The organism is Streptomyces sp. Alt3, from assembly GCF_030719215.1.
Lineage (GTDB): Bacteria > Actinomycetota > Actinomycetes > Streptomycetales > Streptomycetaceae > Streptomyces > Streptomyces glycanivorans.
The window spans coordinates 5,775,001-5,832,671 of sequence record NZ_CP120983.1 but is presented as its reverse complement, the minus strand read 5'-3'; the positions used below and the strand labels follow the sequence as shown (position 1 = coordinate 5,832,671).

41 protein-coding genes (1 of these 41 running past the window's edge) are annotated in these 57,671 nt (G+C 70.8%); 18 read left to right on the top strand and 23 right to left on the bottom strand.

Features of this window, described 5'->3' with window-relative positions; translation table 11 throughout:
• The 3 genes in view from mmsA to P8A20_RS25610 are tightly spaced (at most 28 nt apart) and all read left to right on the top strand, a layout consistent with a single transcriptional unit that may run on beyond the window.
• Nucleotides 1–1,263, top strand: partial view of a multiple monosaccharide ABC transporter ATP-binding protein gene (gene mmsA / locus P8A20_RS25620; protein ID WP_147963279.1) — the 3' portion only. The gene continues 288 nt to the left of window position 1, outside the view; the window shows 1,263 of its 1,551 coding nt (coding positions 289–1,551); the start codon falls outside the window, past its left edge; it ends in the stop codon at nt 1,261–1,263.
• Entirely contained in the window at nt 1,260–2,504 is a 1,245-nt protein-coding gene (gene mmsB, locus P8A20_RS25615) for a multiple monosaccharide ABC transporter permease (protein WP_306104315.1), read from the top strand. Before mmsA ends, mmsB begins: the two co-directional genes overlap by 4 nt.
• 28 nt (nt 2,505–2,532) lie before the next feature.
• Nucleotides 2,533–3,699, top strand: a complete 1,167-nt coding sequence (locus P8A20_RS25610; protein ID WP_306104314.1) for an aldose epimerase family protein — start codon at nt 2,533–2,535, stop codon at nt 3,697–3,699.
• Nucleotides 3,700–3,763: 64 nt separating this feature from the next.
• Here the strand turns inward: P8A20_RS25610 and arfA are convergent, their stop codons facing one another.
• Nucleotides 3,764–5,281, bottom strand: a complete 1,518-nt coding sequence (gene arfA, locus P8A20_RS25605; RefSeq protein ID WP_147963282.1) for an arabinosylfuranosidase ArfA — start codon at nt 5,279–5,281, stop codon at nt 3,764–3,766.
• A gap of 183 nt (nt 5,282–5,464) precedes the next feature.
• The gene (locus tag P8A20_RS25600) at nt 5,465–5,893 is read right to left on the bottom strand and encodes an organic hydroperoxide resistance protein (protein ID WP_306104313.1); all 429 of its coding nucleotides are present in this window, start codon (nt 5,891–5,893) and stop codon (nt 5,465–5,467) included.
• A gap of 125 nt (nt 5,894–6,018) precedes the next feature.
• On the opposite strand from P8A20_RS25600, the gene P8A20_RS25595 reads away from it, so the two are divergent.
• Nucleotides 6,019–6,489, top strand: a complete 471-nt coding sequence (locus P8A20_RS25595; RefSeq protein WP_147964095.1) for an MSMEG_6728 family protein — start codon at nt 6,019–6,021, stop codon at nt 6,487–6,489.
• Nucleotides 6,490–6,570: 81 nt separating this feature from the next.
• On the opposite strand, the gene P8A20_RS25590 is transcribed toward P8A20_RS25595, so the two are convergent.
• Nucleotides 6,571–7,590: an NADP-dependent oxidoreductase gene (locus tag P8A20_RS25590; protein ID WP_306104312.1), complete on the bottom strand. Its 1,020-nt coding sequence runs from the start codon at nt 7,588–7,590 to the stop codon at nt 6,571–6,573.
• A 113-nt stretch (nt 7,591–7,703) separates the two neighbouring features.
• Between P8A20_RS25590 and P8A20_RS25585 the strand changes: the two genes are divergently transcribed.
• A complete protein-coding gene (locus P8A20_RS25585; RefSeq protein ID WP_147963285.1) occupies nt 7,704–8,138 on the top strand; it encodes a MarR family winged helix-turn-helix transcriptional regulator in 435 nt (144 codons plus the stop codon).
• 62 nt (nt 8,139–8,200) lie between these two features.
• Here the strand turns inward: P8A20_RS25585 and P8A20_RS25580 are convergent, their stop codons facing one another.
• The gene (locus P8A20_RS25580; RefSeq protein ID WP_306104311.1) at nt 8,201–8,902 is read right to left on the bottom strand and encodes an SCO2400 family protein; all 702 of its coding nucleotides are present in this window, start codon (nt 8,900–8,902) and stop codon (nt 8,201–8,203) included.
• Between the two features lie 123 nt (nt 8,903–9,025).
• Here P8A20_RS25580 and P8A20_RS25575 point away from each other — a divergent pair, with 123 nt between their 5' ends.
• From P8A20_RS25575 to P8A20_RS25565, 3 genes are all read left to right on the top strand, one after another.
• Nucleotides 9,026–9,598: a hypothetical protein gene (locus P8A20_RS25575; protein WP_147963286.1), complete on the top strand. Its 573-nt coding sequence runs from the start codon at nt 9,026–9,028 to the stop codon at nt 9,596–9,598.
• A gap of 133 nt (nt 9,599–9,731) precedes the next feature.
• On the top strand, nt 9,732–10,769 hold the full coding sequence (locus tag P8A20_RS25570) for a rod shape-determining protein (protein WP_147963287.1): 1,038 nt from the start codon (nt 9,732–9,734) through the stop codon (nt 10,767–10,769).
• 18 nt (nt 10,770–10,787) lie between these two features.
• Nucleotides 10,788–12,290, top strand: coding sequence for a sensor histidine kinase (locus tag P8A20_RS25565; protein ID WP_147963288.1), 1,503 nt, complete (start codon nt 10,788–10,790; stop codon nt 12,288–12,290).
• Here P8A20_RS25565 and P8A20_RS25560 read toward each other — a convergent pair.
• Complete coding sequence (locus P8A20_RS25560; RefSeq protein ID WP_014156425.1) at nt 12,268–12,699, bottom strand: Lrp/AsnC family transcriptional regulator; 432 nt, start codon at nt 12,697–12,699, stop codon at nt 12,268–12,270. The two genes, P8A20_RS25565 and P8A20_RS25560, sit on opposite strands and share 23 nt — an antisense overlap.
• 231 nt (nt 12,700–12,930) lie before the next feature.
• On the opposite strand from P8A20_RS25560, the gene P8A20_RS25555 reads away from it, so the two are divergent.
• The 4 genes from P8A20_RS25555 (at nt 12,931) to P8A20_RS25540 (ending at nt 17,884) form a co-directional block, all read left to right on the top strand.
• The gene (locus P8A20_RS25555; protein WP_147961367.1) at nt 12,931–14,070 is read left to right on the top strand and encodes an MFS transporter; all 1,140 of its coding nucleotides are present in this window, start codon (nt 12,931–12,933) and stop codon (nt 14,068–14,070) included.
• Nucleotides 14,071–14,189: 119 nt separating this feature from the next.
• Nucleotides 14,190–15,653: an acyl-CoA synthetase gene (locus P8A20_RS25550; RefSeq protein ID WP_306104310.1), complete on the top strand. Its 1,464-nt coding sequence runs from the start codon at nt 14,190–14,192 to the stop codon at nt 15,651–15,653.
• A gap of 16 nt (nt 15,654–15,669) precedes the next feature.
• Nucleotides 15,670–17,004 carry a carboxyl transferase domain-containing protein gene (locus P8A20_RS25545; RefSeq protein WP_306105200.1) on the top strand — a complete coding sequence of 445 codons (1,335 nt, stop codon included), beginning with the start codon at nt 15,670–15,672 and terminating at the stop codon, nt 17,002–17,004.
• Between the two features lie 82 nt (nt 17,005–17,086).
• Complete coding sequence (locus P8A20_RS25540) at nt 17,087–17,884, top strand: VOC family protein (protein WP_306104309.1); 798 nt, start codon at nt 17,087–17,089, stop codon at nt 17,882–17,884.
• 22 nt (nt 17,885–17,906) lie between these two features.
• On the opposite strand, the gene P8A20_RS25535 is transcribed toward P8A20_RS25540, so the two are convergent.
• The 7 genes from P8A20_RS25535 to P8A20_RS25505 all read right to left on the bottom strand — a co-directional run bounded on the left by P8A20_RS25535 (nt 17,907) and on the right by P8A20_RS25505 (nt 23,376).
• Nucleotides 17,907–19,010 (bottom strand): LLM class flavin-dependent oxidoreductase, encoded by a 1,104-nt coding sequence (locus tag P8A20_RS25535; RefSeq protein WP_147961370.1) that lies wholly within the window; start codon nt 19,008–19,010, stop codon nt 17,907–17,909.
• Nucleotides 19,011–19,410: 400 nt separating this feature from the next.
• Entirely contained in the window at nt 19,411–20,142 is a 732-nt protein-coding gene (locus tag P8A20_RS25530; RefSeq protein WP_306104308.1) for an alpha/beta fold hydrolase, read from the bottom strand.
• Between the two features lie 75 nt (nt 20,143–20,217).
• The gene (locus P8A20_RS25525; protein WP_147961372.1) at nt 20,218–21,486 is read right to left on the bottom strand and encodes an MFS transporter; all 1,269 of its coding nucleotides are present in this window, start codon (nt 21,484–21,486) and stop codon (nt 20,218–20,220) included.
• Between the two features lie 43 nt (nt 21,487–21,529).
• On the bottom strand, nt 21,530–21,850 hold the full coding sequence (locus tag P8A20_RS25520) for a DUF3817 domain-containing protein (RefSeq protein WP_306104307.1): 321 nt from the start codon (nt 21,848–21,850) through the stop codon (nt 21,530–21,532).
• Nucleotides 21,847–22,314, bottom strand: a complete 468-nt coding sequence (locus tag P8A20_RS25515; protein ID WP_147961374.1) for a hypothetical protein — start codon at nt 22,312–22,314, stop codon at nt 21,847–21,849. The genes P8A20_RS25520 and P8A20_RS25515 overlap by 4 nt, the downstream gene beginning before the upstream one ends.
• Nucleotides 22,311–22,637 (bottom strand): hypothetical protein, encoded by a 327-nt coding sequence (locus P8A20_RS25510; protein WP_147961375.1) that lies wholly within the window; start codon nt 22,635–22,637, stop codon nt 22,311–22,313. The genes P8A20_RS25515 and P8A20_RS25510 overlap by 4 nt, the downstream gene beginning before the upstream one ends.
• A gap of 49 nt (nt 22,638–22,686) precedes the next feature.
• Nucleotides 22,687–23,376: a DJ-1/PfpI family protein gene (locus P8A20_RS25505; protein ID WP_306104306.1), complete on the bottom strand. Its 690-nt coding sequence runs from the start codon at nt 23,374–23,376 to the stop codon at nt 22,687–22,689.
• A 208-nt stretch (nt 23,377–23,584) separates the two neighbouring features.
• Between P8A20_RS25505 and P8A20_RS25500 the strand changes: the two genes are divergently transcribed.
• The 4 genes from P8A20_RS25500 to P8A20_RS25485 all read left to right on the top strand — a co-directional run bounded on the left by P8A20_RS25500 (nt 23,585) and on the right by P8A20_RS25485 (nt 27,989).
• Entirely contained in the window at nt 23,585–24,523 is a 939-nt protein-coding gene (locus P8A20_RS25500; RefSeq protein ID WP_306104305.1) for a GlxA family transcriptional regulator, read from the top strand.
• Nucleotides 24,524–24,675: 152 nt separating this feature from the next.
• A complete protein-coding gene (locus P8A20_RS25495; protein WP_147961377.1) occupies nt 24,676–25,137 on the top strand; it encodes a hypothetical protein in 462 nt (153 codons plus the stop codon).
• Nucleotides 25,138–25,149: 12 nt separating this feature from the next.
• Nucleotides 25,150–27,393 (top strand): DUF6571 family protein, encoded by a 2,244-nt coding sequence (locus P8A20_RS25490; RefSeq protein WP_147961378.1) that lies wholly within the window; start codon nt 25,150–25,152, stop codon nt 27,391–27,393.
• Between the two features lie 2 nt (nt 27,394–27,395).
• Entirely contained in the window at nt 27,396–27,989 is a 594-nt protein-coding gene (locus tag P8A20_RS25485; RefSeq protein ID WP_306104304.1) for a hypothetical protein, read from the top strand.
• A gap of 309 nt (nt 27,990–28,298) precedes the next feature.
• Here the strand turns inward: P8A20_RS25485 and P8A20_RS38760 are convergent, their stop codons facing one another.
• The 3 genes from P8A20_RS38760 to P8A20_RS25475 form a co-directional block, all read right to left on the bottom strand.
• The gene (locus P8A20_RS38760) at nt 28,299–28,490 is read right to left on the bottom strand and encodes a hypothetical protein (RefSeq protein ID WP_327380122.1); all 192 of its coding nucleotides are present in this window, start codon (nt 28,488–28,490) and stop codon (nt 28,299–28,301) included.
• Between the two features lie 74 nt (nt 28,491–28,564).
• Nucleotides 28,565–29,185 carry an LLM class F420-dependent oxidoreductase gene (locus P8A20_RS25480; protein ID WP_327436106.1) on the bottom strand — a complete coding sequence of 207 codons (621 nt, stop codon included), beginning with the start codon at nt 29,183–29,185 and terminating at the stop codon, nt 28,565–28,567.
• Between the two features lie 285 nt (nt 29,186–29,470).
• Nucleotides 29,471–30,244, bottom strand: coding sequence for an SDR family oxidoreductase (locus P8A20_RS25475; RefSeq protein WP_306104303.1), 774 nt, complete (start codon nt 30,242–30,244; stop codon nt 29,471–29,473).
• A gap of 229 nt (nt 30,245–30,473) precedes the next feature.
• Between P8A20_RS25475 and P8A20_RS25470 the strand changes: the two genes are divergently transcribed.
• Both P8A20_RS25470 and P8A20_RS25465 read left to right on the top strand, forming a co-directional pair.
• Nucleotides 30,474–31,280, top strand: a complete 807-nt coding sequence (locus P8A20_RS25470) for a MerR family transcriptional regulator (protein WP_306104302.1) — start codon at nt 30,474–30,476, stop codon at nt 31,278–31,280.
• A gap of 586 nt (nt 31,281–31,866) precedes the next feature.
• Entirely contained in the window at nt 31,867–33,447 is a 1,581-nt protein-coding gene (locus tag P8A20_RS25465; RefSeq protein WP_306104301.1) for a glycosyltransferase family 39 protein, read from the top strand.
• 65 nt (nt 33,448–33,512) lie between these two features.
• Here P8A20_RS25465 and P8A20_RS25460 read toward each other — a convergent pair whose 3' ends face one another.
• From P8A20_RS25460 to P8A20_RS25425, 8 genes are all read right to left on the bottom strand, one after another.
• A complete protein-coding gene (locus P8A20_RS25460; RefSeq protein WP_306104300.1) occupies nt 33,513–34,748 on the bottom strand; it encodes an MFS transporter in 1,236 nt (411 codons plus the stop codon).
• The gene (locus tag P8A20_RS25455) at nt 34,745–44,026 is read right to left on the bottom strand and encodes a non-ribosomal peptide synthetase (RefSeq protein WP_306104299.1); all 9,282 of its coding nucleotides are present in this window, start codon (nt 44,024–44,026) and stop codon (nt 34,745–34,747) included. The genes P8A20_RS25460 and P8A20_RS25455 overlap by 4 nt, the downstream gene beginning before the upstream one ends.
• 38 nt (nt 44,027–44,064) lie before the next feature.
• Entirely contained in the window at nt 44,065–49,674 is a 5,610-nt protein-coding gene (locus P8A20_RS25450; protein ID WP_306104298.1) for a non-ribosomal peptide synthetase, read from the bottom strand.
• Nucleotides 49,675–49,957: 283 nt separating this feature from the next.
• Nucleotides 49,958–52,564 carry an ABC transporter permease gene (locus P8A20_RS25445; RefSeq protein WP_222723408.1) on the bottom strand — a complete coding sequence of 869 codons (2,607 nt, stop codon included), beginning with the start codon at nt 52,562–52,564 and terminating at the stop codon, nt 49,958–49,960.
• A complete protein-coding gene (locus tag P8A20_RS25440) occupies nt 52,561–53,319 on the bottom strand; it encodes an ABC transporter ATP-binding protein (protein ID WP_222723407.1) in 759 nt (252 codons plus the stop codon). Before P8A20_RS25440 ends, P8A20_RS25445 begins: the two co-directional genes overlap by 4 nt.
• Nucleotides 53,320–53,590: 271 nt before the next feature.
• Nucleotides 53,591–54,571 (bottom strand): hypothetical protein, encoded by a 981-nt coding sequence (locus tag P8A20_RS25435; protein ID WP_147964352.1) that lies wholly within the window; start codon nt 54,569–54,571, stop codon nt 53,591–53,593.
• 150 nt (nt 54,572–54,721) lie between these two features.
• A complete protein-coding gene (locus P8A20_RS25430; protein ID WP_306104297.1) occupies nt 54,722–55,876 on the bottom strand; it encodes a tryptophan 2,3-dioxygenase in 1,155 nt (384 codons plus the stop codon).
• Between the two features lie 58 nt (nt 55,877–55,934).
• Nucleotides 55,935–56,846, bottom strand: coding sequence for a methyltransferase (locus P8A20_RS25425; RefSeq protein WP_306104296.1), 912 nt, complete (start codon nt 56,844–56,846; stop codon nt 55,935–55,937).
• Between the last annotated feature and the right edge of the window lie 825 nt (nt 56,847–57,671).

Genomic DNA, 57,671 nt, shown 5'->3' with positions numbered 1-57,671 from the left:
CTCTCCATCGCGGAGAACATCTTCCTCGGCAACGAGCACGCGAAGCGCGGGCTCATCAACTGGAACGACACCCTCAGGCACGCCGGTGAACTGCTGCGCCGGGTAGGCCTCGACGAGCACCCGGAGACCCGCGTCGCCGACATCGGCGTGGGCAAGCAGCAGCTGGTGGAGATCGCCAAGGCCCTGTCGAAGAAGGTGAAGCTGCTCATCCTCGACGAGCCGACGGCGGCGCTCAACGACGAGGACAGCGGCAAACTCCTCGACCTGATCCTCTCGTTGAAGGAACAGGGCATCACCTCGATCATCATCTCCCACAAGCTGAACGAGATCCGCCGGGTCGCCGACTCGGTCACGATCATCCGCGACGGGCGCTCCATCGAGACGCTCGACGTGAAGGCCGAGGGGACGACCGAGGACCGGATCATCAGCGGAATGGTCGGCCGGGACCTGGAGAACCGCTTCCCGGACCGGACCCCGCACCATCCGGAGGAGGGCTCCGCGCCTGCTCTGGAGATCCGCAACTGGACCGTGCACCACCCCATCGACCAGCAGCGCAAGGTCGTCGACGACGTCTCGATCGAGGTGCGGCGCGGCGAGATCGTCGGTCTCGCCGGGCTCATGGGCGCCGGCCGCACCGAGCTGGCGATGAGCGTCTTCGGCCGCTCCTACGGCCGGTACGCGAGCGGCACCGTCCTGAAGGACGGCGCCGAGATCCGTACGAAGTCCGTCCCCGAGGCGGTCTCGCACGGTATCGCGTACGCCACCGAGGACCGCAAGCACTACGGCCTCAACCTCATCGACACCATCAACCGGAACATCTCGCTGACCGCCCTGGGCAAGGTCGCCAAGCGAGGTGTGGTCGACGAGCACGGGGAGCGGCAGGTCGCCGAGGGCTTCCGGAAGTCCATGAACATCAAGGCGCCGACCGTCTTCGAGCCGGTGGGCAAGCTGTCCGGCGGCAACCAGCAGAAGGTCGTCCTCAGCAAGTGGATCTTCGCCGGTCCCGAGGTGCTGATCCTGGACGAGCCCACGCGCGGTATCGACGTGGGCGCCAAGTACGAGATCTACACGGTCATCGACCAGCTGGCCGCCCAGGGCAAGGCGGTCGTCTTCATATCCTCCGAACTGCCGGAGCTGCTCGGCATGTGCGACCGCATCTACACGATGGCCGCAGGACGGCTCACGGGTGAGTTCTCGCGGGCCGAGGCATCGCAGGAAGCGCTGATGCGTCAGATGACGAAGGACAAAGAGGTAACCCGATGAGCACGGACGTGACCGACAGGACCCCGGCCCCCGCGCCGCCCGGCAAGAGCGGACCGGCCGCCGGCGGCGGGCTGTTGCAGCTGGTGCTGGACGGCATGCGCCGCAACATGCGCCAGTACGGCATGCTGATGGCCCTCGGCCTGATCGTGGTGCTGTTCGCGGTGTGGTCGGACGGCGATCTGCTGCTGCCGCGCAACGTCTCCAACCTGGTGCTGCAGAACAGCTACATCCTGATCCTCGCGATCGGCATGATGCTCGTCATCATCGCGGGCCACATCGACCTCTCGGTCGGCTCGCTGACGGCGTTCATCGGCGCCATGGCCGCCGTACTGATGGTCGAGCACGACATGCCCTGGCCGCTCGCGGTGGTGCTGTGCCTGGCCATCGGCGCCGTGGCGGGCTCGGTGCAGGGCTTCTTCATCGCCTACCTCGGCATACCGTCGTTCATCGTGACCCTCGCGGGCATGCTGCTCTTCCGCGGTCTGACGGAGATCTTCCTGAAGGGCCAGACCCTCGGCCCCTTCCCGCAGGACCTCCAGGAGATAGCCAACGGCTTCCTGCCCGAGGTCGGGCCGAACACCAACTACCACAACCTCACGCTGCTGCTGGGCTTCGCCCTGATCGCCTTCGTGGTGATCCAGGAGGTCCGTGACCGCAAGCGCCAGCAGGAGTTCGCCCTGGAGGTGCCGCCGTTCAAGCTCTTCCTGCTGAAGCTGGTCGCCCTGGTCTCGGCCGTCCTCGTCGTCACCCTGCTGCTCGCCAGCTACAAGGGCGCCCCGGTCGTACTGCTCATCCTCGGCGTGCTGGTCGTCGGCTTCGGCTACCTGATGCGCAACGCGATCATCGGCCGCCACATCTACGCCATCGGCGGCAACCTGCCCGCGGCCAAGCTGTCGGGTGTGAAGGACAAGAAGGTCACCTTCCTGGTCTTCCTGAACATGGGCATGCTCGCGGCCCTGGCGGGTCTGGTCTTCGCCGCCCGCTTCAACGCGGCCTCGCCCAAGGCGGGCCTCAACTTCGAGCTGGAGGCCATCGCCGCCTCGTTCATCGGCGGCGCGTCGATGAGCGGCGGCGTGGGCACGGTCCTCGGCGCGATCATCGGTGGTCTGGTCCTGGGCGTGCTGAACAACGGTATGAACCTCGTGGGCATCGGAACCGACTACCAGCAGGTCATCAAGGGCTTCGTCCTGCTGGCCGCGGTCGGGTTCGACGTATGGAACAAGCGCAAGGTCGGCTCGTAACGCCCCTTCATCCGACAGGAGTTGTTTCATGACCTTCACCACCGGAACCAGCAGACGCACCGTCCTGGCGGCCACGGCCGCCGCCGGGCTGGCCGTGGCGGCGGGCGCCCCCGCCGCGCACGCCTCGGCCTCCGGACGCGCCCCGTCCGAGGAGCTCTTCGGCACCCTCGCCGACGGGACGAAGGTGCACCGCTGGACCCTCGCCAACGGCGGGACCCGGCTGAAGGTCCTCTCCTGGGGCGGTGTCGTCCAGTCCCTCGAGATCCCCGACCGCCGGGGCCGGACGGCGAACGTGTCGCTCGGCTTCGGCGGCCTGCCGGACTACGTGGCGAAGTCCCCGTACTTCGGCGGGCTGATCGGGCGGTACGGCAACCGGATCGCCGGGGGCCGTTTCACCCTCGACGGTGTCACGCACCAACTGCCCCTGAACGACGGCCCCAACAGCCTGCACGGTGGCGACCGGGGCTTCGACAAGCGGGTCTGGGACGTGAAGCCGTTCACCGCACGTGGTGACGTCGGGCTGGTCCTGACCAGGACCAGCCCGGACGGTGAGGCCGGCTATCCGGGCGCGCTCGCCGTCCGTGTCGTCTACACCCTCACCTCCCGGGGTGAGTGGCGCATCGACTACACGGCGACCACGGACCGCGCCACCGTCCTCAACCTGACCAGCCACACCTATTTCAACCTGGCGGGCGAGGGCAGCGGCAGCGTCGACGGGCACCTGCTGGAGCTTTCGGCGGCGCGCTACACACCGGTCGGCGCGACGCTGATCCCGACGGGAGAGCTCGCCCCGGTGGCGCGTACGCCGTTCGACTTCAGGCGGCCCCGGGCCGTCGGGGAGGCCGTCCGTACCCCGCACGAGCAGGTCGGGTACGGGCAGGGGATCGATCACAACTACGTGCTGGACAAGGGGATCACGACCCGCCCCGAGTACGCGCTCACCGTCACGGACCCCGGCTCGGGCCGGGTGATGAAGATGTACACGACGGAACCCGGCATGCAGGTCTACACGGGGAACTTCCTCGACAGCACCCTGGCCGGCACCTCGGGGCGGGTGTACCGCCAGGGCGACGCGTTCTGCCTGGAGTCGCAGCACTTCCCCGACTCCCCCAACCAGCCGTCGTTCCCGTCGACGGTGCTCCGGCCCGGCGACACCTACCGCTCGACGACGGTGCACGCCTTCTCGGCGCGCTGAGCGGCCCCTCCCGGCACACGTACGGCGCCCTCCCCCGGCCGGGGGAGGGCGCCGTACGCCGTCGTCAGGCCAGCCGGATCATGTTCCAGGACAGGGGCTCCAGGACGGCCTTCAGGGTGCCGTCGGCCAGCTCCGTGCCCTCGGCGGCATGCGGGAGCACGCGCTCGGGCTCGGCGAGGGTGTTGCGGGCCTCGGGGTCGGCGTCCGCGACGACCTGGTGCTCGACGACCCGGCCCAGGTCCAGCCCCGTCAGGGCGACTTCGAGCGGCAGCGCGGAGTCCTGGCTCCGGTTGACGGCGAAGACGGTGACGGCGCCCGTCTCCGGGTCGCGTACGGCGGTGGCGTGCAGCAGGTCCGTCTCGCCGTACTTCGCCGTCCCGTACGTCGGCGAGTCCACCCTCACGTCCAGGACCTGGCCCCGGCCGTACCGGGCGGCCTGGGCGAAGGGGAAGAAGGTGGTCTGCCGCCAGGCGGGCCCGCCGGGCTCGGTCATGATCGGCGCGATCACGTTGACCAGCTGGGCGAGGCAGGCGACGGTCACCCGGTCCGCGTGGCGCAGCAGCGCGACGATCAGGCTGCCGAAGACGACGGCGTCGGTGACGCTGTAGTTGTCCTCCAGCAGCCGGGGCGCCTCGGGCCAGTCGAGCGGGTTCTCCTCCGCGTCCTTCTGGAAGCGGCTCATGTACCAGACGTTCCACTCGTCGAAGGAGAGGTTGATCTTCTTCGGCGACTTGAGGCGTGCCCCCACGTGGTCGCAGGTCGCGACGACGCTCTCGATGAAGGACTCCATGTCGACGGCCGAGGCGAGGAAGGAGTCACGGTCGCCGTCGGTCTCCTCGTAGTAGGCGTGCAGCGAGACGTAGTCGACGAGGTCGTAGGTCTCGGCGAGGACCGTCGCCTCCCATGCCGCGAACGTCGGCATGGCGCGGCTGGAGGACCCGCAGGCGACGAGCTGGACGGACGGGTCGATCTGCCGCATCGCGCGGGCCGTCTCGGCCGCGAGCCGCCCGTACTCCTCGGCGGTCTTGTGCCCGGTCTGCCACGGGCCGTCCATCTCGTTGCCCAGACACCACAGCTTGATGCCGAAGGGGTCCTTGTCGCCGTGGCCGACGCGGCGGTCGGAGAGCTCGGTGCCGGACGGGTGGTTGGCGTACTCCTGGAGCTGGATGGCCTCCTGGACGCCGCGGGTGCCGAGGTTGACCGCGAGCATCGGTTCGGCCTGCGGGCCGACCTTCCGGAGGAAGTCGATGTACTCGGAGAGGCCGAAACGATTCGTCTCGGTTGAGCGCCAGGCGAGGTCGAGGCGGCGGGGGCGCTCGTCGGCGGGGCCGACGCTGTCCTCCCAGCGGTAGCCGGAGACGAAGTTGCCGCCGGGGTAGCGGATGGCGGTGACGCCGAGTTCGCGGACGAGCTCCAGGACGTCGGTGCGCAGGCCGGCCTCGTCCGCCGACGGATGGCCGGGTTCGAAGATGCCGTCGTAGACGCAGCGGCCGAGGTGCTCGACGAAGGAGCCGAAGAGCCGGGGGTCGACATCGCCGACGGTGAAGGCCGGGTCGAGGGTGAAGCGCGCGGTGCGAGTCATGGCTTCCTTACTCGTTCGATATTTCGGATGCTGATCGTGAACTCGAACGGACCGTAAAGTTCAACCTCCGTGGCAGTCAATGCCCTTGCGCGCGCTCCTACGGATGCGGGACCGCCGCACACGACCGAGGGCCGCATCCCCGTGAAGGAATGCGGCCCTCGGACGTACGCGTGCAGCCGGGACTCAGCCGGCCGACAGCTCGACCTTGACGTTGCCCCGGGTGGCGTTCGAGTACGGGCACACCTGGTGCGCCTTCTCGACGAGCGCCTGGGCGGTGGCCGTGTCGACGTTCGGGATGGAGGCGCTGATCGCGACCTCCAGGCCGAAGCCACCCGCCTCGGTCCTGCCGATGGAGACCGACGCTGTCACCGTCGAACCGGTGATGTCGGCCTTCTCCTGGCGGGCGACCACGCCGAGCGCGCCCTGGAAGCAGGCGCTGTAGCCGGCCGCGAAGAGCTGCTCGGGGTTGGTCCCCGCGCCGCTGCCACCCATCTCCTTCGGCGGGTTGACGACGACGTCGAGCTTGCCGTCGTCGGTGGAGACCCGGCCGTCACGGCCGTTCTCCGCGGTGGCGACGGCGGTGTAGGCCACGTCTATGTGTTGGATGGTCATACCGGTGATTCCTCCTGCTGATGCGCCGCGGCTCGCGCCCACGACCGCGACGGCCTGGGCCGAGCCTAACGGGTGACGGCGCGCGGGCGGGACCGTCGCGGGCGCACATGGGATAGGGATGGATGATGCAGACATTCCTGCCGTACGCCGATTTCAGCGGGAGCGCCGCCGCGCTGGACCCGCGCAGACTGGGCAAGCAGCGGGTGGAGGCGATCCAGGTGCTGCGCGGGCTCACGGTCCCCGGTTACGGCTGGCGCCACCACCCCGCGGTCCGGATGTGGGCCGGGTACGAGGAGGCGCTCGTGCGGTACGGCCTGGACGTGTGCGCCGTGTGGACCGCCGGGGGCAGGGCGGACACCTGCGCGACGACCCTGCGCGCGGACCTCGCCGGGTCGCTCGGGCGCACCACCGTCCGCACGGCCGCGGAACTCGCACAGGCGCGGGAGCTGCCCCCGTGGGTGGGTGACGAGGGGCTGCACCTGAGTCACCGTTCCGCGCTCGTGCGCAAGGACCCGGCGTACTACCGCCCGCTGTTCCCGGACGTGCCGCCCGACCTGCCGTACGTGTGGCCGCCGTCGGACCGCCCGGCACGGTGACGGGCGACCGAGACCGACGACGGCCCGGCCCGTGAGCGTCGCGGGGGTCGCGCGACGGTCACGGGCCGGGCCGGGGGCGTGTCAGGCGTCCAGCGAGACGATCATCTTGCCGGTGTTCTCGCCGCGCAGCAGGCCGACGAACGCGTCGTAGGCCTTCTCGATGCCCTGGACCTTCGTCTCGTTGTACTTCAGCTCGCCGGAGGCCAGCCAGCCGGCGACCTCCTGGACGAACTGGGGCTGGAGATCGGCGTGGTCGCCGACGAGCATGCCCTGCAGCCGCAGCCGCTTGCCGATGACGAGCGCCAGGTTGCGCGGGCCCGGAGTGGGCTCCGTGGCGTTGTACTGGGCGATCATCCCGCAGATGGTGGCCCGGCCGTGGACGTTCATCGAGGAGATCGCGGCTTCCAGGTGCTCGCCGCCGACGTTGTCGAAGTACACGTCGATGCCGTCGGGAGCGGCCTCGGCGAGCTGCTCGCGGACGGGGCCGTTCTTGTAGTTGAAGGCCGCGTCGAAGCCGTACTCCTCGGTGAGGAGCTTGACCTTCTCGTCGGACCCGGCCGAGCCGATGACCCGGGAGGCGCCCTTGAGCTTGGCCATCTGGCCGACCTGGCTGCCGACCGCGCCGGCCGCGCCGGAGACGAAGACCGCGTCGCCCTCCTTGAAGGAGGCGACGTCGAACAGGCCGGCGTAGGCGGTGAGCCCGGTCATGCCGAGCACGCCGAGGTAGGCGGACAGCGGGGCCAGCGAGGCGTCGACCTTGACCGCGTGCTTGGCCGGGACGTCGGCGTACTCACGCCAGCCGAGACCGTGCAGGACGTGGTCGCCCACGGCGAAGCCCTCGGCGTTCGACGCGATGATCTCGCCGACCGCGCCGCCCTCCATGGGGTGGTCGAGCTTGAAGGGCGGGGTGTACGACTTCACGTCGTTCATCCGGCCGCGCATGTAGGGGTCGACCGAGAAGTGGAGGTTGCGGACGAGGACGCGGCCCTCACCGGGGGCGGTCACCGGCGCCTCGCGCAGCGCGAAATCCGTGGGCTCGGGCCAGCCGTGCGGACGGGCGACGAGGTGCCATTCGCGGCTGGACGTGGGAAGTGCAGACATGGGCTCGGGTTCTCCTCGACGTCGTACGGGGGGAAGCGAAAAAGCTTCAGGACGTGAAACAACCATGCGTCCAGATATTTCACCTTGTCAAGTAATTGGGTACCCTGGGTGTCATGGCCTCCTCGCACACCGACCCCCTCACCCTCGACGTCATCCAGCTCATCGGCGGAGTCGTGGCGCGCTACCACGAGGAGTACGACCGGGCGGCGGCCACGCACGCGCTGACCGGCGCACAGGCCAGGGTGCTCGGGCTGCTCTCGCTGCAGCCGATGCCCATGCGCAAGGTCGCCCGGAAGCTGAAGTGCGAACCGTCCAACATCACTGGCATAGTCGACCGGCTGGAGCTCCGCGGCCTGGTCGAACGCCGCCCGGACCCGGCCGACCGGCGGGTGAAGCTCGCCGCCCCGACGGAGGAGGGCATCCGGACCGCCGAGCAGCTCCGGGACGCGCTGGACTTCGCGCGGGAGCCGCTCGCCGAGCTGTCGGAGGCGGAGCGCACGGTGCTGCGCGACCTGCTGCGCCGGATGCTCGGCGAGGACGCCGCCTAGCCGGGGCGCCGGCCCGGGTCAGCCCCGCGTCGGCCCTGGGCCGGCTCCGGGTCGGCCCAGGGTCAGCAGAAGATCCACCATCGGCAGGTCTCGGTGGGCGACGGCGTGGGCGTGGGTTCGTCGGAGGGCTCCGGCTGCGTGGGGTCCGCCGACGGCGTGTCCGGGTCCGTCGGCTCGGCCGGCGCTCCGGTCACGTCCGGATCCGGCGTCGCGGCCGCCGACGTGGGGGCCGAGGTCTCCGGGGGCGCGGGAGTCCCAGGTGTGGCCCCGGTCGTCGTCCCGTCACCGGCGGCACCGTCCGCGGCCGTCGCGGAGTGGGAATCGGTGACCGGAACCACGGTGGGTGCGTCCACCGGACCGGGCCCGTCGGGCTCCGTGCTCGACGAGGCCGAAGGAACGGGCTCCGTGGCCGCGGACGTCGCCTCGCTCACGTACTCCGAGGCGCCGCTGTCACCCCCGGGCTCCATGGCCAGCTCGGCCAGGCTCAGCGCGCCCAGCGCGAGCACCACGCCCACCGCCGTCAGGAGCAGAGCGCGGCCACGCCGGCGGTGCGCACGGCGGCCGCGCCGCCGGGTGTCGTCCCGGGCACGGCGCCGGCGACCGGTGACCTCGGGGACTTCCGTGGTCTCTCCGGCGGGCTCCGCGTCACGGCCGGGGCGGTCGGCGACGACGGCATAGGGGGCCAGTGCGTCGGCGGGGGTCCCGCAACCGGCGCAGGCGAGCGCCCCGTTGAGGTGCCGTTGGCAGGGGTGGCAGTAATCCATCGCGCCCGCAGACTAGACGGGCGAGGAACGCCGCAGGAAGGCACACAGGTGAGGATCCTGTGTGGAATCCGGGACTCCGGTGCGCGCCCTACCTCGCGCGTGGCAGGCGGCAGGATGGGTCCCATGACCGCTCCCGCCCCGTTCGGGCCTCTCCAGTTCCAGCTCGTCCTGCTGCGCCGGATGGCCGACCACCAGCCGGACCTGGTGGAGGAAGCCCGTCATGAACTGAGTGCGTCGCTCGCCGAGATGCGGGAGGCGAACCGCCGCTGGCAGGCGATGCTGCGCGCCCCGCGCGGCCGGGGGGCGCTGCGCCGCTACCGCTCGGTGCTGGGCGAGCCCGAGTCGTCCGTACGCCGGAAGGTCGGCGACCTGGAGTGCGACGCGCTGCTGTGGCCGCTGCCGCTCTGGCCGGACCTGCGCTTCGAGGTGATGACGGGCCCCGGTGGAGCCGTGTGGAACGAATGGCTGGTCCGCGCCCCTGGTTCGGCGGGTCCCGAGCCGCGCACCGCCGCCGACCTGCGCCCGTGGTCCTGCACCGTGGACGAGGTGGCCAGGGCCTTCGCCCCGGTGCGCCCCATGGAGGGCAGCGCACCGACCCGCTGGGCGCTGGCGTTCACCGACCCGGCCGGCGGGAGGCCCTGCGTCGCGGAGTTCACCTGGGGGCTGTTCCAGCGACTGCTGCCGGGCTCCGCCTGACATCTGTCGCGCCGTCAGCTCGGGGTCCCTCCTACGGCCCACTCAGCGCGCGTCTCCCCCGCCACGGCCTGACGATGCAAGGAGGACCGGCTGCCGCCGGTGCCCGCCGCCAGCGCTCTCGGGAGACCTTGCCGTGACCGTCAGTCTCGAACAGTTGCGCCGTTGCCACATCGCCGTCGACCTCGGGGCCGCGAGGACCCGCGTGTACGTCAAGGGAGTGGGTCTCGTCGTCGACGAGCCCAGTGTCGCCGCCGTGAACACGCGTACCGGCTCGCTCATCGCGGTCGGCGCGCTCGCCGAACAGATGACGGGCCGTACGCCCGCCTACATCCGGGTGGCCCGCCCGGTCTCCGGCGGGACCGTCGTCGACATCGACATGGCGCAGCGCATGCTGCGCCACCTGCTCGGTGAGAAGCTCCGCCGCCAGCTGCGCCGCAAGCCCCGGCTGCGGGCCGCCGCCTGCACCCCGCACGACGCCGATCCGCTGGCCCAGCGGGCGACCGTGGAGACCCTCGTGGGGCTCGGGGCCCGGCGGGTGGAACTGGTGGACACCCTGATCGCGGCGGCCCTCGGCTGCGGGCTTCCGGTCGAGCAGCCGACCGCCACCATGATCATGGTGTGCGGGGCTGCGACCACTCAGATCGCCGTGCTCTCGCTCGGCTCGATCGTGACCGCCGTACGCGTCCCGGTCGGCGGCGAGGCCATCGACAACGCGGTCATCCAGCACCTGCGCCAGCACCACCAGCTGATGCTGCCCAGCCAGTCGGTGCGCCCCCTGCAACTGGCGCTCCGGGGCAACGGCCTCACGCTCAACGGTCCCGCGGTGACGGAGATCCACGGGCGGGACGTGGCCACCGGCCTGGCCCGTTCGGTGCAGGTCGACACCGCCGCCGTGCGCCAGGCGATCCACGCCCCGCTCACCGCCGTGCTCGACGGGCTGGGCAAGGTGCTGCGCGACTGCCCGCCCGACCTGGTGGCCGACATCGCGGAGTCCGGGATCATGATGGTCGGCGGGAGCGCCCTGCTGCCGGGGTTCGACCAGATGCTGCGCGAGGCGACGGGCGTGCCGGTGAACATCGCCGAACGGCCGGACGTCTGCTCCGTACTGGGGCTGGGCGCGATGCTGGACGGCACGGTCCAGCCTCTGTCCCTCGCCCCGGTCGCGGGCTGAGAGCCGGAGCGCTCACCGGTGGCCGGGACGGGCCTCGACCTGCGGACCACCCTCCAGCGCATCGTGGACACCGCCACGGCGCTGGCCGGTGCGCGCCACGGCGCCCTGGCCCTCTTCCACGAGGGGGACCGCCGGGTCACGGACCTCTTCACCGCCGGGATGTCCGACGACGAACGACGCGCCGCCGGCCCACTCCTGGACGGGCGCACCGGGGTTCTCGGGGCGCTCGTGGGCGATGCGCGGGCCGTCCGCGTCGACGATCTGACGGCGGGGCCGCGGCCCCGGGAGGTGCCGGCTCCCCTCCTTGCGCGTTCCTTCCTGGGCGCGCCGGTCCGGGTCCACACCGAGGTGCTCGGCAGTCTCTGTCTCACCGCGGAGGAACCGGGCAGATTCACCGACACCGAACTGGCGCTGCTGCGGCTGCTGGCCTCCCAGGCGGCCGCGGCGATCGGCGGCGCCCACCTGTACGAGGCGGCGAGGCGGCGGGAGCACTGGATCGAGGGAGCGTCCGCGGTCACCCGGGCGCTGCTGACCGGGGCGGGTACGACGGACGCCCTGACGACGGTCGCCGAGCGGGCCAGGGTGCTGGCCGGGGCGGCGGCCGGGGTGATCCTCCTGCCGACCCCGGAAGGCGGGATGGAGATCGTCGCCGCCTCCACCCTCGACGATCCGGCGGGCATCGTGGGCACGGCCATCGAGCCGGGCTCCCCCGTCCTCGTCCAGCTGCTGGGCGGTGAGGAGGTCTTCATCGAGGACTCGGCGACGGACGAACGGATGACGACCGCGGTACGGTCCCGGTACGGCCCCAGCATGATGCTGCCGCTGCAGAGCGGAGGCCGGCTCATCGGCACGCTCGCCCTCCCCCGGAGACGCGGTGGCGCTCCGTACACCGCGATGGACCGGCTGCTCGCCTCCCAGTTCGCCTCCCAGGCCGCGCTCGCCCTGGTGATGGCGGACGCCCAGCACTACAGGGAGCAGCTGGCGGTCTACGAGGACCGTGACCGCATCGCCCGTGACCTGCACGATCTCGTCGTACAGCGGCTGTTCGCGACGGAGATGATGCTGGAGTCGACGCGTCGTGGGGATCTGGCCGGGGACACGGAGACCGCCGAGCTGCTCGGGCACGCGGTCGACGAGCTGGACTCCACCATCCAGGAGGTCAGGACCGCGATCTTCGCGCTCCAGCAACCGCCGGCGGAGGCGCCCACGACCTTCCGAGGCCGGGTCCTGAGGGAGACGGGCGGCGCGGCGGCGGTACTCGGATTCCAGCCGTCGGTGCAGTTCACCGGGGCGGTGGACGCCCTGGTGACGGAGCCGGTGGACGGCGAACTGCTCGACGTGCTGCGCGGGGCCCTGGCCGGCGCGCACCGGCGGGAGGGGGTGTCGGCCGTCGAGGTGGAGGTGGACGCGACGGCGCGGCTGCCCGACGGGCGTGCGGCGGTGAGGCTCGTGGTCGCCGACGACGGGCGCGCCGAGGACGGCGACCGGTCGTCGACCGTCATCTGGCAGGCGCCGCTCTGAGTGCGATCCGGGTGTTGGAGTGGGCCACGCCCGCGTCCTTCTTCAGCCGCCGCAGCAGTGTGTCCAGGGAGCCGGGGTCGGCCGCCGTGGCGCGTACGAGGTAGTCGTGGCCGCCCGTCACGTGCACCACCTCGGTGATGCCGGGCAGGGTCAGCACCGAGCGCTCGAACTCCTCGTTCGTCGTGTCGAGGCGCAACGAGACGTCGATGAAGACGACGAGGCCCGAACGGGTGTCGGCGGCGGGGTCGACGATGACCGTGAAGCCGCGGATCACCCCGTCGCGGCGCATACGGCGCACGCGGTCGCCCGCCGCGTTGGCGCTGAGCCCGACGCGTACGCCCAGATCGCGGTACGAGATCCGGGCGTCCTCCTGGAGAATGCCGAGGATCTCTCTGTCCAACCGGTCCATACCCGTGATTCTCCCAGCCGGGGACCCGAAACGGCCTCCGGACGGGCTCCGGGGGGCCGCCCGGAGTGCGTCTTCCCTAGGGAGAACTGCCGTGTGCCGTCCACCCGGATGGCTCAACCCGCCGTGCCCCGCCCTCCCCCTCCGCCCTTGACTTGCGGTGTGGAAACAACCGCCGCGCAGCCCCCCGCCCCGGACCGGAAGCAATCCGCCGCCGCCTACCGGAACCTGATCATGGCCACGATCGGTTTCACGCTGACCTTCTGGGCGTGGAACCTGATCTCGCCGCTGTCGGGGGACTTCAAGGACCGGCTGGGTCTGAGCTCGTTCCAGCAGTCGCTGCTGGTGGCGGTGCCCGTGCTGGTCGGCTCGCTCGGCCGCATCCCGGCGGGCGCGCTGACCGACAGGTTCGGCGCCAGGCTGATGTTCCCCGCCGTCTCGGCCCTGACGATCGTCCCGGTGCTGCTGCTCATCCCGGCGAAGGACAACTACGGGGCCATGCTGGCCGTCGGCTTCCTGCTCGGCCTCGGCGGAACGACGTTCGCGATCGGTATCCCCCTGGTCAACTCCTGGTTCCCGCCCGCGAAACGAGGGCTGGCGCTGGGGGTTTTCGGCATGGGGATGGGCGGCGTCGCGCTGTCCGGCTACTTCACGCCGCGGATCGCCAGGCACGACGTGAACCTGCCGTTCTGGATCGTCGCCGGCGCGCTCCTCGTGTACTCGCTCCTCGCCGCGGTCCTCATCACCGACCACCCGGGCCGCAAGGTGCCCACGGACTCGCTGGGCCACCGGCTGGGAGAGGCGGGCCGGCTGCGGGTGACCTGGGAGCTGTCCGCGCTGTACGCGATCGGCTTCGGCGGCATCGTCGCCTTCGGCGTGTACCTGCCGACGTATCTGAAGACCTGGTACGAGATGTCCCCGACCGAGGCGGGCACAAAGGCGGCGGGATTCGCGCTGGTCACCGTCGTCTTCCGGCCGATCGGGGGCTGGCTGTCGGACCGGGTCCACCCCGCCCTCGTCACGGCCGCGGCTCTGCTGCTGGCGGCGCTGATGGCCATCGTCCAGGCCTTCGACCCGCCGCTTAACCCGCTCGGCACGATCGCGCTGCTCGCCATGGCGGCGGGGCTCGGCACCGCGAGCGGAAGCGTCTTCGCCCTGGTGTCGCAGGTGACGCCACAGGCCAAGGTGGGCAGCGTCACCGGCATCGTCGGCGCGATGGGCGGGCTCGGCGGATTCGTCCCCCCGCTGGTCATGGGCGCGATCTACAGCGCGAAGAGCTCGTACTCGATCGGTTTCATGCTGCTCTCCGACCTGGCGCTGGCGGGCGCCGTCTACGCCTACGGCCGGATGCGCACCATCCGGCGCGACGGCTGACCGCGGCTCCGGGCGGGAGGGCACAGGGAATGCCGGGGTGTCCGGGATGCCGGTGTGCCGGGATGCCCGGGGTGTCGCATACCGGGTGCGGGCTTGCGGGCACCCCATAGGCTCGGCGGGTGACCTCTCTTCTGCCCGCGCTGCGCGGAGCGTCCGGCCGGACCGACTCCCCCGAGGCCGTCCGGTTCGGCGAACACGTCCTGACCTACGCACAGTTGGACGAGGCGTCCGCCTCCCTCGCCGCCCGGATCGCGGGGGCGGGCCGCGTCGCCGTCTGGGCCACGTCCACCCCGGAGACCGTCGTCGCCGTCGTGGCGGCACTCCGGGCGGGGGTGCCCGCCGTGCCGCTCAACCCGAGGACCGGTGAGCGGGAACTCGCGCACATCGTCGCGGACAGCGCGCCGTCCATGGTGCTGGCCGGGGCGGCCGACGTACTGCCGCCCGCGCTGGGCGGACTGCAACGCCTGGACGTCGGCACGCTCGCGTCCGATCGTCCTGCCGGGGCCGCCCTGCCCGAGCCCTCCGAGGAGTCCCCCGCCCTGGTCGTCTACACCTCCGGCACGACGGGCCCGCCCAAGGGGGCCGTCCTGCCCCGCCGGGCGATCGCAGCGTCGCTGGACGCGCTGGAGGACGCCTGGTCCTGGACCGGTGAGGACGTCCTCGTCCACGCCCTTCCGCTGTTCCACGTGCACGGGCTGATCCTGGGCGTCCTCGGCCCGCTGCGCAGGGGCGGCTCCGTGCGTCACCTCGGCAGGTTCTCCGTCGAGGGGGTGGCCCGGGAGCTGCTCTCCGGGGGCACGATGCTGTTCGGCGTGCCGACGATGTACCACCGGCTCGCGGGAGCGCTGACCGGTCCGGACGGTCCCGGGGACCTCGCGAAGGCCCTCTCGGGCGCCCGGCTGCTGGTCTCCGGCTCGGCGGCGCTCCCGGTCCACGACCACGAACGGATCGCCACGGCCACCGGGCGCGCGGTCGTCGAGCGGTACGGGATGACGGAGACCCTCATGAACACGGGCGTACGGGCCGACGGCGAGCCCCGCGCCGGGACGGTCGGACCGCCGCTGTCCGGCGTCGAGCTCAGGCTCGTCGAGGAGGACGGCACCGTGCTCGGGGACACCACGTCCATCGGCGAGATCCAGGTGCGCGGGCCCAACCTCTTCACCGGGTACCTGAACCGCCCGGACGCCACGGCGGCAGCCTTCACCGAGGACGGCTTCTTCCGCACGGGCGACATGGCCACGATCGACCCCGACGGCTACGTCCGGATCGTCGGCCGCAAGGCCACCGACCTGATCAAGAGCGGCGGCTACAAGATCGGCGCGGGCGAGATCGAGAACGCCCTCCTGGAGCACCCCGGCGTGCGTGAGGCGGCCGTCACCGGCGAGCCGGACGCGGACCTCGGCGAGCGGATCGTCGCCTGGGTGGTGCCGGAGGACCCGGCGGCGCCCCCCGGTGAGCGGGAGCTCGCCGAGCATGTGGCGGACCTGCTGGCGCCGCACAAGCGCCCGCGCGTCGTCCGCCACCTCGACGCCCTGCCCCGCAACGAACTGGGCAAGATCATGAAGAGGTCGCTCGGTGCCTGACTCCGGGTGCGCCCGCATGTCGGCGCGGGAGGCGATCTCCGCCGTCGCGGCGAGCTTCACGGAACACCGTCCGGCCTTGCGCCCCGCACCGCCGGACGGCCCGCTCGGCTGGAGCGGTTACGGGGAGTCCAGGGCGCGCGCCTCGGCACGGACCGGCGAGGAGGAGTCCGTCGTGTACGGGACCGCCTCCGTCGGGGACCGGCAGTGCGTCCTGGTGTCGTTCGAGTTCGGCTTCCTGGGCGGCTCCCTGGGCGGGCACGCCGGAGACCGTCTGGAGGCCGCGTACGCGCTGGCGGCCGAGCGGCGGCTGCCGCTCGTCTCTCTCGTCGCCACCGGGGGCAGTCGGATGCAGGAGGGCATGATCGCGCTGATACAGCTGCAGCGCGTGGCCCGGGCGTCCACCTCTTTGAGGGCCGAGGGGCTGGCGCAGATCGCGGTACTGCGGGATCCGACGACCGGCGGGGGCTGGGCCACGGTGGGGGCGGGCGCCGATGTGGTGCTGGCCCTGCCCGGGGCGCAGATCGGCTTCGCGGGCTCCAGGGTGCGGCCCGCCGACGCGGATCCGTACGCGTACTCGGCGGAGGGGCAGCTGGCCGCCGGCCAGATCGACGCGGTCGTCGCGCCTCGGGAGCTGCCCGGGGTGCTGGGCCGCTGGCTGGCAGCGCTGACGGTCACCGGCCCGGCGCGGGCCGCCCCGGTGCCGGGCGCCCTGTCCGCCGCTGAGCTGCCCGCGACCGGCTGGGACGCTGTGGAGCGGGCACGGGCGGCGGCGCGGCCACGGGCGGAGGCCTATCTGGACGCCTACTTCGAACACCGGCTGCCGATCGAGGGCGACCGCTGCGGCGGCAGGGATCCGGGGCTGCTCTGCGGGGTGGGCACGCACGCCGGACGGCCCGTGGCGTACGCCGCGCAGTGCGGCACCGCGACCCGCCCCGCGGGCTACCGCACGGCCGCCCGGGTGATCCGGCTCGCGGACCGGCTCGGCCTCCCCGTGCTCACCCTGATCGACACCCCGGGCGCGGCCAACGACGCGGAGGCGGAGCGGGCGGGAGCGGGCGCCGCCATCGCGGACGCCTTCGCGGCGGTCGCCGGCGCCCGGGTCCCCGTGACGACGCTCGTGATCGGCGAGGGCGGCTCCGGCGGGGCACTGGCCCTGGCCGCCCCGGGCAACACCCATGTCACCTCGGACAGTTACTTCTCGGTGATCGCGCCGGAACTGGCGGCGGCCATCCTGAAACGCGGTCCGGACGAGGTGCGGTCCACCGCCGACCAGCTCAGGCTGCGCCCGCAGGACCTGGTGGAGCTGGGAGTGGCCCGGTCGGTGGTCGGGCCCGCCGTCCCGGAGGGCTGAGCAGCACTCGGCGAGCCGACCGGGCGGGGGTTGGCTACCGTCGGAAGGAGGGGCACCCACCGTACGAGGAGAGGTCCGGGCCATGGCCGCAGAATACGAGGGCACACCGTGCTGGGCCGACGGTACGTTCGGCGACCTCGAAGGGGCGAAGCGTTTCTACGGTGAGCTCCTGGGCTGGACGTACGGTGAGTCCATGCCGGAGTACGGCGGGTACACGCAGGCCCATGTGGACGGCAGGGCGGTCGCCGCGCTGTCGCCGCCGATGCCGGGCCAGGACGCGCCGAACGCCTGGTGCCTGTACCTGGCGTCCCCGGACGCGGCAGGTACCACGGCGAAGATCCGCGAGCACGGGGGCGAGGTGCTGGTGGAGCCCATGCGCGTCGGCGACTTCGGGACGATGGTGCTGGCCACCGACCCCGGCGGGGCGGCCTTCGGGGTGTGGCAGGCGGGCAGCCACAAGGGGTTCGAGGCGCAGGCGGTGCCCGGTGCCTTCTCCTGGGCCGAGATCTACACCCGGGAGCCGGAGAAGGCGGACACCTTCTTCTCGTCCGTCTTCGGGTACGGGGTGAAGCACCTGGACGACGCCGCGATCGACTTCTCGCTCTACGACCTGGGCGCCGACCCGGTGCTCGGCCGGATGAAGATGGGCGAGGAGTTCCCGCCCCAGGTACCGGCCCACCTGAACGTCTACTTCGGCGTCGCCGACTGCGACGCCGCGGTGGAGAAGGCGAAGTCCCTGGGGGCTGAGCTCCGGTTCGGCCCGATGACCATCCCGTTCGGCCGGTTCGCCTCGCTGACGGACCCGCAGGGCGCGGTGTTCTCGCTGTTCGACCCCTCGACGACCGGGGGCGAGATGCCGGACGTCACCGAGGTCTCCTGACGGGCGGGTCCCCGTACCCCGATCAGGCTTCCGCCCTCGCGAGGAGCGCGCGCAGCCGGGGTGCGACCTCCTCGCCCACCCGGAATGCCTCCTCCAGGTGCGGGTAGCCGGAGAGGACGAACTCGCCGATGCCCAGGCGCCGGTACTCGTACAGCCGCTCGGCGACCTCGTCGTGCGAGCCGACCAGCGCCGTGCCGGCGCCCTCCCGTACGAGGCCGATGCCCGCCCAGAGGTTCGGGGCGACCTCCAGCTTCGCGGCGTCGGCGGAGCCCGCGTGCAGCGCGGTCATCCGGGTCTGGCCGGTGGAGTCCATGCGGGCGAACCGCTCCTGGCTGGCCCGGACCGCCTCCGGGTCGATGCCCGCGAGAATGCGGTCCGCCTCCGCCCACGCCTCGGCGGCGGTGTCCCGGCTGATGACGTGCAGCCGTAGTCCGTAACGCAGTTCGGGGGCTGCGGCGCGGAGCCGGTCGATGCGCCCGGCGAGGGCCGCGGGGGGCTCTCCCCAGAGCAGCTGTACGTCGGCCCGGCGCACGGCGACGGCCTCGGCCGCCGGGGAGGCTCCGCCGAAGTAGAGGGGCACGGGGTACTGGACGGCGGGCTCGTGGAGCTGGGCGCCGTCGATCCGCAGGTGCTCGCCGTGGTGGTCGACGCGCTTGCCGTCGAGGAGGTCGCGCAGGACACCCATCACCTCGTCGGTGCGCTCGTAGCGCCGGTCGTGGTCCAGGTGGTCTCCGTAGGCCCGCTGTTCGGCCGGGTCACCACCGGTGACGACGTTGAGCCTGAGCCGCCCTCCGGCGAACCGCCTGAAGGCGTCGGCCTGCTGGGCCAGCAGGGTCGGGCTGGCGAAACCGGCGCGGAAGGCGACCAGGAACCCGATGCGGTCGGTGTGCTGGGTGAGGGCCGCGGTGAGGATCCACGGATCTACACATCCGAGCCCCACGGGGGTCAGCAGCGAGTGGAATCCAGCCTGTTCGGCGGCGCGAGCCACCTGGGCCAGGTAGCCGATGTCCGCGGGACGGCGGGTGGCGGCGCCGGTCCTCCCCTGCACGGCCGTGACTCCGCCGGGATCGCGGCCGTCACCGCCCGTGGGGAGGAACCAGTGGAGGAGGAGCGGGTTCTCGGGCATGAAGGATCCTCGTGGGGCTGGACGGCGGCGGGGGACGCACGGCGGTCGTGCTGGTGCGCGGGTGTACGAGCGCCCGACCGGGCGGGCGGTGCGCCGGAGGCGCGGACCGGGGTGTCTCCGGAGGCCCGGACCGGGGACGCGACGGCGTCAGGGGGCCGGTGTCAGGGCCGGCGGGGTGTCACGTCAGCGACAGCACGGACAGCCGGGGCCGGCCGGACAGAGCATGGTCGGGACGCGCGGGAGATCCACGTGACGCCGCGACACGAGAGCTGTGGCCATGCGGGCAATCCTGGCGGCGCCGCGGGCTCGGCGACAAGTGCCGCCCGTATGCCGGACGGCGGCGTTCCGGGGAATGGACGGTGGCCGGGGCGCCCGCGGGGCGGTCCGGGCCGTGGTGCGCTCAGTCCCCGGCGGCGAGTTCACGGGCGAAACGGCGGACGGCGTCGGTGAAGACATCCGGTGCGTCGAAGTTCGCCAGGTGCCGGGCCCGCGGGATCAGCTCGACGCGGGCACGGGGGTGCGCGCGGGCGAATTCCGCTTCGTCGGACCGGAAGACGGTGTCCTTCTCGCCGTTGAGGATGAGGACCGGCGCCTTCACATGACGCATCGCACCGGCGTCGAAGCGTCCGATCACCTCGTCCCAGGCCGCCGGCAGGGTGTGGAAGGCGTAGCCGGAACGGATGGTCGCGTCCACCACCTCCGGTGGGTGGAGACGGCGCAGCAGCCGGTCGTTCCATCGGGTCAGCCGGTCCGCGGAAACACGGGGCACCTGCCTGGCGACCCACCGGTACGGTGCTGCCCGGAGGCCCCGGGTGGAGGCACTGGCTCCCGCGAGGACCAGCCCTCGTAGCCTCTCCGGACGGTGTCGCGCGAACTCCAGCGAGGCGTATCCGCCGAGGGAGTGCCCGACGACCAGGGCGGGCCCGCGGTCGAGCGAGTCCACGGCCGAGGCGATGATCTCCGTCGCGGCGGCCAGGCTCCAGGACTGGGCCGAGCGCTCCCCGTGGCCGGGCAGGTCGACGGCGGCCACCGGGAATTCGTCCCGCAGCGCGGCGAGTTGCGTGCTCCACTGCCCCGCGCTGAAGCGCGTCCCGTGCACGAAGACCATCGGTACCGCGTCCACTGCCGTCATCAGTCCCCCAACTGGCGCCGTTCCCGGGCCCCGACTCTACCGGCGGGCCGTTCCCGGACAGCCGCGCCCGGTGTCTCAGGGCTGCGGATCGCGCGCGTCGTAGCGTGCGAAGCCGCGCCAGCGCAGCCCCAGCAGGCACACCACCACCACGCACGCGATGCCGCCGCCGGTGACCGCCACGGCCGGTGACGTCAGGTCCGCGACGGAGCCGGCCACGAGATCGCCGAGCCGTGGGCCACCCGCGACGACGACGATGAACACGCCCTGCAGCCGGCCCCGCATGTCGTCGGGGACCGCGGCCTGGAGCATGGTGTTGCGGAAGACCATCGAGATGGAGTCCGCGCACCCGGCGAGCGCCAGCAGGAGCAGCCCGAGCCAGAGCTGCCGGGTGAGCCCGAACACGGCGATGGCCCCGCCCCAGCCGCACACGGCGATCAGCACCGCGAGCCCGTGGCGCCGGATGCGGCTCAGCCAGCCCGAGAACACGCTGCCGAGCAGGGCCCCCAGCGCCGGGGCGGCGACGAGCAGCCCGGTGGTCTTCGCGTCGCCGCCGAACCACACCACGGCGACCACGGGGAAGAGCGCGCGCGGGTGGGCCAGCACCATGGCGCTCAGGTCGCTGAAGAAGGTCATCCGCAGGTTGGGCCGGGTACCGAGGAAACGCAGACCGTCCATGACGGACGCCCGCGCGGCGCCGTTCTCCCCGCCCTTCCGGTCGGGCAGCATCGAGGGCAGCCGCCACATCGCGTACAGCGAGGCGGTGAAGGTGACGGCGTCGACGGTGTACGCCGCCCGGTAGCCCCACCAGCCGACGATGAGACCGCCGACCATCGGCCCCGCCAGACCGCCAGTGGTGGACGTCATGGCGTTGAGCGCGTTGGCGGCGGGCAGCTGTTCGGCGGGGAGCAGCCGGGCGATCATCGAGCTGCGGGCCGGGGAGTTGAGGGCGAAGCAGACGGCCTGAAGGGCTACGACCGTGTAGAGCAGCCCCACGTGCTCGACCCCGGCGAAGGTCACCGCGGCGAGCACCACGGAGAGCAGGAACGATCCGGTGGCGCTGAAGAGCCCCAGCTTGCGCCGGTCGACGGTGTCGGCGACCGCCCCGCTGTACAGCCCGAGGAGCACCAGTGGGACGAACGAGCAGAGACCGATCAGCCCGACGGAGAAGGCGGACCCGGTGATGTCGTAGACCTGGAGGGATACGGCCAGGGCCGTCATGCCCTGCCCGATCCAGGAAACGGTGTTCCCGAACCAGAGCCGCCGGTAGTCGGGCGAGGCGCGCAGCGGCGTCAGGTCGGCGAGTATGCGTGTGCGGGGTACACCTTGTTTGGCTGTTTCGGTCACACGGGATGGTAGCGACCGCGACCGCGAGGGGGTGCGGCAGCCGTCACGGCCCGGCCCCGGCCTCGGAGACCTCCGGTGGGCGGGCAGTGCCCTCACCGGCCGGTGAGGGCACGGGACGGCTGAGCCGGCGGAGGGCGAGGAGGCCACCGACGCCGGGGACGAACGCCACGGCCCGGACGCCGGTCGAGGCCCGGTCGAGGCGCCAGGTCGCGACGACGACGAACAGGTACGCGCAGCCGTGCGTGGGGCCCGTCAGGGAGGAGACGGACGGGATGTGGGCTGTGGCGAGGTTGGCGAGCATGACGACCAGCGAGGCGAGTTCGGCGTGGGCCGCGATGCGCAGGGGGCGCAGTGGCACGGTCATGCTCCCGTGGTGGAGCCCGGGCGGATGATCATCAGTACGGTGACCACGGCCCACAGCAGGTTGAACACGCCGGTCAGCATGGCCAGGCGGGCGGCGACCGCGGGGGCCGTGACGGTGTCGTCGGCCTGCACGGCGGTGAGGGCGCCGTCCTGGCCGGGCAGGATCCGCAGGACCAGCAGGCCCGCGGCCGCGGCGGTCAGGAGGATCGACGTGATCAGCCATCCGCTGCCGAGGACGCCGAGGCTGCCGGCCGTGGCGAGCCCGAACACGGGTACGGCGATGCCGACGGCGCCGTAGACGCGGCAGATGCGGTGCAGCAGCCGCAGGGTCGACCGTGCGTCGCCGTCACCGGGATCGCCGTGTGCCGTGCGCAGGGCCCTGGGGAACATGCTCGCCGCGACGGTGACCGGGCCGATGGCGATGACCACGGCCAGGACGTGCAGGGAGAGGAAGAGCTTCGTCATCGACGGGGCTCCCCGGCCGGAGGGAGGGTGCGGCGGCGGCCGGTGACCCTGGAGGCGGGCAGCCGCCCGGCCCTGGACGTGCCGGCCAGGGTGTCGCCGGTGACCGTCATGTCGAAGGCCAGGTTCAGGCGCACGGGCGTGGTGACGGCTTGCTTCCAGGTGAGGCGGTCGCCGTCCAGACGGACGTCGCTCAGCGGAACCTCCTCCCCCGCGCCGTGGGCGGCCCCGCGCAGGAGGCCGTCCTCCCGGCGCAGTTCGACGACGGCCTCGATCAGGCCGATGGGTGTGGATACGGACAGGTCCCAGACGCCTTCGACGGTCATGTGCGCTTTTCCTTCGGGTCAGGTGTACGAGGAGCGGGTGGAGCGTTGGTCAGAGGGCGGCCGCGACGGGCCCCCGGTCACGCCAGACGATGCCGCGCCGCTCGTGGGCGAACAGTTCCTCCACCGCGTGGGCGACCCGCGGTCCCACCTCGCGCTCCAGGAGGTGGAGGGCCAGGTCGAGCCCGGAGGTGACACCGGCACCGGTGACGACGTCGCCGTCGTCGACGACGCGTGCCCGTACCGCGTGGACACCTGTGGCGTCGAGCATGTCCAGACCCAGGTGGTGGGTGGTGGCGTGCCGGCCCTCCAGGAGGCCGGCCATGGCCAGGACGAGCGTGCCTCCGCACACCGCGGCGACGGTCACACCGGGGTCGGCCACGGCGGTCCTCAGCAGCGCGGGCAGCCCGGTGGTGAGCGTGCGGCCCAGCAGGACCGGGACGGGCTCGTCCTGCTGCCGGTCCCCGGCTCCCGGTGTGTGAACGGCGGCTTCACCGGGCTCACCGACACGGCCCGAGGCCCCGGGCACGAGGACCAGGTCCGCCCGTTCGGGGTCCAGGCCTGCCGTGGCACGCAGCGCCAGGCCTCCGGTCCCGCTCACCACCTCACGCGGTCCTTCGGCGGACACGAGCTCCACGGTCACCAGCCCGCCCGAAGCGGCGCCGCCCGCGTGGAGGCCTTCGTAGGGCGCGATGACGTCGAGGGGGTCGAAACCGTCGAACAGGACGATCTGGGCGTGCATGGAGAGAGGTCCTCCGCATCGGACGGCCCGGTCCGTGCCGGGTTCGCTCCCGACGCTAATCGCCTGCTCCGCCGTCTCCCACAGGCAGGAGTGACACACTCCAACGGGATAGTGCCAAGCCTGCTCACAGCCCCACGAGCTGGTTCCCCGGCAGGTGCCAGGCATCCGGAGACCTGGCGTGAATGCGGTGGCCGGGTAGCTTTACGCCATGCACACCGTCGCCGTTCTCGCGCTGGACCAGGTGATCCCGTTCGACCTCTCCACCCCGATCGAGGTCTTCACCCGCACCCGTCTGCCCGACGGCCGTCCCGGCTACCAGATCCGCGTGTGCGCCGAGGAGCGGGAGACCGACGCGGGCTCCTTCACCCTGCGCGCGCCCTGGGGCCTGGAAGGACTCACCGGCGCGGACACGGTCATCGTGCCCGGTACGGCCGACCCGGCGGCCCCGCTCAGTCCCGCCGTCCATGACGCGCTCCGGGCCGCCGCCCGGGACGGCACCCGCATCGCCTCCATCTGCTCGGGCACGTTCCCGCTGGCCGCCACCGGACTGCTGGACGGCCTGCGGGCGACCACCCACTGGCTCGCGGCCGGCCTCCTGGCCGCCACCTACCCGGACGTCGAGGTCGACCCCGGCGTCCTGTACGTCGACAACGGCCGGATCCTCACCTCGGCCGGGGCCGCCGCCGGACTGGACCTGTGCCTGCACATGATCCGCAAGGACTACGGCTCCGCCGTAGCCGCCGACGCGGCCCGGCTCTCCGTCATGCCGCTGGAACGGGAGGGAGGACAGGCGCAGTTCATCGTCCACGACCACGCGCCCACCCCACAGGGCAGCACCCTCGAACCGCCGCTCACCTGGCTCCGGGAGAACCTGGCGGCCGACCTCACCCTCACCGACATCGCGGCCCACGCCGGAGTCAGCACCAGGACGCTGATCCGCCGCTTCCGCGAACAGACCGGCACGACCCCTCTCCAGTGGCTGCACCGCGCCCGCATCCGCCAGGCCCAGCACCTCCTGGAGTCCACCGGGCACACGGTGGAACGCATCGGTTCCCAGGTCGGCTTCGGCTCACCGACGGCCTTCCGTGACCGCTTCAAGAGGACGACGGGCGTCAGCCCGCACAGCTACCGCCGCGCGTTCAGCTGACCCGGTTCAGCCGTCCGGCCCCGGTGAGCCGCGTAGACACCCCAGCACCGGTACCGGCACCGGAGGCCGAAGACGTTTGCTGGAAAATCGTTTGATCACGCAGGTATCTTGGCGCGCTAGACCGCTTTCTATCAGTGCACGGGGTGTGGATCATGTCGTTCGAAGAGGAATGGGGCCAACTGAAGGCCGCCGCCGCGATGAGGCTGAACTCGGCCGGTGACAGCGGTGGGTCGGCGCCGGCGAAGGGATCGGCCGACTACGTGGTCTCGGACGACGAGCTGGGGGACATCGGCCACGCCGCCTTCGAGCTGTTCAACGGTCTCGAGTCGACCGGCAAGCACGCGAAAGTGGCGAGTGAGACCGCCGGCACGGGCCTCAAGAGCGAGGGGTTCGACACCGGCGCGGCTTTCACGGAAGTGACCGGGACCTGGGAGACGCAGGTGAAGACCCTCCTGCAGGCATGCGCCCACATCTCCAACCACCTCGATTACACGAAGGCCTCGAAGAAGGCTGACGACGAGTGGATCGAGACACAGCTGCGCATCGTCGGGCCCGTCGCCCCGGAGGCCGACGGGGCCGTCCCCGCGTCCCAGATCAGCAAGTACTTCCAGTAAGGAGCCGCCACCGTGCCCACCTTCGAGCAGCTCCTCTCCGTCCGGCTCGGCCCGCTCGACACCGCGGTGACTCAGTGGACCGAGATGATCGCCAAGCTGACCTCCCCTCTCAAGACCGACGCCTCGGCCATGAAGTCCAAGGCCGACAAGTCCAGCTGGAAGGGCGAGAACGCCACCGTCACCAAGGAGTTCGTCACCAAGACCGCCAAGGAATTCGGTGACGCCGTCACCGAGGCGGAGTCGGTGCGCGACCTCCTCAAGGACGCACACGGCCTCTTCAAGTCGGCCCAGGACGACCTCAAGCACACGTACGAGAACCCGCCGCCGGGCATCACCATCTACCCCGACGGCGTCCTCAGCCATCGAATACACCCCGACCGCAGGTCCAAGGACAGCACCGAACCCCTCGCCACCGAAGCCCAGTTCGAGGCTTTGCGCGGCAAGATCGACGGCATCCTGAAACGTGCCAACGAGGCCGACGAGCTCTGCGCCTGGGGTCTGCGCGCACTGATCCGCAACCACCCCAACGACTTCGGCAGCACCGACCTCGGCGGTGTCGCCGACGCCAGGAGGATGCGCGCCGACGAGAAGCAGCAGGCGGAGAACGGCCGCGAGGCCGCCAAGCTCTACGCCCGCTGGGAACACCTCGACGACGACGAGCGCGAGCGGCTCATCACGCTCGCCGAGGAGGGCAAGGACTCGCCCGCCTTCGCCGAACAGCTGATGACGAACCTCAGCTACCGGGGCCGGGACCAGCAGGAAGCCGTGCTGCTGCTCGCCAGCAGCCTGGAGTCGGGCGGCCGCGACGGCCAGCTCTCCAGCTCCGACGCCCGTCTCTACAAGGCACTGTCCGGCTCACTGGCCACCGCCACCGGCCCCGAGTCCTCGATCGGCTCCCCCGGTGGGATCAACTCGGCCTGGACCGAGAAGCTCATCACCACGGCCCGCGACGGCAACGGCCTCCCCCGTCAGCACCCCGGAGCCATCGGCGGCGGGGCCACGACGCTGAAGGACCTCACGGACCTGATGGCCGCGGACGCGGGCGACAAGAAGTACGACCCGAACGACGAGAAGGCCTCCCCGTACGACAAGGACAAGGGCGACCCGGTCTACAGCGAGGCGTTCCTGACCGAGGTCGGCGACACCATCCGCGACTGGGAGACGGACAACGACGACGCCTACGACGGCGTCATGAAGAACTGGCAGGGCACGCAGGAGGACCCGATGAAGGGCCTGCTGAACGCGATGAGCCGCAACCCCTCCGCCTCCACCCACTACTTCGACCCGAACACCACCGACAACCTCAAGTACTTCATGGAGGACCGCGACTGGCCGGGCGCCGCCGTCGAGGACGAGATGCCCGACGAGCTGAAGCAGACCTCGGCCCGCACCGAGTTCGGCGCCGCGCTGGAGGCCGGTGCCACCGGCCGCGAGCCGGGCAGCCCGCTGCACGGCGTCCGCGCTCACCACGACGACGCGGAGGCCGCGATCTTCGAGCGGGTCCTCAAGGAGTACAGCGGCGAGGACGCACCGAAGAACCAGAGTTCCGTGCCCCTGTCCATGCGGACGAGCGTGGGGAACATGCTCGGGGACTACGCCTCGGACGTCCACCAGATCCTCGGCAAGAACATGGACGGGCCCACCGAGTTCAACAACCTCGAGATCGAGCGGGGCGACCTCCTCCGCATCGTGCGCGGCGCCGCCGAGGACCCCAAGGCGTTCGGTGTCATCCACCACTCGCAGAGTGTGGTGATCGCCGAGGGGATGAGCGGCTACCCGGCGGACTCGTTCCGCCAGGAGGACCCGGAACTGCGCGCCTGGGTCAAGCAGTCCGCGTCGGTGCTCGGCCATCTGGACGGCGTGCGCGGCGACGTCATCTACGACCTCGGCCAGGCGGAGAAGGACGCCAACGGCTGGAACAAGATGATGAACTACCACGTCATCGGCACGCCCCTGACGGCCATCCCCGTCGTCGGCGACGTGATCCAGCGCTCGGTCGACGTGGGCACGGCCGCGTACATGAACGATCTCAACGCCGAGGTCGACGCGGACACCCGCAAGAACATGGTCGACCACTTCGAGAACGGCGAGAAGCAGATGGACGCCATGATGCGCGAGACGGCGATGAAGAAGGGCCTCACGGAGGAGGAACTGGACGCGAGCCCCGGCGAGTACGAGGACCATCTCCAGTCGACCGCCGAGAACTGGTACCAGTACGGCATCGAGGACGCCCAGAAGAAGATGGGACAGCCGTAGCCATGAACAAGAAGTACCTGGTCCTGCCGGCCGTACTCGTTCTCGCGGCGGCGGTCGTCGCGGCGGTCCAACTCTGGCCGACGGAGCTCAAGAGACTGCGCGAGCAGAACCTGTGTCTCGGCATGCTGACGGAGCAGACCGCGGGTCTGCTCCAGGACGGCAAGGGCGGAGAGGTCCTGGCCGACGAGTTCGTCCCGAACAGCTCCGGATCCACAGCCAAGCCGGCGGACCCGGTCTTCTCCACCATCTGCTCCGTCAACCGGCGGAACACCGACGACAAGAACAGCAAGCGGCTCCAGTACACCCTGGACGTCAGCTCCACCGACACACCGGACGACCGTCCGGAGGGCGCCACCGCTGTCGGGAACGGCCTCACGGGCTGGGTGGGCCCGCGACAGAGCGAGGTCCAGCTGCCGGACGGGTGCCAGAAGGAGATGCGGAGGCCCGACGCACGGTACGTCACGGTCACCCTGAAGATCTCACCCGTCGCCATCACCGGGCGGGACTGGGACTACCCGTCACTGATGAAGGACTCGCGGACCGTGATCCTCGAAGCCGTGGAGAACCTGACCACGCAGTACGACTGCGCCGCCTGACCACCCGGACCGCCTGCCGCCGCGCCATGCCGCGCACGGCGGGCGTCCTCATCCAGGCACAGCGGCGTGTTCCGGGCACAGCGGCGTGCGGGCCGGGACCGCGCTTGACCCGATCCGGTCTTCAGGCTGCGTCGTGGGACACGTGGCCGCCTACCTGTTCACGTAGCCGCGCGGCCGACAGGCCGGGCGACTCCGCGGTCCGGTGATCCGCGTGCGGAGGTCAGGGCAGGGAGGCGGCGCGCATCCCGCTCGGTTCGCTGCCGGATGTCTGGCGGACAGGAGCCGGAACCGCTGGAGGCAACGCGGGCTCTACGCCGCTCCGTCTGTCCCGACAGAGTCCGAACGCGCCCCTGCGGGGGAACCGGCACGGTCGGCCGCCGGGCCAGCGGTGAGCGCGGCAAGATCGTCGAGGTCCTGCAGCGGGTCGGGCGCCTCCGTGTCGAGAGGAAAGACGATCCTCTCCACACCTGCTTGTTCGTACCCGCCGACGATCTCAGCCATGGCCGGTCCCACATGCAGGGCCGTCACGGGGACTTCGCGGCCTGCGAGTTCGCGCAGCCGCTCAATCTTCGGCTTCAGCCCGTCGGGCGACCGAGGGTTGGGGAACCAGCCGTCTCCGACCTCCACACCCGGGCGAATGCCTTTTCTCCTCCGCCGACATAGACCGGGGGATGCGGGCGCTGGACGGGCTTGGGCCACGAATAGATGGGATCGAAGTCCACGAATTTGCCGTGGAACTCTGCCTTGTCGTGGCGCCAAATCTCCTTCATCGCGAGAACATGCTCAGTCGCGATTGCGCCACGCCTGGCGGGATCTCCACCGTGATTCGCCATTTCTTCGGCGTTCCATCCGGATCCGATCCCGAAGATGAACCGACCGCGCGAGATCAGGTCCAGAGATGCGATGAGCTTCGCCGTGGTGATCGGGTCCCTCTGTGCCACCAACGCTATTCCCGTCCCGAGAAGCAGATGATGGGTGGTGCCGGCCATCGCGGTGAGTGCCACGAAAGGGTCGATGGTGTGATGGAGGGAGGCCGGGCGATCACCGAAGGGGTACGGCGACCTCTCATCGACGGGGATGTGAGTGTGCTCGGCGAGAAAAATCGAGTCGAATCCCCGCTCCTCGACGGCTCGACCGTACTCGGCCGGGGACATGGTCGATCGGTCCGTGAAGGTGCAGTTCACCCCGAACTTCATTGGTGTTTCCCTTTCTGATCTTTCTGTTTCGCGCCCAGAGGGAGCGGCGGGTCCTACGTCACGGGAGGGCTGCCTGGGCTCGGCCTCCAAGTTGACGCCATGAGCCGACGACAGTCGCCACTGACGCCGGGCGCAGAGTTCACCGGATCAAAAATTCCGTACCGACCGTCACGCTCGTGCGTCTGGCATCGACAGTCGACTTCGCTCCGGGTGCGACGAAGAACCTATTTTCGCTCTCAGCAACCACGATTCCGCTGCCACCCGTTGCACGAGGGACTGCCTGCGTCACACGGCAGGGTTGGCGCCTCCGTCGATGGTGGCGTCGATTCCGGTGATGTACCGGGCTGCGTCGGATACGAGGAATGCCACCAGGTCGGCGACCTCCTCCGGGCGGCCGGGGCGGCCGAGCGGGACTCCACCGAGCGCATCCATGACGATCTGACGTGCTGCCTGGCGGTCGGTGCCCCCGTTCGCCGCGATCTGGTCCATGAACACCTCCGTGCCGGCCGTCTCGATGAATCCGGGCTGGATCCGGTTGACCCGCACGCCCGAGGAGCCGAGTTCGGTGGCCAGCGACTTGCTGTAGCTGCTCAGGGCGGCCTTCGCCGCCGAGTAAGGGACCGTGACGACGTGGGGAAGCCTGGCCCCGAGGGACGCCACGTGCACGATCGCACCCTTGCTCTGCTGGAGGGCCGGGGTGAGTACCCTGTCGATCCGGACCGGGGCCAGCAGGTTCAGAGCCAGGGTCCGCTCCCAGTCGGCGTCGCTGAAACTCGCGGCCGGCCCCATGGGCGCATCGCTGCCCCCGGCGTTGTGGACCACGATGTCGATGCCGCCGAAGGCCTCCAGCACCGCTGCGGCAACGTCCTCGGCGCCCTGCGGTGTGGAAAGGTCGGCCTCCACGAACCGGTCGATGTGCGCGGGCACCCCTCCGGCGGGCTCGCTGCGGGCCGTCGTGGCGACGCGGGCGCCGGCGGCCGCCAGGCGGCGCGTGATGGCCTCGCCGATCCCCTTGGTACCGCCGGTGACCAGAGCGGTCTTCCCTGTGAGATTCTCCATGATGCAACCCGTCCAAGTGCTTCGAGGGCCGTGGACCGGCCCCGCCGCATCCGACGATTGACCTTCCTGTAGGGGGAAGGTCAAACCTGGCTGCGGCGACTGTGACGCACGAGTCCCGCGCCACTGCTCCGCGCACCGTCGCGAACGGTGCGCCGCGCACCGTCGCGAACGGTGCGCCGCGCTCCGCACCTGGTCCCCAGCTCCGCGGCCCGTCCGCGAAGGAGAAGTTGTGACGGCACGCCTCAGCATCGGCGAATTCGCTCTGATGACGCACCTGAGCAAGAAGGCGCTGCGGTACTACCACGAGGTGGGACTCCTGGAGCCGATTCACACCGACCCGCACACCGGGTACCGGCACTACGGCACGGATCAGGTCACCCAGGCACAGATCATCCGCTGCTACCGCGGGATGGACATGCCGCTGCCGGAGGTCAAGGCCGTACTGGCCGCCGAGAGGACCGAGGACCGCAACGCGATCATCGCCACGCATCTGACGCGTATGGAGGACCAGCTGAGGGAAACCGGCAAGGCCGTCCAGACACTGCGTGAACTCCTGACCGGAAGCAGCGGACAACTTGACGTCGAGTTCCGCACGCTGCCCCGTACGCGGGCGTGGGCCCTGACCTCGATGATCAGCCTGGACGACTATTACACCTGGTACGCGGACGCCCTGCGGGAGATCCGCACCGCCTTGCCCCGTGTCGAGCAAGCCCCGCGCGGCCCGCTGGGCGGGCTCGTCACGCGAGAGCTGTTCACCGACGAGACGGGCAGGGCAACGCTTTTCGTCCCCATGGATGTCCCGCCCCCGGCCGACACCCGGCTGGTGGAGATCAGTCTGCCGGCCACCCGCTACGCCGTGGCCGTGCACACGGGTGACCGCGAAGGGGCGGACCGAGTCTGCGGCGCCCTGGGCAGTTACATCATGGAGCGACAGATCGGCGTTCCGGGGCCCGTGCGTGAGCACTACCTCTCGATCGAGGGCTCGGACCCCACGCACACCGAGATCTGCTGGCCCGTCACGGCGGACTCCCGGTAGCCCCGGGCCGGCTCGTGCTGCGGCAGCGGTGCCGGAGGGAATGGCATGAACGGCCCGGCGGTCGGCCGGCGGCCGAGGGTGATCATCTTCTGTCGCGGCAGTGCGGTCATGGATCTTGGTGATCCACAAAGGGATGTCCGGACTGGACGCGCGTCTCCGCATCAGGAGCTGGTCCGCGCCGCCTGGGGCGGCAACTCCGCACGCCCGCCGAGCTGCTGCCTGAGGGGGCTCGATCGCGCCCGCCCCACGGGTCCGGCGTCCGCCGCACGCAAAACGCCCCCGGAGAACGCGTAACCCCGGACCGGCACCGTCGGTACGGCTCACAGCACCGTCACCCGACTGTCCGGGACCGTGTCGAGACGCTGTCTCGGGGTCGGTTGCGACCTCGTGCGAGACGATCCGTGCCGTGCCGCCCACCGGAAGCGGTCCCAGCGCGGTGCTTGTCTGCTGCGACGTGCGCCGCGGCGCTCTCGTTGCCCTCCTGGTGACAGGCAGCTTTTCCCAGAATTCAACATGGTCGCCCGCCCGCAATGCGCCCGAGACAATCCGAACGGCCGAACCCACAGACAGAAGAGAGTGTGGACACGTGGCGACGACGACCAGAATTGTGCCGGGTTCTTCCCAGAGCCCGCCGGCGGCGATTCCCCTACTGAACCGGCGGACGCTCCTCGCCCTCTGCGTCGGGGTGGGTGTGGTGCTGCTGGCCCTGTCGGGGCGGCACGGATATCACGTCGACGAGCTGTACAACCGGGCCACCAGGGAGCACCTCGCGTGGGGGTACGTCGACCAACCCCCGCTGGTCTCGCTGATGGCCAGGGTGGAGACCACCGTGCTCGGCGACACCCTGACCGCGCTGCGCGTGGTGCCGGCACTACTGGCCTGCGTGGTGGTGTGGGTGGCTGCCCTCATCGCGCGCGAACTCGGCGGCCGTGGCGGCGCCCAGCTCTTCGCCGCCGCCGGGGCGGGCGCCTCGGTCGTCACGCTCAACGCCGGACACGTGCTGACCACCAACATTCCCGACCTCGTCGCCTGGGTGACGGTGGGCTGGCTGGTGATCCGTCTGCTGCGCACCCAGGACACCCGGCTCTGGATCGCCGTCGGCGCGGTCACCGGTGTGGGCTTGCTCGCCAAGAACCTCATCGTGTTACTGCTCCTCGCCCTGCTCGTGGGCGTGCTGGCCATGGGGCCGCGAGCCGTCCTGCGCAGTCGGCACCTGTGGGCGGGCGCCGCGCTCGCCACGCTGATCTCCGCGCCGGCGGTGTGGTGGCAGGTGACGCACGGCTGGCCCGCGATGGAGATGAGCGCCGCGTTGAAGACCGCCCTGGGAGAAGACTCCCGGGTTGCCTTCATTCCGTTCCAGGTGCTGATGATCGGCTTGTTCCTCACTCCGGTGTGGATCGCCGGAGTGGTGGCCCTGCTGCGCCGCACGCAGTGGCGGGCGTTCCGATCGGTCGGCCTTTCCTACCTGTTCATGGCGGTGCTGCTGATCGCCATCGGCGGAAAGCCCGAGTACACCGGCGGTCTCCAGTTGGTACTGCTGTCGGCGGGCTCGGTCGTGGTGGTGGAGTGGGCGAACACCACCGTCCGCCGCACACTGGCCGGTACCGCCCTGGTGGGCAACGCGGTGATGTCGGCCGTGCTCATGCTGCCGGTGCTACCGGTCGCGTTGTACGGGTCGAACCCGGTGCTGAAGGGACTGGGGGTCTTCCAGATGGACCAGGCGGCCTGGCCCCAGCTGGCCGAGCAGGTCGGCACCGTCAACCGGTCGCTGTCCCCGCCGGACCGTGCGCACGCCGTCATCTACGCCAACCACTACGGGCTGGCGGGTGCCCTGGACCGATACGGACCGGAGCACGGTCTGCCGCACGTCTACAGCGGCCAGAATTCCTACGCCGACTTCGGCAGGCCCGCCGACGACACCGACGTGGTCATCGCGGTCGGCGTGAACCGCAGGACATTCGGTGTCCTGTTCAGGAGTTGTGAGCCCAGCGGCAAGTTCAGGACCGACCTGCCCGTCGCCGACCAGAACACCGAGTTCCTGGTGTGCCGTGGTCCCCTCGAGCCATGGTCACAGTTGTGGCCCAAACTCACCTGGATCGGCTTCTCCTGCCCGTACACCGCCGAAGCCATTACCGCCAGGAGTGAGAAGGGTTGCTCGCTGACGTGAGCGTCGGGCCCGGACAGGGGTCCTCACGACACGTGGCCGCGCATGCGATCGCATGCGCGGCCGTGTCATTTCAGCGTGGGAAACCGGCGCAGGGCAGGGCTGATAATGGTGCCCACGGCTACGACGACCAGGCAGGCGGACCAGATCAGCAAGGTGCCGCGGCTGTCTCCGTCCGCCATCAGCAGACCGCCCACCAGCGACCCGATCGCACCGGCACCGCCCGCGAAGAGCCCGACGATGCCGCTCAGCCTGCCACGCAACGCGGCCGGAGCGACAGCGAGTTGGTAGGTCATGACCGTCGTGAACGCGGTGGGGATCAAGAACGCGATTCCGCCGAGCACGACGCCGGTCGACACCCCGGTGGGCACCAGCGCCATCACCAGCGTCAACGCCGCCGCGCACCAGGGGAATCCCATGATGATCGCGGGCGCGGGCAGTACGGCGTGCAGCCGGCCCGCGACCGCGGCGCCCAGCAGACCTCCGATACCGAACCCGGTCATCATCATGCCCAACGTGCCGGGGGCCATGCCGTCCTCGCCGGACAGCGCCAGCACGATGGTGATCAGGGCGGAGATGAACAGCTCGCAGCACATCAGCCAGACGAGCGTCGGCCTGATCACCCGGTGTCCCAGCACCCACCGGAACCCTTCGACGAGCATGCCTGTCCTTTCGGACTGTCCCTCGGGCCGCACCTCGGGTTCGGGCCGGGGAAGGCGCAGGAAGGAGAGCACGGCGCAGGACGCCACGAGCAGGACCAGGGCGACCGCGAACGGGGCCATCGGGTCGAAGGCGAACAGGAAGCCCGCGCTGGCCGGCCCCAGCAGCGTGGCGATGTAACGGCGCGTGGTGTTGCGTGCCACCGCCGTCGACAGCTGCGACTCGTGGACGACCTGCGGCAGCGCCGCGTGCTCGGCGGGGTCGAAGGCAGCGCCCAGCAGCCCCTCCACCACCGCGACCACGAACACGTGCGACAGGGAGAAGTGGTCCGCGAGCAGAGCGATCGCGAGGCTCGCCATCGCCACCGCGCGGACGCACTGGCACACCAGCATGACCCACTTACGGTCGAAGCGGTCCACCAGTACGCCTGCCGGGACGTTGGCAACCATGCCCGCCGCCCCGATGACGGCGGCGACGGCTCCCATCCAGGGCGCCGAGCCGGTCGTCGCCATCACCATCAACGGGAACGCGATGAGGCACAGCTGGCTGACCAGTTCGGACACCAGCTGGCTGCCCCAGAGCATGTGGTAGTTGCGGTTGCGCGACAACGGTGGCGCAACCGCAACCTCTGCTTCGGTCGTCATTCAGCCGTCGCTCCGGTCCGGTGGAGCAGCCGCCCCGCGAGCTGAAGCATCTCGACCCGGCCGGTGTCCGGGTCGCGAACGAACCGGCCGGTGTCCGGCACCCCGCAGCCCTCGGTGGTGAACCGCAGGTCCGCGTAGCAGGTCAGCGCGGAGCGCGGCCCGCCCCCGACGGACAGGGTGAACCCTTCGGAGCGCTCCTCGACCACGCACTCCCAGTCGCCGTTGGCGTAGCGCCCTGCGCAGTCGGCCGAGCCCGCGACGGGCGCTCCCGGATCGGACAGTGTCCGCATGGAGTGGTTGGCCACGTCGAGTCCCATCGCGCCGAGTTCCGCGACGAGGTCCTCCCACAGCCCGGAGCCGGTGCTCGCGTTCGTGACGAGCGCCACCGCCGTTCCGGTGGCGGCGTCGAAGCGCAGGTGGGACCAGGTGCCGTCGCCGCTGCCGTCGTGCCCGTTCCAGTCACCGTCCGCGCCGCGGTACACGGACCAGCCGAGCCCCCAGCCGTCGGCGAGGCCGAACGGCCCGACGGCGATGTCGCCGGTCCGGTCGTCGAGCATCGAGTCGGCGGCCGCGGGATCGAGCACGGCCCGGGAAGCGGTCCGGTCGTGCACACGGGCCAGCTGCACCAGGTCTGCCGCGTTGGCCGCCAGCGCCGCGGCCGGCTCCTCGACCTGGGTGAAGTACTGCTCGGGCACGAGGAGCACGCGGTCGCTCACCACATGGCCCTGTGCCATGGGCCTCCTGCCCGGCTGCCCGTTGTACGCCGCCGTGATGTCGAGCGGGTGCAGCAGCATCGACTCCACGACGGTCCGCCAGTCCTTGCCGGTCAGCACTTCGACCAGCCGTCCCGCGAGTACGTAGCCGACATCGGAGTAGGAGAAGGCGGCGCCCGGCGGGTGCATCACGGCGGCCTCGCCACAGTGCCGTTCAACCCACTGTCGCCGGTCCGTGCTCGGCACCCGTTCGTCGATCGCGGCGACCAGCCCCCCGGTGTGGGAGAGGACCTGCCTCGCGGTCAGCCGGCCCACCGGGCTCGTGACGGAGAGCTCGGGCAGATACGCGCCGATCGGGGCGTCGAGGTCGAGGCGCCCGTCGGCCGCCAGCAGCTGCACGGCCAGCGCGGTCACCGGCTTGGTCAAGGAGGCGATGGGGAACGCGGTGTCCGCAGTGACCGGCAGGCCGCTCCCGGCCACCCGCTCACCCGTCTCGACGACGGTCGACCGCCCCGCGTGACGCACGGCGAGCTGCGCGCCCGGCACCCGGTGCGTGCGCGCAAGCTCGGCCAGACGGGCGGTCAGGAAGGCGTCGCTGATGACAGGGCCCATGGTGCCGGTCGCCGCCGCGTTCCCGGAGGCGACCCCTTCGGGCGCGCTCTGCTGGAGCACGGCCGGCCCGGCAACCTGCGGCTGCCCGCCCGCGGGCGCGTCCGTGGTGGCCTCGGCTCGCACGGCCACCACCGCCAGACGTTCGATGGTCGGGTGCGAGAACAGGTCCCTCGGCACGACGTACCACCCGGCACGCCGGGCGCGGTAGGCCACTTGGACACAGAGCACCGAGTCCCCGCCCAGCTCGAAGAAGTCGCTGGTCACATCGATCTCGTCGACCGGGCGGCCGAGCACGTCCGCCCAGACACCGGCGAGCGCGGCCTCCGTCGCATCGCGCGGAGCGATCCGCCGGGCGCCGCTGCCGGCCACCGCGTCCGGGGCCGGCAGCCGTCGCCGGTCGGCCTTTCCGCTGGGCGTCAGCGGGAAGGTGTCCATCGCCACGAAGAAGGCGGGCACCATGTACTGCGGCAAGGCTTGCCTGGCGTACGCCTTCAGGTCCGCCGCCGTGGGTGGCGCGTCCCCGGCCGGCACGACGTACGCCACCAGCTGCTTGCCGACCGGCCCGTCCCCGCGCGCCACCACGACGGCCGAGCCCACCTGCGGGTGGGTGTCCAGCAGCGTCTCGATCTCGCCGAGCTCGATCCGGAATCCCCTGATCTTGACCTGGTCGTCGACCCGGCCGATGAACTCCAGGTCCCCGTCGGCCCTCCATCTGGCCACGTCGCCGGTGCGGTACATCCGCTCGGCGGGCGGGCCGAACGGATCGGCCACGAACCGGCTCGCGGTCAGGCCCGCGCGGTTCGCGTAGCCACGCGCCACCCCCGCACCGGCGATGTACAGCTCACCCGGTACGCCGGGGGGAACCGGCTGGAGACCGGCGTCGAGCACGTAGATCCGGGTGTTGGCGATCGGTCTGCCGATCGGCGGCGCACCCGTCGCGCCGCGCGCCAGCTTCGCCGCGGTCGACCAGATCGTCGTCTCGGTCGGCCCGTACACATTCGTCACCGACGGCGATCCGGCGGTCAGGGCGTCGGCCAGTTCCGCGGGCAACGCTTCGCCGCCGACGAGCACCCGGATCCGGGCGAGCACGTCCGCTGCGCCCTCGGCCACCCCCCGCCACAGGCTCGGTGTCGCCTGCATCACCGTCACGTCATTGCCGTGGACCACCCGGCGCAGCTCCTGCGGGTCGTGGACCACTTCCTTGTCCGCGAGCACCACGGTCGCACCGCTGATCAACGGAACGAACAGCTCCAGGTGCGCGATGTCGAAGCCGACGGTCGTCACGGCCAGCAGCCGGTCGTCGTGGGTCATCGCGGTCCGCTCCCCCATGTCCTGCACGAAGTTGCGCAGGTTGCCCCGGGTGACCACCACACCCTTGGGACGGCCGGTGGAGCCGGACGTGTAGAGCATGTAGGCGGCGTTGTCCGGGCGCGGCGGTACGGGCAGGTCCGGCTTGGTCGTGAGGTTCCCCGCCAGTGCCGCAGCCGCGTCGGGGTCGGTGAGCGAGAGGGACGGTGTGCCCTCCGGCAGGTCGAGTACGGTCGCATCGCCGGTCAGTACCAGGGCCGGGGCCGCGTCCCGCAGCATGAACGACAGGCGTTCGCGCGGGTGGTCCAGGTCCAGTGGCAGGTAGGCGGCGCCCGTCTTCAGCACCGCCAGCATGGCCACCAGCAGGTCGGTCGTCCGCGGGCAGGCCAGGGCGACGAACTGCTCGGGGCCGAGCCCGCGCGCCACGAGGTGGCGCGCGAGCCGGTTCGCGCGGGCGTCCAGCTCGGCGTAACTCAGCGCGGCATCCCCGTGCACCAGGGCGGTGCCCGCCGGGGTGGCAGCCGCCTGCTGCTCGAACAGCTCGACGGTGGTGGCCTGTCCGGTCTGCCGGGAGGTGGCGTTCCACTCGTGCAGCACGACGGACCGCTCGGCCGCAGGCAGCATGGGCAGCCGTGCGATCGCCTCCTCGGCGTGATGGGCGAAGGCGTCCAGCAGGGTCGCCAGGCGCTCGGCCATCCGCTCCACCGTGTCCCGGGAGAACAGGTTCGGGTCGTAACCGACGCGCAGGTGCAGCTCGTCGGTGGTGTAGGCGGTGAGCGTGAGCGCGTAGTTGGTGTCCTCCGCGCCCTTGCTCTCGCGGACCACGAGCCCGTGCCGGGAGGCCGCGTCCCGGTCGTGGGGGAAGCTCTCGAAGATGACGATGCTGTCGAACAGACTCGAACCCCGCGGCACCTCGCTCCATGTGCGCACCTGCCCCAGCGACACGTGCTCGAACTGCCGGGTCGCGACCTGTTCGTCCTGCATCCGCCGCAGCCACGACACGAGGTCGAGACCGCTGTCCAGGCGCGTCCGTACGGGCAGCGTGTTGATGAACAGACCGACGATCTCGTCCGCGCCCGCCAGTTCCGCGGGCCGGCCGGACACCGTCGCGCCGAAACACACATCGTGCTCACCGCTGTGCCGTGCGAGCAACAGGGCCCACGCGCCCTGCACAACGGTGTTCACCGTCAGCCGGGCGCTCCTGGCGAACTCGTAAAGTCGGCGTGAGCGCTCGGCGGGCAGCCGCAGGTTCACCTCGCGTGAGGACCGGGAACCGTGCGCGACCAGTGGCGCCCGGTCGAACGGCAGGGGCGTGGCCGCCGTGAAACCCGCCATCGCACGGCGCCAGTGCGCCTCGGCCGCGGCGTCATCCTGCTCGGCCAGCCACTGCACGTAGTCCCGGAACGGAGGGCGCGGCTTCTGCGCGGAGGGCGCCGAGCCACCGAGCGTGGCGTGTTCCTCGAAGACCTGCGCCAGCACGTCGGCGAAGCTCCAGCCGTCCAGCAGCAGGTGGTGCGAGGACCAGAACACCTGGACGCTCTCCGACGACAGCCGGGCCAGGGTCAGCCGCATGAGCGGTGCCTCGGCCAGGTCGAGTTCCCCCGTGTGAAGGCTCTCCCACAGCGATTGCGACCGCGCTCGGCTTTCCTCCTCGGACAGGTCGGTCCAGTCCAGGTGTGTCACGGGCAGTTGTACGCCGCGACGGACGATCTGGAGAGGAACGTCCAGACCGGATCCGAACACGGCGGTGCGCAGGATCGGGGTGCGGTCCACCACGCGCTGGAACGCTTCGGCGAGCCGGTGCGCGTCCTCGACCCCGTCCAGCACCGCGGCGAAGTGGGTGAGGTACACGTCGCTGTCCCCACCGTCGAGCGAGTGGAAGAGCATGCCGCTCTGCATCGGGGTCAGGGGGTAGATGTCCTCCACCGCGCGGCCGTCGCCGACGATCCGGTCCACTGCCGCCTGGTCGAGGCCGGCCAGCGGGAAGTCCGACGGGGTGCAGCCGCCGCTGCCCGGCCGGGCGCAGTGCTCGACGATCTGCTCCAGTGCCACGAGGAAGCCCTCGGCCAGCTGTGCGACCGTCTCCTCACGATGGACGTTGCCGGAGTACTCCCAGCCGAACTCCAGCCGGCCGTCACGGACCATGCCGGTGACGTCGATCAGGCACTGCCGGGCCTGGTCGGGGCTCCGGTCGGGCACCGGGTTCTCGCACCAGCCGTGGAAGAGCCCGCCGTCGCCGGTGTCGGCGTCGAAGCGGCCGTGGTAGTTGAACCCGACCTGGCACTGGCGCCCTTGGCCCAGTGGGCCCGGCGCGCCCAGGTACCGCAGGGCACCGTAGCCCAGGCCGCGGGACGGTACGGCACGCAGCTGTTCCTTGACCACCTTCAGGGTGGCTCCCCATTCCTCACCGTCGGGCAGCTCCAGCGCCACGGGAAACACCGTGGTGAACCAGCCGACGGTACGCGAGAGGTCGACGTCGTCGAACAGGTCCTCGCGCCCGTGGCCCTCCAGCTCGACAGGCACGGTCCCGCCGGCCCATTCCCGCAGTACCCGGGCGAGGGCGCTGAGCAGTACGTCGTTGACCTGCGTCCGGTACGCCTCGGGCACCTTGCGCAGCAGCGCGTCGGTGAGGTCGGAACTCAGCCGCCGGGTCAGGGTGCGTGCGGAGCCGACGGTGTTGCGTCCCTGGAGGTCCACCGGCAGCGTGGCCGCTTCCACGGTGGCCCTCTCGACCTCGGACCAGTACCCCAGCTCCGCGTCGAACCCGCCTTCGGCCACCAGGCCGGTGAGGCGGTGCGCCCAGTCCCGCAGCGATGTGGACTTCGCGTCCAGGCGCACCTTCTGCCCGCTCACCGCCTGCTGGTGTCCCGTCTCCAGATCGGCCAGGATGACCCGCCAGGAGACCGCGTCCACGACGTAGTGGTGCGCGCAGAGGAACAGCCGGGGAGCCCGGCCGCTGCCGAGGGTGAACAGCAGGCCCCTGAGCAGCGGAAGGTCTCGGATGTCGAACCCGGTCTGCGCCTTGGTGATCGCCGCGCGCATCGCCTGGTCCTGCGCGGCTTCGTCGAGCGCGGACAGGTCGACGGCCTCGAACACGGTGCCGTCGGCCGCGGCCTCGTTGCGCTGCCGCCACACCCCGTCGGCATGCTCGACCCGGAGGCGCAGACCGTCGTGGTGGTCGAGGACGGCGGCGAACGCCGCGCCCAGCGCGTCGGCGTCGACCTCGGCATCCAGTTCGAGGTACAGGGACTGGTTGAAGTGGCCCGGTGCGTCGGGGAACTCCTCGAAGTACCAGTGTTGTACGGGCGTCAGCGGCACCGGCCCGGTGACCGGTCCCTGCTCGACGTCGGGCGAGGTCACCATGACGACCTCGCCCGCCAGCTCGGCGATGGTCTGGCGCAGGAATATCTGCTTGGTGGTCAGCCGAAGGTTCGATCGCCGGGCGAGCGACACCACCTGGAGGCTGAGGATCGAGTCACCGCCGAGGTTGAAGAAGTTGTCCTCGACGCCGATGCGGTCAGGCGCCACGCCCAGCGCCTTCGCCCAGACGTCGACGAGCACGGCTTCGACCGGGGTGCGCGGCGCGACCCGGCGGGACAGGTCGGCCTCGGGCTCGTCCACCACGGCCAGGGCACGCCGGTCCAGGGTCCCGTTCGGGGTCATCGGCAGCTCGTCGAGAACCACGATCGCCGAAGGCACCGCCTGGCTCGGAAGGTTGGCGGCAAGGAACGCCCGGAGTTCGGCGGGGTCGGGCGCCCGCGTACCGGCGGGCACCACGTAGGCGAACAGCCGGTTGTGGCCGGAGTCGGACCGGCGCGCGACCGCCGCCGCGGTGGCCACCTCGGGGTGGCGGGTCAGCGCGGTCTCCACCTCACCGAGCTCCACCCGGAAGCCGCGGATCTTGACCTGGTCGTCGGCCCGGCCGAGGTACTCCAGGTTGCCGTCGCCGCGCCACCGCACCACGTCCCCGGTGCGGTAGAACCTGCCGGTTTCCGGCCCGAGGACGTCATGGGGGAACCGCTCGGCGGTCAGCTCGGGCCGGTTCCAGTAACCCTGGGCGATGCCCCCGCCGCCGATGAAGAGCTCACCGGGCACCCCGATCGGCACCGGGCGGCCCAGCTCGTCCACCACGTACACGCTGGTGTTCACCATCGGCTTGCCGATCGGGACGATCGGCGAGGGCTCGACCGGGTCGCCACCCAGCGCGAATATCGTGGCGTCGATCGTCGTCTCGGTCGCACCGTAGGCGTTGACGGTCAGCGTGTCGGGGCCGACGTGTTCGAGCAGGCTGGCGCAGTCCTCCGCCAGCCAGCCCTCGGCACCCAGGGAGAGCAGCCGCACCGACTCCAGGCCGCCACCGCCCCGCCAGGCCAGCTCGGTACTGATCGCCCTGGCCAGTGATGGCGTCGTGGCCAGGATCTGCGGCTGGACCTCGGTTATCAGGTCCGCCAGCGCGGGCGGGTCGGTGACCACCTCCGCGGGGCACACCACCATCTCGCCGCCGAAAAGCGCGGAGAACAGGAAGTCGCCGAGGAACAGGTCGACGCCGAAGCTGGCCACGCACAAGGCCCGGCCGCGGATCCCGTCCAGCCCGTACCTGGCGTTCCAGGACCGCAGGATGTGGTGCACGTTGCGGTGGCTGATCTGCACACCCTTGGGCCTGCCGGTCGTACCTGACGTGTAGATCACGTAGACGAGATCGTCCACGCCGACCCCGGTCCGCGGCGGCCCGTCCGGCAGGGTGTCGATCAGCGGCCGGTCGCGGTCGAGGTACACCACTGCCGCGTCATGTCCGGCGACCCGGTCCGCCACGGCGGTGTCGGTGACCACCACCGGCGCGGCTGCGTCGGCCAGCATCATGCTCAGCCGCTCCGCCGGATAGTCCGGGTCGAGCGGTACGAAGGTCGCGCCCGACTTCATCACGCCGAGCAGCGCGACCATCGCGTCCACGCCGCGCTCGACGCACACGCCGACCCGCGTTCCCGGCTCCGCGCCCAGGCCCCTCAGGTGGTGCGCCAGCTGATTGCTTCGGGAGGCCAGCGCGGCGAAGGTCAGTTTCTCGCCCGCGCAGCTCACCGCCACCTCGTCGGGGGTGAGCGCGGTCTGCTCGTCGTAGAGCTCGTGCACGCACCGGGGCGGGCCGAACTCCACCGTGGGACCGTTCCACTCGACGGTCAGCCTGTGCAGTTCCGTCTCGGTGATCATGGGCAGGTCACGCATCGGCCCGTCCGGCCGCGCGGCGAGACCTTCGAGCAGGGTCAGCAGGTGCCCGCCCATCCGCTCGATCGTCGCCTGGTCGAACAGGTCGGTGCTGTACTCGACATGGCCGGTGAGTTCACCGTCGTGCTCGTGGAAGTCGAAGGAAACGTCGAACTTGGAGACGTGTGTCGGCGGGGCGATCTCCGTGACCCGCAGGCCCGGCAGTTCGGCCTTTCCGTCCAGCGCGTTCTGGAGGCTGACCATCACCTGCACCAGGGGGGACCGACTCGGGTCACGCTCCGGCCGCAGGGTGTCGACCAACAGCTGGAACGGGACTCCGTCGTTGGCGAACGCGTCGAGCACGGTGGAGCGGACGTCGCCGAGGAAGTCGGTGAAGGACCGTGATTCGTCCACCTGGGACCGCAGGATGACGGTGTCGCTGAAGTAGCCGATGAGATCGTCCAGTTCGGCCCGGCCGCGGCCTGCGGTCACGGAGCCCACCGCGATGTCGCCCTGCCCCGAGTACCGGGCGAACAGCAGCTGACTGGCGGCCACCAGTGTCATGAACAGTGTGGAGCCGTTGCGCGCGCCGAGTTCCGTCAGCCGCCGGGTCAGCGGTTCGGGCACGGTGATCTCGTGCACCTCGCCCGCGGTGCCGAACACCGGGGGCCGCGGGCGGTCCGTCGGCAGCTCCACCGGCGGCAGCGCGGCGAGCTGCCGCCGCCAGTAGTCGACCTGACCCGCCACGTCCGGGCCGGCCAGCCGTTCCTGCTGCCAGACGGCGAAGTCGGCGAACTGCAGCGGCAGGTCCGGCAGCACGACCGTCTCGCCGCGCACCTGCGCCGTGTACCGGGTGCAGAGCTCGTCGACCAGGATGCCGATGGACCAGCCGTCGCCGACGATGTGGTGCAGGCCCAGCACCAGCACGTGCTCGTCCGCGGCGAGGCTCACCAGTGTCACCCGGAACAGCGGACCGCGGCGCAGGTCGAACGGCGTGGCCCCCTCGCGCTCCAGGCAGTGTTCGAGTTCGGCCGCACGCTCGGGCTCCGGCAGCCCGGACAGGTCGATGATCTCGACCGGCACCCGGCCGGGCTCGTGCACCACCTGGAAACCGTGGCCCTCGACATCGCCGATGGTGGTGCGCAGCGCCTCGTGCCGCTCGACCACGCCGTCGAGGGCCGCGCGCAGCGCCTCGATGTGGAGTTCGCCGGTAAGCCTCAACACCCGCGGCGCGTTGTACTCGACGCTGCCGGGGTTCAGTTCGGCCAGGAACCACAGCCCTTTCTGGCCGGCCGACAACGGCAGCGCACCGTCCCGGGGTGCCGGGGTGATCGAGAGCTCCTCGGCGGCGGACCCGGCCTGACCGGCGAGCTGCCGCATGACGAGCTCCCGTACGTGGTCGGGAAGCTCCGACAACCGGTCCTTCGCGGCGGATGGCAGTTCCATGCTGTTCTCTCCCATTCAGAGGTGCGGGTCCGGCGCGGTCAGGTCTGAACTGCGGCCGTCTCCAGCACCCGGGCCAGGATCCGGTCGTGGATGGTGGCGGCCAGAGCGGCGATCGTCGGCTCCTCGAAGACGTCCCGGGGGGTGATCTCGACGCCGAATGCGGTACGCATCCTGGCGGTGGTACGAAGGCTGTTGATCGAGTCCCCGCCGAGGGCGAAGAAGTTGTCCGCTGTGCCGACCCTTTCGATGCCCAGCACTTCCGACCAGATCCGGGCCAACGCCTCCTCGGTCGGGTCCCTCGGGGCGACGTATTCCGCACCCGCGCCGTCCTGACGGGTCGGCGCGGGCAGCGCCGACCTGTCGAGCTTGCCGTTGTGGTTGAGCGGCATGTGCTCCAGCAGGACGACCGCGGACGGGATCATGTAGTCGGGCAGTGAGGCGCCGAGGTGGCGGCGCAACTCCTCCGAAGTCGTCGCCCGCGTCATGGGCCGGCCCACGACGTAGGCGACGAGTCGCTTGTCGCCTTTGTCGTCCGGCCACACGGACACCGCGGCCTCGGCCACCCCGTCGTGGCGCAGCAGTACGTTCTCGATCTCGCCGGGCTCCACCCGGAACCCGCGGATCTTGACCTGGTCGTCGGCGCGCCCGACGAAGTCCAGCATGCCGTCCGGGCGCCATCGGACGACGTCACCGGTCCGGTACAGCCGCGCCCCGGGAGGGCCGAACGGGTCGGCGACGAACCGCTCGGCGGTCCTGGCCCGGTTGTCGACGTAGCCTCGCGCAATGCCCACGCCGCCCACGTACAGCTCGCCCGGCACCCCGATCGGCACCAGGGACAGCCGGTCGTCGAGCACATAGGCCCGGGTGTTGGCGAGCGGCTTGCCCAGCGGCACGCTGTGGTGGCCCGCGCCCGGCTCGACCTCGAAGAGGCTCACCGTCACGCCTGCCTCGGTCGGCCCGTAGTTGTTGATCACTCGGTGGTTGCGCGCCCAGGCCTCGGCCAGCTCGGGCACGACCACGTCGCCGCCGACCCGGATGGTGTCCATCCCTGGCAGGGAGCCCGCGCCGAGCGACGACAGGACGGTGATGGGGATGGATGCCGTGGTGACCTCGCCCGCGAGCATGTGCTCGACCAGGTAGGCACCGTTGCGTGCGACGTCCGGGCGCGGCACGACCATGGTGCCGCCGGCGGCCCAGGTGGTGAACAGGTCCTGTACGCCGGTGTCGAAGCTCATGGAGCACAGCTGGAACACCCGGCTGCTCGGCGTGAGCCCGTAGGGCCCGACCACCGCGGTCACGGTGTTGTAGAGCGAGCGGTGTTCGACCATCACGCCCTTGGGCCGGCCGGTCGAGCCCGAGGTGTAGACGACGTAAGCGAGGTCGCGGGCGCTGCCCCGGGGTCCGGGGTCGGTGACCGGGTAGGTGGTGATGACCGGCAGGTCGCGGTCCAGGAACACCAGGTCCGCATCGGTTCGGGGGAACCGGTCGCTGCCGCGCTCATGGGCCAGCACCACGGGCGGGCGGGTCTCGGCCAGCGTGACGGCCAGCCGGTCCGCCGGGTAGTCCGGGTCCAGCGGCACGTACGCGCCGCCCGCCTTGAGGATGCCGAGGATGGCGACGAACAGGTCCAGGCTCCGCTCGATCGCGATGCCCACCAGCACGTCGCTCCCGACGCCCCGCTCGATGAGGTAGTGGGCCAGTTGGTTGGCCCGTGCGTCCAGCTCGGCGTAGGTCAGTCGCTGGTCGTCGAGTTCCACCGCGACCGCGTCCGGGCGCAGCCGCACCTGCTCGGCGAACAACTCGTGTATCCGGTGCTCGACGGAGTGACCGGCGGCCGTATCGGCGACCTCGCCCATGACCACCCGGTGCTCGGCGGGCGAGAGGGCCGGCAGCTCGCCAAGGGTCCGCCCGGGGTCGTCGGCGAACGCCTCCAGCAGCGTCCGCAGGTATTCCGCCATGCGGCGCACGCTGTCCGCCTCGAACAGCTCCGGGTCGTGGTGCAGCCGCATGGTGAGCCGGTCACCGGGGAGGACGACGACGCCGAGCGCGGCACCCGCGCCGACCTCGGTGTCGAAGTGGCTGAGTTCCAGACCGTGCGCGGTGAACGCCCGCTCGTCGAAAGGGTAGTTCTCGAAGACGATGATGCTGTCGAACAGGCTGTCCCCGGCGGAGAGGCCGCTCCACGACTGCGCCTGGGTCAGTGACACGGCCTCGAAGTCCCGGGCGCCGGCCTGCTCCTCCTGGAGCCCGGCCAGCCAGGACACCAGGTTGTGCCCGCTGTCCACCCTCGTGAGGACCGGCAGCGTGTTGACCAGCATGCCGATGATGGAGTCGATGCCCGCGAGGTCCGGTGTCCGGCCTGACACCGTGCCGCCGAAGCAGACGTCCTGGCCTCCGCCGTAGCGCGAGAGCAGCAGCGCCCACGCGCCCTGCAGCAACGTGCTCATGGTCAGCTTCGTCCGCTTGGCCATCTCCCCGAGCCGTGCGGACAGCTCGGGGGCGATGTCCACCTCCACCCACTCGGTCGCGCGCGGCCGGTAGTCCGGCGCGGCCGGGCGGTCGTAGGGCAGCCGGGTCGGCACGGTGAAGTCGCCGAGCACGCCGCGCCAGTACGTCTCCACCGCGGACTGGTCCTGCTCGCCCTGCCATCGCACGTAGTCCCGGAACGGCACACGGGACAGCGGTGCCGCCCCCTCGCCGTCGCGCAGCCGCGCGTAGTCGGCGGCCACCTGGGCGAGCAGTTCGGCGCCGCTCCACCCGTCCATCACGATGTGGTGGACGGACCACAGCACTCGGACGCTGGAGTCGGTGAGCCGGATGATCGCGACCCTGGCCAGTGGTGCGGCGGCGAGGTCCGTTCCCGCTGCCCGGTCCGCGGCGCGCAGTGTGTCCCACCGCTCCCGCCGTCCGGACTCCGGCAGATCGCGCCAGTCGTACTGGGTCACGGGCAGGGTGGCCTCGGCACGCACCACCTGCACCGGGTTGCTGACGTCGGCCCAGACGACGGCGGTGCGCAGAACGGGAAGCCTCTCCGCCACCCGCTGCCAGGCCCGGCGGAGAAGATCCGGTTCGTCGACGTGGTCGAGCACCAGGTCGAACTGGATCAGGTGCAGACCGGTGTCCCCGGTCATCAGCGCGTCGAAGAGCATCCCGCTCTGCATCGGGGTCAGCGGGTAGACGTCCTCGACGGTCCCGCCCTCGGCGAGGCGCTCGGTCTCGGCTGGGGTGAGGTGGACGAGCGGTCCCTTCGCCGGGGCGTCGGAGGGACCGCCGTCCGCACGGGTGGCGGCCTCGGCCAGTTCCTCGATGGTCGGGGTGAGGAAGAAGTCCTTGGCGGTCAGCCGGATGCCGTGGGGCCGTACCCGGGAGACGACCTTGATGGCCAGGATGGAGTCGCCGCCGACTGCGAAGAAGTTGTCGGTCACGCTCACGCGCTCGACGCCGAAGACCTCGGCCCACACCTGGGCCAGCAGTCGCTCGGTGTCCGTCCGCGGCTCGACGTGGTCCGCCGTGGACAGCAGGTCGGCCTGCGGCGCCGGCAGCGCGCGGCGGTCGACCTTGCCACTGTTGGACAGGGGCAGTACGTCCATGGGGACGAACCAGGACGGAATCTCGTAGCTCGGCAGTCGTGCGGACAGGGCGTCGCGCCATGCCTCGACGTCGGCCTCGTGGCCGTGTTCCGGCACGACGTAGCCGACCAGGTGCCGGACACCACGTATCTCGCGTACGACGACCGCGGCGTCGGTGACACCGCCGAGCGCGGTGAGCGCGCTCTCGATCTCGCCGGTCTCGATGCGGAGGCCGCGGATCTTGACCTGGTCGTCGGCCCGGCGCAGATAGTCCATCGTCCCGTCGGCGCGCCACCGGACGACGTCGCCGGTGCGGTAGAGCCGCTCGCCGGCCCGGAAGGGATCGGCCACGAACCGTTCAGCGGTCAGTGCCGCCCGGCCGAAGTAGCAGCGGGCCAGGCCGTCGCCCGCGATGTACAACTCGCCCGCCGAGCCGACAGGCACCGGGCGCAGCCACGCGTCGAGCACGTACAACCGGGTGTTGTCGGTCGGCCGTCCGATCGGCACCGCGCCGGAGCGCACCTGCTCCAGGGACAGTTCCTGGAGCAGCGCGTAGGTGGTGGCCTCGGTCGGTCCGTAGGCGTTGACGACCAGGGTGCCGGGGCACTGCGTCATCACTCGCTCCAGCGCCTCCGCCGAGGGCGCCTCGCCGCCGGTGATCACCGTGGCCGCGCCGGCGAAACAGTCGGGCGCCTCCTCGGCGAACAGGCGGAGCAGTGCGGAGGTGAGGAATATCGCCGTCACGCCGTGCTCGGCGATCAGCTCGCGTATGAGGGCGGGCGTCGGCTCCTGCGTCGCGACGACCATCTCACCGCCGGTCAGCAGCGGTACCCACAGCTCGTAGGTCGAGGCATCGAAGGCGTGCGACGAGTGGAACAGGACGCGCCGGTGCGCCGCGGCGCGCCAGCGGTGGTCCCACGCCAGGGCGACCACCGCGGCATGGCTGACCGCGACGCCCTTCGGGATCCCGGTGGAACCCGAGGTGAACATGATGTACGCCAGATGACGGGCGTCCGGAATCCGCTCGGGGTCGAGGGCCGGCTGACCCGCGGTCGTGGCCGCGTCGTCCACCACCAGCACCGGGACATCGGTCACGGCGGCCTTGGCCGCCATGGCCTGGTCCGTCAGCACCAGCGCGGCGTCGACATCGGCCAGCACGAAGCGGATCCGGTCCTCGGGGTAGGCGGCGTGCAGCGGGACATAGACTCCGCCGGCCTTCAGCACGGCCAGGATGGACACGACCGCGTGCAACGACCGGTCCAGCAGGAGCGCGACCCGTGACTCCGTGGCGACGCCCTCGGCGAGCAGGCGGTGGGCGAGCCGGTTGGCCCGCTCGTTCAGCTCGGCGTAGGTGAGCCGCTCATCGCCGCACAGCACGGCCGTCCTGTCCGGGGAGAGCCGCACCTGTTCGGCGAAGATTTCCGGCAGGCTGCGGTGCGCCGGGAACTCGTGTCCGGTCTCGTTCAGGTCGATGAGCATGCGGTGCAGCTCGTCGCCGGACACCAGCCGCAGCTCGGAGAGCGGCCGCCCCGGTCTGTCGACCACGTCCTCCACCAGAGTGCGGAACGCCTCGGCCATCCGCTCGACGGTCGCCGCGTCGAACGCGGCGGGGTCGTGGTCGACGCACACCTCGAGGCCGCCGTCCACTTCGGCGAACCGGAGCACGACGTCGGCGACGGCGAACTCACCGGGCAGCGTCGTGGCGCCCACCGCGTCACGGGCCCCGCCGAGGAGGCTGTCGATCGGGAGCCTGCTGTCGACGGTCGCGTGCAGTACGACCGGCGCGCCGTCGTCCTTGGTGGACCGCCCGCGGACGGTCGCGGTCACCTCGTCCTGACCCGCGTAGACCGCGGACAGCACCTGGCCGGCGGCGGCCAGCGCACCGAACAGCGTGCCGCCGGCTGCTTCCGCGAGCCGCCGCAGACCCGACGTGAGCGCGCTGTCGAGCGTGAACCGGTGCGTCGCCGTGGCCTCGGCGAGCGCCACCGACCGTGGACGGTCCATGGGAAAGCGGGTCAACGCCTGGTCGACGACCGGGTCCGATGCCGGTCCTGCTCCCGGAACCCCCTCGTGTGTCACGTGGCCTCCCTCTACGGTCTGGGCGTCACTTCCACAGCGGAAGCCGTGCCGGCCGCCAAGTCTTTCCAACGGGGCACGCCCCAGCTACGCACTTGAGCGAAGGGCGAAACAGGGCGGTCAGCAGGCAATGTGAGTACGGGGACCGCTGCCGCCCGCACGGAGCAGCGCCGATCATGCCCGGCCCGGACCCGGTCGAGGCTCGGTCCCGGAGGTCCGATGGCGCCGCCGGATGCCCGGCGGCGCCATCGCTTGCTCCCGCGGTGTCAGCGGCCCATCGGCCGGATCACTCGCGCCCGCCGATCGCGTCGACCGGAGCAGGCCTCATGGCGTACTTGGTGGCCATGGCGATCGAACCCCAGGAGAGCGCGACGGTGAGTGCCACGATCGCGATGAGGCCGAAGGGGGAAATGCTGGGAACGGGCGACTTCGCCAGCGAGTCGCTGATGCCGACGAGCGGCGGGATCGTCGCCAGCAGACCGAACAGCAGCGCCGAGAAGATCACGATCCTGGCCTCGCCGTTCATCATCGCGCGAACCTGCTCCCGGCTGGCGCCGATGAGTTGCAGCATGGCGAACTCACGAACCCGCGCCGCCGTCGCCATCACCAGGGTGTTCACGACGGCGATGGCGATGTAGCCGAGAAGCAGGGTCTGGAACAGGAGGTTGAGCGCCCAGTCGCCCGAACTGCCGGACCCGGGCGCGTTCCGGAATGCCTCCCGGTCACCCACCTCGACCGTCGGGTAGCGCTCGACGGCGTTCCGCAGCGCGCCCTCGAGCGTCTTCGCATCGGTTCCGTCCTCGGCCCTGATCAGCACCGCACTGTTGACCTGCGATGTCGTGTGCGCGACGACGAGTTCGTTGGGGAGGGTGACGTCCCCGAAGCCCAAGCCCCTCTCGTAGATCGCCACCACCCGTGGCTTGGTCACCGTGCCGTCGCCGAGCCGCAGGTCGACCGTTTCCCCGCGGTGCGCCCGGACGGTCTCCGCGACAACCCTGCTCAGCGCCACCGTCCCGTCCTTCAGCTTCGCGATGTCACCCTCGATCACCTCGAGGTCCATGGTGTCGGAGAGCCGTTCGGGCGCGACACCCTGGGCAGCGAAGACCTTGGTCGCGGTGCTGTCCTCGGACGGAAACGTCAGCAGCACCCGCATCCGCGCGACCGGCGTCACCACGGCGACCCCGGGCGCGCCGCGCACGGCGTCCACAGCCTGCGGGGACACCCCGGCGCCGGACGACGCGGTCAGCACGCGGTCGGCACGGAGGCCGGCCTCGAACTGCTCCTGCGACGCCGCGGTCGTCGTGGAAGCTCCGAACACCTGCACGGCGGCCAGCGTCACTCCCATGGCCAGCGGCGTGGCTGCCGTACTGAGCCGCCGTACGCCGGCCCGCGCGTTGGCATGGGCGAGGAAACCGGGTGCCTTGGACTGCCGGTTCAGGACCGAGCCGAACAGCAGGATGGCGCCTCTGAGCAGCAAGGGCCCGACGCACCCGAGCGCCACGACGAACAACAGGACCGCGGCAGCCGCGGTGTCGGCCACCGAGTCGCCCGAGACCGCGACATCGCTCACGGTCAGCAGCAGGCCGAGCGGGATGAGCAGGAAACCGATGGTCAACCGGATCCAGCCGAGCTTCTTGGGCTCGATGGCCGCGTCCCCGAGCGCCTCGACCGGGCTGGTCCTGGCCACCCGGCGCGCGACCAGCCACCCGCCGAGGCGGGCACTGACCATACAGAGCACCAGCGAGGCGAGGAAGGGCAGCCACCCCACTTCCATCCGGAAGTCCGGCGGCATCGCGTCGGCGAAGATGAACACGCCGCGCATCACGAAGGCGAGCGCGATGCCGGGGATCGCACCGACCAGGGCACCCGCCGACGACACCAGGGTCATCTCGGCGCCGATCATCCAGTGGATCTGCTTGGGCGTCGCACCGATGGCGCGCAGCAGAGCCAGTTCCCGCCTGCGCTGCTGCACCGACAGCCCGAGAGTGGTCGCCACCACGAACACCACGATCAGCACCATGGTGCCGCCGAACGACGCCGACGACTCGACCACCAGGCTGCGGGCATCGCCCACGTCCAGGAACTCCACGTCGCCGCGTTCGGTGCCGGTGCGTGCCACCACATGTGGCACCGCGGCCGTGATCCGATCGGCCAGCGCCCCCGGGGTCACGCCGGGTTCGGCGCGCACACCGATGGCGTCCACCCGGCCCGGACGGCCAGACAGTTCGGTCGCCCGGTCATCGGTGAAGAACACAGCGGACTGCCGGTCCAGCCCGCCCTTCGGCGGGCCGGCGATGCCCACCACACGGTAGGTCGAGGGGATCGAGCCGACCACGATCCGTACCTTCGAGCCGACCGACAGGTCCGCGCGCCGGGCAAGGTCCGCGTCGGGTACGACTTCGTCGGACGCGGAGGGCGCACTGCCCTCACGTAGCGGGAAAGGCCCGAGCGACGCGCCGGACCAGCCGTGCCCGAACACCGGGAAACCGTCCGGGCCGCCCGTCTCCTCGCCGTCCTGGTTCAGCACGCTGACGTCGATGTCGACGTCGCCGACAGCGGACTTGACACCGGGCACGGCGGCCACGGCGTCGACCTTCTCGGCGGGCAGCGTGACACGCTCGCTGTAGCGGACCTCTGCGCTCTCGTCCAGCCAGTACGACTGCTCCCCGCCGATGGCTACCGCCGTGCCCGAGTACCGCTCAGGCACCACACCGGTGTTGAGCCCGGACATCAGCAGGATCCCGCAGGCGGTGATCACCGCCGAACCCGCGGCGATCGCGACGAAGGAACCGATGAACCCCCCCTTGCGCCCCTTGATCGTGCTCCACGCAAGCGACAGGTCCTTGCGGTACGGCACCACGAGGCGGACCAGTCGTCGAATGAGGCGGATCACCACTCGCCCAGGTGCGTCATGCGCGACGCGACCTGCTCCGAGGTGGGGCGTTGCATCTCGCCCGCAAGCCTGCCGTCGGCCAGGAACACCACCGAGTCGGCGTACGAGGCGGCGACCGGGTCGTGGGTGACCATCAGCACCGTCTGCCCCATGTTGTCCACGACGTGTCGCAACAGTTCCAGGACCTGTTTGCTGGACCGGGAGTCCAGCGCTCCGGTCGGCTCGTCCGCGACCACGGCGTCGGGCCGGGTGATCAGCGCGCGGGCGACCGCGACTCGCTGCTGCTGACCACCGGAGAGCTCGCTCGGCCGCCGCTTGAGGTGCTCACCGAGGCCGACCGCGGTGAGCACCTCGCGCAGGAACGCACGGTCGGTCTTCCGGTCCGCGAGGCGCAGCGGAAGCGAGACGTTCTCCTCGACGGTCAGTGATCCGAGCAAATTGTAGGCCTGGAAGATGAAGCCGATTCGCTCCCGTCGCACCTCGGTGAGCTGGATCTCGTCGAGGTTCGACAACTCGACGTCACCCAGCCAAACGGAACCCGAAGTTGGCCGATCCAAGCCTGCCGCGCAATTGAGAAATGTGCTCTTACCTGAACCGGAAGGTCCCATTACGGCAGTGAAGGTGCCGCGCCGCAGTTCGATGCTCACGGCATCCAGGGCCTGCACCGGGCTCTTTGCCGAGCCATACACTTTGGATACCGAATCTAATCGAATCGACCAGTCAACTGGTGTGGCGCTGCGCGCAGTTCGAAACATGACTGGAGCCTACCCAGGCCGCGCCGCCACCTGCCACCCTCCCCCGTCACGGGGTGGTCGAAACCGCCGGAACAGGACATCGGTAATTCAGGGATCACGGAAGCCCCACACGACTTTCATGGAGAGTTCGAAGGACAACCGGAGGCGGGCCTGCTATTCGAACCGTTCGAACCGCCTACCGAACCCCGGAATCCCGGATATGCGGTCTTGCCGAGGCCTTCGGGCGGATAACCGGCAGCCCTCTTCGGCGAGGAGCTGCCGGCGTCGGGCGTCAGACGCAGTCGTACTGCGCGGGTGTGGAGGTATCGCTCCCGATGAGAGTCTTTTCGTCGGTGCTGATCGCCGTGAGTCCGAAGTAGTCCGAGACCCCGGACAACGGGTCGGCAACCACGCCGTCACGCCACAGGACAGCCCGCGGAGTCGAGTTGACGAACCCCAGGCCGCCCACGGTTCCCGCACCACCGATGGCCTTTGCCGAGATGGCGCCATTCTTGATGGTCCGGACCGGCGAACCCTGATCATTCCATTCGGCCGCGGCGTAAGTCGTGTCACTGTCCATACTGCCCACAACGCGCCCGTCCCGGATCGCCCACGGAGTGCCCATCCCGTTGGGGCCTTGTGCGGCGAGAGTGTGCCACTGACCGCTGGTGTCCGTGACGAATCCCTCCGTGTCGGTGTACCCGACGATCCTGCCCTGCTCGTCGATGTCGGTGGCCGTGAGACTCCTGGTCTCGGGGACAGCCAGTTCGCGGTAGGTCCCCGGGGCGCTCGCCGGCCACACCACCAGGACGCGCTTCGACCCGACCGAGGCGGTCCCGGCGATGTCACCGGCGTTGTTGATCGCGTCGGCCGACGAGTGGTCCCAGGACGGATCGAACGGCAGCGGAGCCGTCGTCCCGGTGCGGGTCACCGTCACGCCTGTGAACGTGCCGTCGAAGAGGCCGTTGCCCGCGATGAGGCCTGCCGCGTTGACGTCGACCGGCGTGATCGAGGGCAGCCGCAACACGACCTTCTTGTTGTCCCACAGCGTCCCCTGCTTCTCCTTGTAGCCGTACGGCCAGGTGCGGGACCTGGTTCCGGTGACGCCGACTCCGTATCGGCCGCCGTCGCTCGCGTACAGCGTGCCGAGATCGGTGGTGGGCGGCAGTTCCCACAGCGTCTTCTGCCATTGGCAGGCCGCCGCCTGACTCGTGCCGACCGGCACGAGCCCGAGTGCCGCCGTGAGCGTCGCCGCAGCGAGCACGCTTCTCATTCGTCGGTTCAACAAGGAAATCGTCCTTTCTGTAAAGGAATGCCTCTTTCGACAGCGGGGCCTGACAGGGCTCGCCGTGGCACGTGAGGCAGGTCGAGGGAGAACGGAGCAACGGCCGGGCACGGCAGCTCCGACGTCCGATCCGGTGGGTCAACGGAACGCGAACCCCAGCAGATCGAGCCCGGGTGCGGTGGTGATGGGTTCAGGGATCAAGTTGTCCTTGTGGACGAACCGCTTCAGGTAACCGGCACCTTCGGTTCCGCCGGATCCCTTGACCCCGGGCAGGTAGCGGCGGCCGAATCCGTAGTGTCTGCCGCGCCAGGTCAGCAGCCTGCGTTCGACTCCTGCGAGTGCCTCGGTCAGCTCCGGGTCGCCCGACCTGAGCACCACGTCGCGCAACGGACGCACCGAGCGCAGCGGCGGCAGGGTCAGTTCACGCAGGTGATCGAACTTCGAGTACGCCTCGATCTTGCGCGCGTCGTAGCCGTACACCGCCAGTTCCATCATGTGGTAGTTCAGCGACTGGACGGCGCTGGCCTCACCGGTGGCGTCACGGAAGTTCAGGAACAGGTCCGGGGTCAGCGTCTGCAGCATGTGGAATATGTGGCTGGGCAACTCCACGTAGTGGGCCAGCTGCGCCATCAGCGCTCGCGCCTGGCCGTCGCCGCGCCCGATCGACGTCCGCGCCCTCACAGCGAAGTAGCGGATCAGGTAGAAGGCCAGCTCGCACGCCTGCACCGAGCGCAGGAAGACGTTCTCGTGATGGTCGCCCGAGGCGAGGAAACCGGAGCAGCGGGTCAGTACGAGCGCCTGCCAGCACGCCAGCCCGTCGCCACGCGCCCGGTCGATCACCTCGGCTGCCGTCGTGTCCCCGTCGGTCTCCACGCGCAGCCGCCCGATCTGCTCGCGCAGTGCGTCCAGCCTGGCCAACCGCTCCTCGGTGTGATCGGCGGCCGTCAGCCGGGGAGCCGCGCGCCGCTCGACCGCGTCCAGGTCGGCCAGCGTCGCCTCCAGCGCCAGCACGGCACCGGCCACGGGTTCGGTCGGATACAGGTCGAGGAACCACGAGTAGACGTGCAGGTTGGAGTAGCGGTAGTACTCCGGGATGGGTTCCCGGCTGAACGTCCGGGTCAACAGTCGCATCACCTCGCTCCCGGCTCTGCGGTCCGCGTACGTCTCTTCGTAGAGCTTGGCCAGCAGGGCGCGCTCATCCCCGGTCAGCGCGCCTCGGCCCGCCCTCTGCTGAAGCTGTATGACCTCGTCGCACCGTCCCGGGAATTGCAAGGACGCCAGTCCGGTCTCCATCTGTCCTCCATGGCTGCGGTCGGAGCCACGGGCCGTCATCGAGCCGTGGCATGACGTTTCATCTCTTGAGACCGATGACCAACTGCTTGTCCTGCGACGTGCGATGCACCTCGCAGTCGACGAACCCCGCGCTCTCCAGCAGGCCGACGTACTCGGCCGCGGTCCTGTGCCGGCCCTTCGCCTCGACGTGCATCGACAGGTTCATCACGGCGGTGGGCAGCGGCCCGCGGCGGTCGTCGTCGAAGAGGCGGTCCATGATCAGGACTCGGCCGCCGTCGGCGCACGCGCGATGCGCCTTGCGCAGCAGCTCCAGGCCGATCTCGTCGGTCCAGCCGGAGAGGACGTAGCCGAACGCGACGCACTCGGTCGACGGGAACTCGTCCTGGTGGAAGTCACCGGCGGCGAAGTCCAGCCTGCCCTGCAGGCCGTACCGCTCGACGGTGTCAGCCACATAAGGGCCGACCTCGGGCAGCTCGAACACCGTGGCGCTCAGGCCGGGGGTCGCCTCCAGCGCGGCCACGCAGAACGGCCCGCTCGCACCGCCGATGTCCACCAGATGCCGGACCTCGGCGAGCCCGGCCATGGGTACCAGTTCGCGGGAGACGTCGTAGGTGAGCTGCCACATGGCCTCCAGGAACTCCTCGGTGAGTTTCGGAGTCCTGTACATGACGTCGAACGGGGCAGGCAGGGCGGCGTCCACGGCCGACTTCCCGGCCGTCAGGTAGCTGTCCAGCTGCGGCAGCCGACCGAGGGTGCTGTTCATCACATGGCTGAGGAAGCCGCCGACCGAGCGTGAACTCTCCGGGTCGAGGAAGGGCGCCATCTCCGCGGAGATGCGGTACGCACCGTGCTCGTTCCGCTCGATGACGCCGAAGGAGTCGAGGAGGATCAACAGCCGGTCGAGGGTCTCCTCGTCGAGCCCGAGTTCACTGGCGATCTTGCCGGTGGGCGCCTCCTCGGCAGTGAGCAAGCCGAAAACACCGTGCTTGCCCGCCAAATGCACTGCGGTTGTCGCATACACGCCGTACATCGCTTTTTCCAACGCACTGGGTAGCATTACTCAATCTCCACATCGTTTCCTTGTGCGGTCACGCAGTCGCGACTCGAATCGATTTGCGCCCGTTTCCCGAGTCGCACGGAAGACTGACGGCGAAGACGGAAGAAGTACGCGACCACGACTGGGCAGTACGGCCTTATCGGCTTCTGCGAGTGGAGGCTATGCGCGGGCAGCGAGGCCCTCAAGGAAGTTGCTTTGTGGTTCAAGGATCGAGGCAGCCTCGCACGGACGGCATCGACGAGAGTTTCCCTATACGAAGCATTCGCTCGGGGGAAAGAGTTTTACTCCTACGGCAAACAGCGAGGTCGCGAGGCCGCTCCGGACTGCTGGCCGGTCGACGCACATCGAGCGCCCCGTACGGATTCACCGCCCAGGCACCGTCGCGGATCCCGGGGGCGTGCGCCTCGGCGGCCGGGGCACAGGCCGATGCGGGGACCTTCCGTACGCGATTGTGGTTCGCTTCGGTGATCACCTGCCGGCCGATTGGGACAGCCGGCGTCCGCGCCGGGCGAACCGGGCGACGAAGTCCCCTGTTCGTCGCCCGGTGACCATGAAGGTGTGGGTGCCGCAGGTCAGTTGGCGCTCCCGCCTCACGCCGTCTCGGCCTGCGGGTCGACGGCGTGACACCACCCGCTCAGCGCCGCCTTCAGGGGGTGTCACGACTCGTGACGGACCCAGCAGGCATGCCGAGGGTGCTGTCGCATGGCCCGCACTGTCTTCCATGCCCCTTCGCATGAA

Coding starts and splice junctions, on each gene's coding strand:
- mmsB (WP_306104315.1), top strand. CDS start 1,260: ATGAGCACGGACGTGACCGACAGGACCCCGGCCCCCGCGCCGCCCGGC.
- P8A20_RS25610 (WP_306104314.1), top strand. CDS start 2,533: ATGACCTTCACCACCGGAACCAGCAGACGCACCGTCCTGGCGGCCACG.
- arfA (WP_147963282.1), bottom strand. CDS start 5,281: ATGACTCGCACCGCGCGCTTCACCCTCGACCCGGCCTTCACCGTCGGC.
- P8A20_RS25600 (WP_306104313.1), bottom strand. CDS start 5,893: ATGACCATCCAACACATAGACGTGGCCTACACCGCCGTCGCCACCGCG.
- P8A20_RS25595 (WP_147964095.1), top strand. CDS start 6,019: ATGCAGACATTCCTGCCGTACGCCGATTTCAGCGGGAGCGCCGCCGCG.
- P8A20_RS25590 (WP_306104312.1), bottom strand. CDS start 7,590: ATGTCTGCACTTCCCACGTCCAGCCGCGAATGGCACCTCGTCGCCCGT.
- P8A20_RS25585 (WP_147963285.1), top strand. CDS start 7,704: ATGGCCTCCTCGCACACCGACCCCCTCACCCTCGACGTCATCCAGCTC.
- P8A20_RS25580 (WP_306104311.1), bottom strand. CDS start 8,902: ATGGATTACTGCCACCCCTGCCAACGGCACCTCAACGGGGCGCTCGCC.
- P8A20_RS25575 (WP_147963286.1), top strand. CDS start 9,026: ATGACCGCTCCCGCCCCGTTCGGGCCTCTCCAGTTCCAGCTCGTCCTG.
- P8A20_RS25560 (WP_014156425.1), bottom strand. CDS start 12,699: ATGGACCGGTTGGACAGAGAGATCCTCGGCATTCTCCAGGAGGACGCC.
- P8A20_RS25555 (WP_147961367.1), top strand. CDS start 12,931: ATGGCCACGATCGGTTTCACGCTGACCTTCTGGGCGTGGAACCTGATC.
- P8A20_RS25545 (WP_306105200.1), top strand. CDS start 15,670: ATGTCGGCGCGGGAGGCGATCTCCGCCGTCGCGGCGAGCTTCACGGAA.
- P8A20_RS25540 (WP_306104309.1), top strand. CDS start 17,087: ATGGCCGCAGAATACGAGGGCACACCGTGCTGGGCCGACGGTACGTTC.
- P8A20_RS25535 (WP_147961370.1), bottom strand. CDS start 19,010: ATGCCCGAGAACCCGCTCCTCCTCCACTGGTTCCTCCCCACGGGCGGT.
- P8A20_RS25530 (WP_306104308.1), bottom strand. CDS start 20,142: ATGACGGCAGTGGACGCGGTACCGATGGTCTTCGTGCACGGGACGCGC.
- P8A20_RS25520 (WP_306104307.1), bottom strand. CDS start 21,850: ATGACCGTGCCACTGCGCCCCCTGCGCATCGCGGCCCACGCCGAACTC.
- P8A20_RS25515 (WP_147961374.1), bottom strand. CDS start 22,314: ATGACGAAGCTCTTCCTCTCCCTGCACGTCCTGGCCGTGGTCATCGCC.
- P8A20_RS25510 (WP_147961375.1), bottom strand. CDS start 22,637: ATGACCGTCGAAGGCGTCTGGGACCTGTCCGTATCCACACCCATCGGC.
- P8A20_RS25505 (WP_306104306.1), bottom strand. CDS start 23,376: ATGCACGCCCAGATCGTCCTGTTCGACGGTTTCGACCCCCTCGACGTC.
- P8A20_RS25500 (WP_306104305.1), top strand. CDS start 23,585: ATGCACACCGTCGCCGTTCTCGCGCTGGACCAGGTGATCCCGTTCGAC.
- P8A20_RS25495 (WP_147961377.1), top strand. CDS start 24,676: ATGTCGTTCGAAGAGGAATGGGGCCAACTGAAGGCCGCCGCCGCGATG.
- P8A20_RS25485 (WP_306104304.1), top strand. CDS start 27,396: ATGAACAAGAAGTACCTGGTCCTGCCGGCCGTACTCGTTCTCGCGGCG.
- P8A20_RS38760 (WP_327380122.1), bottom strand. CDS start 28,490: ATGGCTGAGATCGTCGGCGGGTACGAACAAGCAGGTGTGGAGAGGATC.
- P8A20_RS25480 (WP_327436106.1), bottom strand. CDS start 29,185: ATGAAGTTCGGGGTGAACTGCACCTTCACGGACCGATCGACCATGTCC.
- P8A20_RS25475 (WP_306104303.1), bottom strand. CDS start 30,244: ATGGAGAATCTCACAGGGAAGACCGCTCTGGTCACCGGCGGTACCAAG.
- P8A20_RS25460 (WP_306104300.1), bottom strand. CDS start 34,748: ATGACGACCGAAGCAGAGGTTGCGGTTGCGCCACCGTTGTCGCGCAAC.
- P8A20_RS25455 (WP_306104299.1), bottom strand. CDS start 44,026: ATGGAACTGCCATCCGCCGCGAAGGACCGGTTGTCGGAGCTTCCCGAC.
- P8A20_RS25440 (WP_222723407.1), bottom strand. CDS start 53,319: ATGTTTCGAACTGCGCGCAGCGCCACACCAGTTGACTGGTCGATTCGA.
- P8A20_RS25435 (WP_147964352.1), bottom strand. CDS start 54,571: ATGAGAAGCGTGCTCGCTGCGGCGACGCTCACGGCGGCACTCGGGCTC.
- P8A20_RS25430 (WP_306104297.1), bottom strand. CDS start 55,876: ATGGAGACCGGACTGGCGTCCTTGCAATTCCCGGGACGGTGCGACGAG.